Source organism: Streptomyces sp. CC224B (genome assembly GCF_030010595.1).
GTDB lineage: Bacteria > Actinomycetota > Actinomycetes > Streptomycetales > Streptomycetaceae > Streptomyces > Streptomyces longispororuber.
Genome location: NZ_JASCXL010000077.1, coordinates 1 through 44500 on the forward strand (window position 1 = coordinate 1; position 44500 = coordinate 44500).

General features: G+C 74.6%; 35 protein-coding genes and 1 pseudogene. 25 read left to right on the forward strand and 11 right to left on the reverse strand.

Annotated elements, in window-relative coordinates; all coding sequences use genetic code 11:
* Window positions 1-124 precede the first annotated feature (124 nt).
* Complete coding sequence (locus QK440_RS27370; RefSeq protein WP_282795901.1) at window positions 125-904, forward strand: hypothetical protein; 780 nt, start codon at window positions 125-127, stop codon at window positions 902-904.
* Window positions 905-1221: 317 nt separating this feature from the next.
* Window positions 1222-2361: a glycosyltransferase family 4 protein gene (locus QK440_RS27375; RefSeq protein ID WP_282795902.1), complete on the forward strand. Its 1140-nt coding sequence runs from the start codon at window positions 1222-1224 to the stop codon at window positions 2359-2361.
* A 24-nt stretch (window positions 2362-2385) separates the two neighbouring features.
* Here QK440_RS27375 and QK440_RS27380 read toward each other — a convergent pair whose 3' ends face one another.
* Both QK440_RS27380 and QK440_RS27385 read right to left on the reverse strand, forming a co-directional pair.
* Complete coding sequence (locus QK440_RS27380) at window positions 2386-4044, reverse strand: PucR family transcriptional regulator (protein WP_282795903.1); 1659 nt, start codon at window positions 4042-4044, stop codon at window positions 2386-2388.
* Window positions 4045-4191: 147 nt separating this feature from the next.
* Window positions 4192-5997, reverse strand: coding sequence for a glycoside hydrolase family 15 protein (locus QK440_RS27385; RefSeq protein WP_282795928.1), 1806 nt, complete (start codon window positions 5995-5997; stop codon window positions 4192-4194).
* A 501-nt stretch (window positions 5998-6498) separates the two neighbouring features.
* Between QK440_RS27385 and QK440_RS27390 the strand changes: the two genes are divergently transcribed.
* The 9 genes from QK440_RS27390 (at window position 6499) to QK440_RS27430 (ending at window position 17552) form a co-directional block, all read left to right on the forward strand.
* On the forward strand, window positions 6499-8148 hold the full coding sequence (locus tag QK440_RS27390) for a CTP synthase (RefSeq protein WP_190139201.1): 1650 nt from the start codon (window positions 6499-6501) through the stop codon (window positions 8146-8148).
* A gap of 89 nt (window positions 8149-8237) precedes the next feature.
* Complete coding sequence (locus tag QK440_RS27395; RefSeq protein ID WP_282795904.1) at window positions 8238-8864, forward strand: NUDIX hydrolase; 627 nt, start codon at window positions 8238-8240, stop codon at window positions 8862-8864.
* A gap of 274 nt (window positions 8865-9138) precedes the next feature.
* Window positions 9139-11313 (forward strand): tetratricopeptide repeat protein, encoded by a 2175-nt coding sequence (locus QK440_RS27400; RefSeq protein ID WP_282795929.1) that lies wholly within the window; start codon window positions 9139-9141, stop codon window positions 11311-11313.
* Window positions 11314-11447: 134 nt separating this feature from the next.
* Entirely contained in the window at window positions 11448-12572 is a 1125-nt protein-coding gene (gene ald, locus QK440_RS27405) for an alanine dehydrogenase (protein ID WP_282795905.1), read from the forward strand.
* Window positions 12573-12935: 363 nt separating this feature from the next.
* Complete coding sequence (locus QK440_RS27410; RefSeq protein ID WP_190139205.1) at window positions 12936-14063, forward strand: ParA family protein; 1128 nt, start codon at window positions 12936-12938, stop codon at window positions 14061-14063.
* Window positions 14048-14665, forward strand: coding sequence for a hypothetical protein (locus QK440_RS27415; protein WP_282795906.1), 618 nt, complete (start codon window positions 14048-14050; stop codon window positions 14663-14665). The genes QK440_RS27410 and QK440_RS27415 overlap by 16 nt, the downstream gene beginning before the upstream one ends.
* A gap of 56 nt (window positions 14666-14721) precedes the next feature.
* Window positions 14722-15771, forward strand: coding sequence for a segregation/condensation protein A (locus QK440_RS27420; protein ID WP_282795907.1), 1050 nt, complete (start codon window positions 14722-14724; stop codon window positions 15769-15771).
* Window positions 15768-16415, forward strand: a complete 648-nt coding sequence (scpB, locus tag QK440_RS27425; protein ID WP_282795908.1) for an SMC-Scp complex subunit ScpB — start codon at window positions 15768-15770, stop codon at window positions 16413-16415. Before QK440_RS27420 ends, scpB begins: the two co-directional genes overlap by 4 nt.
* 12 nt (window positions 16416-16427) lie before the next feature.
* Window positions 16428-17552, forward strand: a complete 1125-nt coding sequence (locus tag QK440_RS27430) for a pseudouridine synthase (RefSeq protein WP_282795909.1) — start codon at window positions 16428-16430, stop codon at window positions 17550-17552.
* 65 nt (window positions 17553-17617) lie between these two features.
* Here QK440_RS27430 and QK440_RS27435 read toward each other — a convergent pair whose 3' ends face one another.
* Window positions 17618-18382 carry a nucleotidyltransferase domain-containing protein gene (locus QK440_RS27435; RefSeq protein ID WP_282795910.1) on the reverse strand — a complete coding sequence of 255 codons (765 nt, stop codon included), beginning with the start codon at window positions 18380-18382 and terminating at the stop codon, window positions 17618-17620.
* A gap of 175 nt (window positions 18383-18557) precedes the next feature.
* On the opposite strand from QK440_RS27435, the gene QK440_RS27440 reads away from it, so the two are divergent.
* From QK440_RS27440 to der, 5 genes are all read left to right on the forward strand, one after another.
* Window positions 18558-18950, forward strand: a complete 393-nt coding sequence (locus QK440_RS27440) for a YidB family protein (RefSeq protein ID WP_282795911.1) — start codon at window positions 18558-18560, stop codon at window positions 18948-18950.
* A 732-nt stretch (window positions 18951-19682) separates the two neighbouring features.
* Window positions 19683-20768: a prephenate dehydrogenase gene (locus QK440_RS27445; RefSeq protein WP_282795912.1), complete on the forward strand. Its 1086-nt coding sequence runs from the start codon at window positions 19683-19685 to the stop codon at window positions 20766-20768.
* A gap of 183 nt (window positions 20769-20951) precedes the next feature.
* Window positions 20952-21641, forward strand: a complete 690-nt coding sequence (gene cmk, locus QK440_RS27450) for a (d)CMP kinase (RefSeq protein ID WP_282795930.1) — start codon at window positions 20952-20954, stop codon at window positions 21639-21641.
* Entirely contained in the window at window positions 21599-22294 is a 696-nt protein-coding gene (locus tag QK440_RS27455) for a lysophospholipid acyltransferase family protein (protein ID WP_282795913.1), read from the forward strand. Before cmk ends, QK440_RS27455 begins: the two co-directional genes overlap by 43 nt.
* 151 nt (window positions 22295-22445) lie before the next feature.
* Window positions 22446-23936, forward strand: a complete 1491-nt coding sequence (gene der, locus QK440_RS27460) for a ribosome biogenesis GTPase Der (RefSeq protein WP_282795914.1) — start codon at window positions 22446-22448, stop codon at window positions 23934-23936.
* A gap of 112 nt (window positions 23937-24048) precedes the next feature.
* Here der and QK440_RS27465 read toward each other — a convergent pair whose 3' ends face one another.
* The gene (locus tag QK440_RS27465; RefSeq protein WP_282795915.1) at window positions 24049-24384 is read right to left on the reverse strand and encodes a hypothetical protein; all 336 of its coding nucleotides are present in this window, start codon (window positions 24382-24384) and stop codon (window positions 24049-24051) included.
* Between the two features lie 112 nt (window positions 24385-24496).
* Window positions 24497-25288 carry a hypothetical protein gene (locus tag QK440_RS27470; RefSeq protein WP_282795916.1) on the reverse strand — a complete coding sequence of 264 codons (792 nt, stop codon included), beginning with the start codon at window positions 25286-25288 and terminating at the stop codon, window positions 24497-24499.
* 539 nt (window positions 25289-25827) lie between these two features.
* On the opposite strand from QK440_RS27470, the gene QK440_RS27475 reads away from it, so the two are divergent.
* Window positions 25828-26481 carry a transglycosylase family protein gene (locus QK440_RS27475; protein ID WP_282795917.1) on the forward strand — a complete coding sequence of 218 codons (654 nt, stop codon included), beginning with the start codon at window positions 25828-25830 and terminating at the stop codon, window positions 26479-26481.
* A gap of 141 nt (window positions 26482-26622) precedes the next feature.
* Window positions 26623-27864, forward strand: a complete 1242-nt coding sequence (locus QK440_RS41470) for a transglycosylase family protein (RefSeq protein ID WP_349239324.1) — start codon at window positions 26623-26625, stop codon at window positions 27862-27864.
* Here QK440_RS41470 and QK440_RS27485 read toward each other — a convergent pair.
* The 3 genes from QK440_RS27485 to QK440_RS27495 are packed head-to-tail and all read right to left on the reverse strand — an operon-like array spanning window position 27845 to window position 31795.
* On the reverse strand, window positions 27845-28549 hold the full coding sequence (locus tag QK440_RS27485) for an ATP-binding cassette domain-containing protein (RefSeq protein ID WP_282795918.1): 705 nt from the start codon (window positions 28547-28549) through the stop codon (window positions 27845-27847). The two genes, QK440_RS41470 and QK440_RS27485, sit on opposite strands and share 20 nt — an antisense overlap.
* Window positions 28546-31326 (reverse strand): ATP-binding cassette domain-containing protein, encoded by a 2781-nt coding sequence (locus QK440_RS27490; RefSeq protein ID WP_282795919.1) that lies wholly within the window; start codon window positions 31324-31326, stop codon window positions 28546-28548. Before QK440_RS27490 ends, QK440_RS27485 begins: the two co-directional genes overlap by 4 nt.
* Before the next feature lie 4 nt (window positions 31327-31330).
* Window positions 31331-31795, reverse strand: coding sequence for a hypothetical protein (locus QK440_RS27495; protein WP_282795931.1), 465 nt, complete (start codon window positions 31793-31795; stop codon window positions 31331-31333).
* Between the two features lie 324 nt (window positions 31796-32119).
* On the opposite strand from QK440_RS27495, the gene QK440_RS27500 reads away from it, so the two are divergent.
* The 5 genes from QK440_RS27500 to QK440_RS27520 all read left to right on the forward strand — a co-directional run bounded on the left by QK440_RS27500 (window position 32120) and on the right by QK440_RS27520 (window position 37419).
* Window positions 32120-32680, forward strand: coding sequence for a hypothetical protein (locus QK440_RS27500; protein ID WP_282795920.1), 561 nt, complete (start codon window positions 32120-32122; stop codon window positions 32678-32680).
* A 3-nt stretch (window positions 32681-32683) separates the two neighbouring features.
* Window positions 32684-33988, forward strand: coding sequence for an ABC transporter substrate-binding protein (locus QK440_RS27505; RefSeq protein WP_282795921.1), 1305 nt, complete (start codon window positions 32684-32686; stop codon window positions 33986-33988).
* Window positions 33989-34151: 163 nt separating this feature from the next.
* Window positions 34152-35417 carry a glycosyltransferase family 4 protein gene (locus QK440_RS27510; RefSeq protein WP_282795922.1) on the forward strand — a complete coding sequence of 422 codons (1266 nt, stop codon included), beginning with the start codon at window positions 34152-34154 and terminating at the stop codon, window positions 35415-35417.
* A complete protein-coding gene (locus tag QK440_RS27515) occupies window positions 35414-36280 on the forward strand; it encodes a hypothetical protein (protein ID WP_282795923.1) in 867 nt (288 codons plus the stop codon). Before QK440_RS27510 ends, QK440_RS27515 begins: the two co-directional genes overlap by 4 nt.
* Before the next feature lie 83 nt (window positions 36281-36363).
* Window positions 36364-37419: a YafY family protein gene (locus tag QK440_RS27520; protein WP_282795924.1), complete on the forward strand. Its 1056-nt coding sequence runs from the start codon at window positions 36364-36366 to the stop codon at window positions 37417-37419.
* Here QK440_RS27520 and ctaD read toward each other — a convergent pair.
* Window positions 37352-38992 (reverse strand): annotated as a pseudogene (gene ctaD, locus QK440_RS27525) (cytochrome c oxidase subunit I); the annotation flags it as partial. The gene QK440_RS27520 and the pseudogene ctaD sit on opposite strands and share 68 nt — an antisense overlap.
* Before the next feature lie 482 nt (window positions 38993-39474).
* Here ctaD and QK440_RS27530 point away from each other — a divergent pair.
* Window positions 39475-39690: an I78 family peptidase inhibitor gene (locus QK440_RS27530; protein WP_282795925.1), complete on the forward strand. Its 216-nt coding sequence runs from the start codon at window positions 39475-39477 to the stop codon at window positions 39688-39690.
* A gap of 242 nt (window positions 39691-39932) precedes the next feature.
* On the opposite strand, the gene QK440_RS27535 is transcribed toward QK440_RS27530, so the two are convergent.
* Both QK440_RS27535 and QK440_RS27540 read right to left on the reverse strand, forming a co-directional pair.
* On the reverse strand, window positions 39933-40949 hold the full coding sequence (locus QK440_RS27535) for a phosphatase PAP2 family protein (RefSeq protein WP_282795926.1): 1017 nt from the start codon (window positions 40947-40949) through the stop codon (window positions 39933-39935).
* Between the two features lie 265 nt (window positions 40950-41214).
* A complete protein-coding gene (locus QK440_RS27540) occupies window positions 41215-42294 on the reverse strand; it encodes a glycosyltransferase family 39 protein (protein ID WP_282795932.1) in 1080 nt (359 codons plus the stop codon).
* A gap of 416 nt (window positions 42295-42710) precedes the next feature.
* Here QK440_RS27540 and QK440_RS27545 point away from each other — a divergent pair, with 416 nt between their 5' ends.
* Window positions 42711-44327: an MFS transporter gene (locus tag QK440_RS27545; RefSeq protein WP_282795927.1), complete on the forward strand. Its 1617-nt coding sequence runs from the start codon at window positions 42711-42713 to the stop codon at window positions 44325-44327.
* Window positions 44328-44500: the final 173 nt, after the last annotated feature.

Consider the following 44500-nt stretch of genomic DNA (forward strand, 5'->3'; position numbering starts at 1 on the left):
TTTGAGGACGAGGCGCGGAGCGCCGAAAAGCGGGGTGCCAGGGGCGGCAGCCCCTGGTTTCGGGAAAGGGGCGGGACTGGGGCGCCCCGCGAGGGCCGGGGCCCGGCGGCCTACAGTGCTGGGCATGACCTCCCGCCGCCTCCCCGCCTTCCTCAGCGCAGCCGCAACGACCCGCGGAGCCCTCACCACCCTCCGCACCCGCCCCCCGGGCGGCCCGGCCCGCTGGCGGCGGGTGAACTTCGCGGGACGGGACGTGGACCTGTACGGCGGACCCGCGGTGGCCGCGGGCGCCGCACTCGGGGCCGGGGCGCTCGCCGCGCGGCCCCGGGCGGCCGCGGGCCTCGCCGTGCTCGCCGCCGGCGCCTGCGGCGCGTACGACGACGTGCGGGGCGCGGGCGACCCGCGCCGGGGCTTCCGCGCGCACCTGCGGGCGCTGCGCGCGGGCGAGGTCACCAGCGGCGCGGTGAAGCTGTTCGGCGTCTCGGCGGCGGCGCTCGCCGCGGGCGCGCTGCTCAAGGAGCGGCCGGTGGACAAGGTGCTCGCGGGCGTCGTCATCGCGGGCACCGCGCACCTCGTGAACCTGGTGGACGTCCGCCCGGGCCGCGCCGCGGCGACCGTGCTCGCCCTGGGCGTCCCGGGCCTGCTGCGCGCCGAGCCCGGCGCCACCCTGGCCGCCGCGTCGATGGGCGCCGCGGCGGCCGTCCTGCCCGACGACGCGCGCGGGCGCACGATGCTCGGGGACACCGGGGCGCACGCCCTGGGAGCCGCCCTGGGCACCGCGATCGCCGCGGGCAACGGCCGCGCTGGCCTGGTCGCGCACGCGGCCGGACTGGTGGCCGCCGCGGCGTGCGGGGACACGGTGAGCCGAGTGGCGGCCTCCGGGCCCCGGGGCGCGGCAGGGTAGAGATCCGGCCACGCCGATCTCCGCCGAAGGCTTCCTGCGAGGGCCCCGGTGTTGCGAAGATGCGAGGGCCGACGGGGAGTGCGCGCGGGTGGTGCCCGGTCCCGAGTCCGGCCCGCGCACCTGCTCATCCGTGAGAGTGATCCCGTACACGGAGTTGCCCGGCCGGATCCGGAAGGGGGTCTTTCGGCTGTGCCGGAACGGCCGTACGGACTGGCATCCTTGGCGCGGTGACGGGCGGGAGCCGACCGCCCGAACCGCCGGCGCCCACCCGTCCGTCGGCGTGCCGCCCGCCGACCCGACCCAGGAGTCCCGGCCACGTGAGCCACGTGAGCAGCCCCGTACCGCAGGGCCAGACGCCGCTGCACACCGTGCACGTCCTGGGCGGCGGCAGCGCCGGAAGCAGCGCGCACGTCCGGTCCCTGGCCACCGGCCTCGCCGCGCGGGGCGTGCGGGTGACCGTGTGCGCCCCCGCGGAGGCGGAGGAGACCTACGACTTCGCGGGTGCCGGAGCCCGGCACGTCGCCGTGCCGCGCCGCGGCGACCCCGCGTCCGTGGCCGCGCTCCGGGCGGCCTGCGCGGACGCCGACCTCGTGCACGCCCACGGCCTGCACGCCGGGCTGCGTACCGCCCTCGCCCTCACCGGCCGCCGCGTCCCGCTCGTCGTCACCTGGCACACCCGCGCCCACGCGTCCGGTGCCCGCGACCGCGTCCTGCGCCTGCTGGAGCGGCGCGTGGCCCGGGCCGCCGCCGTGGTCCTCGGCACCTCGTCCGACCTCGTCGACCGGGCCCGCCGCCGGGGCGCGCGTGACGCCCGGCTCGCCCCCGTCGCGCTCCCCGCGCCCCGCCGCGCCGACGCCCCCGACCGCGAGCCCGACCCGCCCCGCCACAAGATCCGCGCCGAGGTCGGTGCCGTGGACCGGCCGCTGCTGCTCGCCGTGGGCGCGCTGGAGGCCCACCGGGGCCACGACGTCCTGCTCGACGCCGCGCGCGTCTGGGGCCGCCTGGACCCGGCGCCGCTGCTCGTCGTCGCGGGGGAGGGGGAGCTGCGCTCCGCGCTCCAGGCCCGCATCGACGACGAGGGGCTGCCGGTGCGGCTGCTCGGGCGGCGCGACGACGTCCCCGAGCTGCTCGCGTCCGCCGACGTCGCGCTGGTGGCGAGCCGTTGGGAGTCCCGCTCCCTGCTCGCCCAGGAGGCCCTGCACGCGCGTGTGCCGCTGGTGGCGACCGCCGTGGGCGGCATCCCCGAACTCGTCGGCGACGCCGCCGAACTCGTCCCGTACGGCGACGCCGAGGCCCTCGCCGACGCCGTGCTGCGGCTGCTCACCGACGAGGAGCGCCGCGCGGAGCTGCGGGACAGGGGCGCCGCCCAGGCGGCGACCTGGCCGACCGAGGACGAGACGGTGGCGCAGGTCCTCAGCGTGTACGACGAGCTGACCCGCCCGGGCACGTCGCTCTGAAGCCGCCCGTGCCGGTCCCGCCCCTCACACCGTCCCGGGCGGCGGGCCCGGCACGTGCCGGCGCGCCCGCAGGGCCAGGCTCAGCGCCAGGACGGTCTGCGGGTCGTCGAGGTCCGTGCCGAGCAGCTCGCTGATCCGGGCCAGGCGGTTGTACAGGGTCTGGCGGTTGAGGTGCAGCTCGCGCGCGGTCTCCGCCTTGCGGCCCGCGTGCGCCAGGTACGCCTCCAGGGTGGGCAGCAGCGGCGGCCTGGAGCGCTGGTCGTGGACGCGCAGCGGGCCGATCGCGCGGTCCACGAACGCCGCCAGGTCGGGGTGGGCCCGCAGCCGCCACAGCAGCAGGTCGATGTCCAGGCGCCGCGCGTCGTACCAGGGGCGCTCCGGCAGGCCCTGGGCCGCCGCGGCCGTCTCGGCGGCGTGCCGCAGCCCCGCCGAGGCCGCCGCCCAGCCGCCCGCGACCCCCACGACGACCACCGGGGCGGGCGCGTCGGCCCGGCGCATGCCCGCCCGCTCGACCCCGGCGCGCAGGGTCGCGGCGACCCGGTCCGCGACGCTCGGGCGCTCCGCCTCCGAGCGCAGCCCCAGCAGGAGCGGAACCCTCCCCTCCACGGGGCGTACGCCGAGCAGTGCCGGTACGCCCACCGCCGTCAGCTCCTCCGCGACCGCCCGCGCGAGCACCGCCCAGTTGCTGCCGGAGGGCGGTCCGGCCGCCGCGTCCGCGAGGCGCATCACCACCGGGAGGAGCGGTCCGGGGCCCGGCTTGAAGCCGAGCACGCGGGCCTGCGCGGGCGCGTCCTCGGCGGTGACGCGGCCCTCGGCGAGGTCGGTGAGGAAGTCGCCGCGGCCGCGCGCGGCCAGCTCCTCGTCCTGCCGCGCCTGCATCAGCACCACCGCGAGGCTGCTCGCGGCCCGCTCGGCCGCGATCCGGTGCACGGGCAGCAGCGCGGACTCGACGGCCAGCAGCACGAGGCGGGCCCGCACCGCGTCCGGGCCGGGGCCGCCGCCGGGCACGTCCACGAGCACCGCGCCCGCGGGTGGCTCCCGGCGGTCGGCCTGCCGCTCGCGCAGGCCCTCCCACACCTGGAGCGGGTCCGCGCAGGTGCCGCCCGCCCCCGCGGCGTACAGGAGCCGGCCCTCGGCGGTCTCCAGGAAGACGGGGTTGCCGCTGAACTCGGCGAGGACGGACAGGACGTGCGGGGCGCCACCGCCGGCGAGGAGCGCCTCGGTGCAGCGCCGGTGCACCTCGTCGGCGCGGCGCAGGAGCGCGTAGTGGCCGTTGACGATCTCCGTGTGCACCTCTTCGGTGACCGTCACGAACGGCACCTCGCGGTGCAGCTGCACCAGCGGCAGGCCCGCGGCGCGCGCGGTGTCCACGAGGGCCGCGGGCAGTTGGGCGAAGCGCGGGCCGAGCTCGACGACCAGGGCGGCGATGCCGCGCGCGGCGAGGTCGCGGATGAAGGCCCGCTGGTCGGCGGGGCGCGCGCCGAGGCCGAGGCCGGTGGTCAGGAGCAGCTCGCCGCCCTTGAGGAGGGAGGCGATGTTCGGCACCTCGCCCGCGTGCACCCAGCGCACGGTCCGCCGGAGCCGGTCGGCGCCCGCGACGACCTCCGGGAGCCCGCCGCGCAGACCGGGGAGCTCCAGCGCCCGCTGTACGGTGATGCCGCCCCGGGTGTCCTGACTGTCCATGGGGCGGACGCTACCTGACCTGGGCCGGTGCCCTCCGCCGCCCGGTGGCGCAGCCGGGGACGCCCTCGGGGCGCCGCCCGGGGTGTCCGGCGGGCCGTGTCCTGGCGGCCGGGACTTCACCCGGCCGCAACCTACCCCGCCCGGCCGCTAGCCCCCGTACGCCCCCGAGGCGGTCAGCCGCAGCGCCGTGTCGATGAGCGGCACGTGGCTGAAGGCCTGCGGGAAGTTGCCCACCTGGCGCTTCAGGCGCGGGTCCCACTCCTCGGCGAGCAGGCCCAGGTCGTTGCGGAGCGCGAGCAGGCGCTCGAAGAGCTTGCGGGCCTCGTCCACGCGGCCGATCATCGCCAGGTCGTCGGCCAGCCAGAACGAGCAGGCCAGGAACGCGCCCTCGTCGCCCTCCAGGCCGTCCACGCCCGCGTCGTCGCCGGACGTGGGGTAGCGCAGGATGAAGCCGTCCGGCGTGGACAGCTCGCGCTGGATGGCCTCGATGGTGCCGATGACGCGCTTGTCGTCGGGCGGCAGGAAGCCGACCTGCGGGATGAGCAGGAGCGAGGCGTCCAGCTCCTTGGAGCCGTAGGACTGCGTGAAGGTGTTCCGCTCCCGGTCGTAGCCCTTCTCGCAGACGTCCCGGTGGATCTCGTCGCGCAGGTCGTGCCACCGGTCCAGCGGGCCGTCCGCGTCACCGGACTCGAGCAGCTTGATCGTACGGTCGACGGCGACCCAGGCCATGACCTTGGAGTGCACGAAGTGGCGGCGCGGGCCGCGCACCTCCCAGATGCCCTCGTCCGGCTCGTTCCAGTGCGTCTCCAGGTAGCGGATCAGCTTGATCTGGAGCAGCGAGGCGTAGTCGTTGCGGGCGAGGCCCGTCATGTGGGCCAGGTGCAGGGCCTCGGTGACCTCGCCGTAGACGTCGAGCTGGAGCTGGTGCGCCGCGCCGTTGCCCACCCGGACCGGGCCGGAGTTCTCGTACCCCGGCAGCCAGTCGAGCTCGGCCTCGCCGAGCTCGCGCTCGCCCGCGATGCCGTACATGATCTGGAGGTTCTCCGGGTCGCCGGCGACGGCCCGCAGCAGCCACTCGCGCCAGGCGCGCGCCTCCTCGCGGTAGCCGGTGCGCAGCAGCGAGGAGAGGGTGATGGCCGCGTCGCGCAGCCACGTGAAGCGGTAGTCCCAGTTGCGGGAGCCGCCGATGTCCTCGGGCAGGGAGGTGGTGGGGGCGGCGACGATGCCGCCGGTGGGCGCGTACGTCAGGGCCTTGAGCGTGATCAGGGAGCGCACCACCGCCTCGCGGTAGGGCCCGTGGTACGTACAGTGCTCGACCCACTCGCGCCAGAAGTCCTCGGTCGCCGTGAGCGCGGCCTCCGGCTCGGGCAGCGGCGGCTGCTGCCGGTGGGAGGGCTGCCAGGACAGCGCGAAGGCGACGCGCTCGCCGGGCGCGACGGTGAAGTCGGAGTACGTCGTCAGGTCCTTGCCGTAGGTCTCGGCGGTGGTGTCGAGCCACACCGAGTCCGGTCCCGCGACGGCCACCGTGCGGTTGCCGACCTTGTGCACCCAGGGCACCACGCGGCCGTAGCTGAACCGCATCCGCAGGGACGAGCGCATCGGCACGCGGCCGCTGACGCCCTCCACGATGCGCACGAGCTGCGGCGCGTCGTTGTCCCGCGGCGGCATGAAGTCGGTCACCCGCACGGTGCCGCGCGGGGTGTCCCACTCCGACTCCAGGACGAGCGAGTCACCGCGGTACGACCTGCGGGTCGCGGCCGGGGGCGGGGTGCCCGGGCCGTGCGCGGGGCCCAGGCGCCAGAAGCCGTGCTCCTCGGTGCCGAGCAGGCCGGCGAAGACGGCGTGGGAGTCGAAGCGCGGCAGGCACAGCCAGTCGACCGTGCCGTCCCGGCAGACCAGCGCCGCGGTCTGCATGTCTCCGATCAGTGCGTAATCCTCGATGCGCCCGGCCACGTGCATCCCCATTCAAACGGCCACGTTCGCCCGCTCTCGGGGCGCTCGTTCTACGGTCAAGGGTTCGCTGTAAAAACGAACTGCCGGGCTCGAGTGTTTCCGGTGGTCTCCAGAACATGCCGACGGGGGATGGTTCCGCCCGCGCGCGCTCGGCAGCAAGTGTCCGAGCAACATACATCGGTACCCAGGGAATCTGCCCCCTCGTCCAGGCATCGTGGCTACGCCGAATGAGTTGCGGCCCTCACACGGGTCCGGGCGGCGGACCTCCCGGCGCGCGTACGTGCCCGGCGGGTGAAGATCATGTACGCGAGGTGAAGGTGCGTGTCAAGACGTGACCGGAAGCAGGCCACTCTTGACGCTGATACCCTGGTAGCCCGTGAGCCGGTGGTCATCGAACCCCCGAACCGCAGCGACGGCAACCTCCCCCGAGCATTCCACCGAGGGCGGAGCGGACGGCCGTACGCACCCCAGACCGCGACGCACGGGAGCCCCCCCTTGGCCATGCCACCCACATCCACGACGACCAAGCACATCTTCGTCACCGGGGGCGTCGCCTCCTCGCTCGGCAAGGGCCTGACGGCCTCCAGCCTGGGTGCGCTCCTCAAGGCGCGGGGCCTGCGGGTCACGATGCAGAAGCTCGACCCGTACCTGAACGTCGACCCCGGCACGATGAACCCGTTCCAGCACGGTGAGGTCTTCGTCACCAACGACGGCGCCGAGACCGACCTGGACATCGGCCACTACGAGCGCTTCCTGGACGTCGACCTCGACGGCTCGGCCAACGTCACCACCGGCCAGGTCTACTCGCAGGTCATCGCCAAGGAGCGGCGCGGCGAGTACCTGGGCGACACCGTGCAGGTCATCCCGCACATCACCAACGAGATCAAGCACCGCATCCGCCGCATGGCCACCGACGACGTCGACGTCGTCATCACGGAGGTCGGCGGCACGGTCGGCGACATCGAGTCGCTGCCGTTCCTGGAGACCGTCCGCCAGGTCCGCCACGAGGTCGGCCGCGACAACGTCTTCGTCGTGCACATCTCGCTGCTGCCCTACATCGGCCCCTCCGGCGAGCTGAAGACCAAGCCGACCCAGCACTCGGTCGCCGCCCTGCGCAACATCGGCATCCAGCCGGACGCCATCGTGCTGCGGGCCGACCGCGAGGTGCCGCTGTCCATCAAGCGCAAGATCTCGCTGATGTGCGACGTCGACGAGGCCGCCGTGGTCGCCGCGATCGACGCCAAGTCCATCTACGACATCCCCAAGGTCCTGCACACCGAGGGCCTGGACGCCTACGTCGTGCGCAAGCTCGACCTGCCCTTCCGCGACGTGAACTGGACGCAGTGGGAGGACCTCCTCGACCGGGTCCACAACCCCGACCACGAGGTCACCGTCGCGCTCGTCGGCAAGTACATCGACCTGCCCGACGCCTATCTGTCGGTGACCGAGGCGCTGCGCGCGGGCGGCTTCGCCAACCGCGCCCGCGTCAAGATCAAGTGGGTCACCTCCGACGACTGCAAGACCCCGGCCGGCGCCTCCCGCCAGCTCGGCGACGTCGACGCGGTGTGCATCCCCGGCGGCTTCGGCGACCGCGGCGTCACCGGCAAGGTCGGCGCGATCACCTACGCCCGCGAGAACAAGATCCCGCTGCTCGGCCTCTGCCTCGGCCTGCAGTGCGTCGTGATCGAGGCCGCGCGCAACCTCGCCGACATCCCGGACGCCAACTCCACCGAGTTCGACGCCGCCACCGCCCACCCCGTCATCTCGACCATGGCCGAGCAGATGGACATCGTCGCGGGTGAGGGCGACATGGGCGGCACCATGCGCCTCGGCATGTACCCGGCCAAGCTCGCCGAGGGCTCCGTCGTCCGCGAGGTCTACGACGGCAAGGAGTACGTCGAGGAGCGCCACCGCCACCGCTACGAGGTGAACAACGCCTACCGCGCCGACCTGGAGAAGAAGGCGGGCATCCTGTTCTCCGGCACCTCGCCCGACGGCAAGCTCGTCGAGTACGTCGAGTACCCGCGCGAGGTCCACCCGTACCTGGTCGCCACCCAGGCCCACCCGGAGCTGCGCTCGCGCCCGACCCGGCCCCACCCGCTCTTCGCGGGCCTGGTCAAGGCCGCGGTGAAGCGCAAGACGGGCGAGTAACCCAGGAGAGATACGGTGGCCGGGGTACGCGCTCCCAGCGGGGGCGCGTACCCCGGCTTTCGTCTGCACATGTGGAAGGACAGGACGACATGACGCTGAAGGACACCGCGGAGGAGTGGCGGATCACGGCGAGTGAGACGCCGTTCACCGGGAACAAGACCGCCGTGCGCACCGACGACGTCGTCATGCCCGACGGCTCCGTCTCCCGCCGCGACTACCAGGTCCACCCCGGCTCCGTCGCCGTCCTCGCCCTGGACGAGCACGACCGCGTCGTCGTCCTGCGCCAGTACCGCCACCCCGTGCGCCAGCGCCTCTGGGAGATCCCCGCGGGCCTGCTCGACGTGCCCGGCGAGAACCCGCTGAACGCCGCGCAGCGCGAGCTCTACGAGGAGGCGCACATCAAGGCCGAGGACTGGCGCGTCCTCACCGACGTCTACACCACGCCCGGCGGCTGCGACGAGGCCGTGCGGATCTTCCTCGCCCGCGAGCTGTCCGAGGCCGAGGGCGAGCGCTTCGCGGTCGAGGAGGAGGAGCTGGACATGGAGCTCGCGCGGGTCCCGCTCGACGAGCTCGTCCGCGGCGTCCTCGCGGGTGACCTGCACAACAACTGCCTGGTCGTGGGCGTGCTCTCGCTCACGGCGGCGCTGCGCGGCGACGGCCTCGACGCGCTGCGCCCGGCCGACGCGCCCTGGCCGGCGCGGCCCTTCGAGTCCTGAGGTCCGTCCGGGCGGCCCCGCGGGTCCGCCCGGACGGGTGCGGTGTGACCATCTCCTGATCCGATCGGGCGACTTGCCCGCGCCGCGGCGCCGGGAACGCGGCAAGGCCTGAACTAGGCTCTGCAAGCGTCCCGCCCGGAGTCCCGGCGGGTTCGTTCGCAGGCGGACGGGAGCGTTACCCGTGACGGATCAGGCGGTCGACACGGACGGTGCGGCGCGGGCCACCGCACCCCCGCCCACGAGTGCGGCGGCCGGCGCCGACGGGGGCGGGTTCGTGGGCCGCCACCGGGAGCTCAAGGAGCTCCGCGCCGACATCGACCGCGCCGGACTCGACACCCTCTCCGGCCGCAAGGCGCCCCGCGCCCGCGTCCTGCTCATCGCGGGCCGCCCCGGCTCCGGCCGCACCGCCCTCGCCGAGGAGCTGGCGCGCCGGCTCGCCGACGACTACCCCGACGGCATCCTGCGCGCCCGCCTCACCGACCCCGACGGCACGCCCGTCCCCACCGAGCGCACCGCCCGGGACCTCCTCGACGCCCTCGCCGTGCCCGCCCCCGCGGGCGCGGACGCGGACGAGCTGGCCGCCACGCTGCGCGCCGCCCTCGCCGACCGCCGCGCCCTGCTGCTCCTCGACGACGTCGCGGAACCCACCGAGATCCCCGACGTCCCCGCCGTCCGCGCTGTCCCGGACGCCCCGGACGTCACCGGCGCCGCCGACGGCACGGACACCGACTCCGACGCCGATCCCTACGCCGTTCCCGACGCGGATCCGGACGACCGGCCCCCGGTGGCCGCCGGGGGCGCCGCCCAGGTCGACCCGCTGCTCCCGGACACCCCCGACTGCCTGGTCGTCGCCGTGTCCGGCGGCCCTCTCACCGGCATCCCCGACGTCCGGCCCTGCACGATCGGCGGCCTGGACACCAAGGCCGCGGTCGAGCTGCTGACCCGCAGCGCGGGCTCGGTGCGCGTCACCGTCGACCCGCGCTCCGCCGAGACCCTGGCCGAGGCGTGCGAGGGGCACCCCGCGGCCCTCGTGATCGCCGGCGGCTGGCTCGCGGCCCGGCCCAAGGCCGCCGTCGCCGACCTCGCCAAACAGGTCCGCGAACTGCCCGAGGAGGGCCTGGCGGACTCGGGGCTCGCCCGCGTCTTCCGGCACGCCTACGCCGGCCTGCCCGCCCCCTCCGCCCGGATGCTGCGCCTGCTGTGCCTCGCCCCCGCCGGGTACGTCGACCCGCACACCGCCTCCGCGCTCGCGGGCTGCTCGGTGCACGGCGCCCGCGCCGCCCTCGACGACTTCGTCGCCCTCGGCCTGCTGCGGACGGTCCCCTCGCCGCTGCCGCAGTACGAGGTGCCGGGCTGTCTCGTACCGCTGCTGCGGAGGCTGATGGAGACCCAGGACCGGCCGGGCGAGGTGCAGTTGGCCCGCGCCCGGATGCTGGAGCGGACCGTGCGGCTGCTCCAGTCCTGCCGCGCCGTCACCGAGCCCGGCGACGCCGCCGCGCGCGCCAAGCTGGCCGGGCTGCCCCGCGCCCTGCGCTTCCCGAACCCGCGCGCCGCCGCCGAATGGCTGCGCATCCGCCAGCCCGCGCTGCTCGCCGCCGCCCGGCTCGCGGTCGCCGACGGGGAGCTGGACACGCTCGCCCGGCGGCTGATGTCGGCCCTGGCCCGGGCCCTGGCCGCGCACCGCGGCACCGAGGCCGCCGCCCCCGAGCTGTACGGCATCCACCAGCTCGTCCTCGACGTCGCCGAGCGCCGGCACCTGCCGCGCGAGCAGGCCGCGGCGCTGCTGAACCTCGCCGACCTGGACGCCCGGACGGGCCGCACGCACGAGGCCCTGGCCCGCTACCGCGCCGCCCTCGACTGCGCCCGGGCGGCGGGCGACCCGTACGCGACCGGCCGCGCGATGGAATCCGTGGGCGGCGCCTACCAGGAGCTGGGCGACTTCTCGCGGGCCGCCGACTGGTACGGCAGGGCGCTCACCCACCGCCAGGCCCGCGACGAGCGCGCCGACGCCGCCCGGCTGCACGGCCGCATCGCCACCGCCCACACCTACGCCGGCCGCTACGGCGAGGCCCTGCGCAACTGGCGCTCGGCCGTCGCGGGCTACCGCAGGCTGGGCGACCTGCCGGCCCGCGCCCGGGCGCTGGGCGAGCTGGCCCGGGTCCAGGAGTACGCGGGCCGCCCCGAGGACTGCCTGCGTACCTGCCGGCAGGCCCTGGAGCTGGCGCGTCAGGCCCAGGACGTCCGGCTGCTCGCGGCGCTCCAGCTCCGGCTCGCGGACGCCCTGGACCGGCTCGGCGACCCGACCGCCGCCCGGCTGCACCGCGCCGCCGCCGAGCGCATCCTGGGAAGTGGGCCCTCCGACGGATCCGCCGAGGTCGCGGGCCCTGCACTTCACGATGGAGCCCCGGCTTCCGCCTACGAAATCAGTAGTCCATCTGGCCAAGGTTGATGCTTTGAAAGGCTAGACAGCGAGAAATCCTTCATTAGACTGGCTCCGCCGCGTGTCTACGCGGTGTCTTCCGATGCGCTCGCGTGCGTACCGGTTTGGACCGCATTGCCCGAAATCCCCCTGAGCCAAGGACCGTGATCGACGTGAAGGTCGGCATCCCCCGCGAGGTCAAGAACAACGAGTTCCGGGTGGCCATCACCCCCGCCGGCGTGCACGAGCTGGTGCGCCACGGCCACCAGGTCGTCATCGAGCGGAACGCCGGCGTCGGCTCCTCGATCACGGACGAGGAGTACGTCGCCGCCGGTGCCGAGATCCTCGGGACCGCCGACGAGGTCTGGGCCGCCGCCGACCTGCTGCTGAAGGTCAAGGAGCCCATCGCGGAGGAGTACCACCGCCTCCGCAAGGACCAGACCCTCTTCACCTACCTGCACCTGGCCGCCTCCAAGGAGTGCACGGACGCGCTCCTGGAGTCGGGCACCACCGCCATCGCGTACGAGACGGTGGAGCTGCCGAGCCGCGCGCTGCCGCTGCTCGCCCCGATGTCCGAGGTGGCGGGCCGCCTGGCCCCGCAGGTCGGCGCCTACCAGCTCATGCGCGCCAACGGCGGCCGCGGCGTCCTGCCCGGCGGTGTCCCGGGCGTGGCGGCGGGCCGGGCCGTGGTCATCGGCGGCGGCGTCTCCGGCTGGAACGCCGCGCAGATCGCCATCGGCATGGGCTTCCACGTGACCCTGCTCGACAAGGACATCAACAAGCTCCGCGAGGCCGACAAGATCTTCGGCACGAAGATCCAGACCGTCGTCTCCAACGCCTTCGAGCTGGAGAAGGCCTGCCTGGAGGCCGACCTCGTGATCGGCGCCGTGCTCATCCCGGGCGCCAAGGCCCCCAAGCTCGTCACCAACGAGCTGGTCTCGCGCATGAAGCCCGGAAGTGTCCTTGTCGACATCGCGATCGACCAGGGCGGCTGCTTCGAGGACTCGCGCCCGACCACGCACGCCGAGCCGACCTTCCCGGTGCACGAGTCGGTGTTCTACTGCGTCGCCAACATGCCCGGCGCGGTGCCCAACACCTCCACGTACGCGCTGACCAACGCGACGCTGCCGTACATCGTGTCCCTGGCCAACAACGGCTGGGTGGAGGCCCTGCGCCGCGACCCGGCGCTCGCGCTCGGCCTCAACACACATGAGGGCAAGGTCGTTTACAAGGAGGTCGCCGAGGCGCACGGCTACGAGCACGTGGAGCTGGACTCCCTGCTCGGCTGATCTCGGCGAACGTCAACAAAAGTCGTCAATCTCACGCCAGCGGCCGGACCTTGCGAGGGGTCCGGCCGCCGCTGGTTCGGCGCGAACACGCTCAACTCGCCGTGAAAATTACCCTTTAACCGTTTCGCCCACCCCGGAAATGTCCCGACGACGCGGCGTACGCCCTTGACACCGGGGGGTTCCGTCGCCGACACATCGGGCCGGGTCCGGCGGATTGTGTTGCTGCGGAGCGGTGACACGCCATAGAGTCGCCAACCGTCGGCATGGTGCCACGCTGACCTATCTAGAAATTTCCTGGTCACCAAGGAGGTAAGACGACTTGTGAATGAGTCGACATTTGCTCCCGGGGGTGGTCAACCAGGAATGCCTGGAAGGGGCCAGGGCCCCGTCGGGCTCGAGGCTGTCGGCTCCGTCGCTGTCCGCACCTTCGAAGCCCGCCAGAGTCCGACACCGTCAGCACCCCAGAGCATGGATGGCCAACACGTGAACGCCATGGCCGGCGACCGGAGTGGCGACAACACCACCCCTGATCCCCTCGCCGACTACGAGGAACTGCCCCAGGGCCACTTCTACGACCCCGACGCGGAGTACGAGCCCGACCCCGAGTACGCGGCCACGCTCGCCCCCGACGCCGCGCGTCAGCGCCGCGAGCGCATCGGCCCGACCGGACGTCCGCTGCCGTACTTCCCGATCCCGGGGCCCCTCACCGACCACGGGCCCGCGAAGATCATCGCGATGTGCAACCAGAAGGGCGGCGTCGGCAAGACCACGTCGACCATCAACCTGGGCGCCGCGCTCGCGGAGTACGGACGCCGGGTGCTGCTCGTGGACTTCGACCCGCAGGGCGCCCTCTCGGTCGGCCTCGGCGTGAACCCGATGGAGCTCGACCTCACGGTCTACAACCTGCTCATGGAGCGGGGCATGTCCGCCGACGAGGTGCTCCTGAAGACCGCGGTCCCCAACATGGACCTGCTGCCGAGCAACATCGACCTCTCCGCCGCCGAGGTGCAGCTCGTCAGCGAGGTCGCGCGCGAGTCGACCCTGCAGCGCGCCCTGAAGCCGCTGATGGCCGACTACGACTACATCGTGATCGACTGCCAGCCCTCGCTCGGCCTGCTCACGGTCAACGCGCTCACCGCGGCCCACAAGGTCATCGTGCCCCTGGAGTGCGAGTTCTTCGCGCTGCGCGGTGTGGCCCTGCTCACCGAGACCATCGAGAAGGTCCAGGAGCGGCTCAACCCCGACCTGGAGCTCGACGGCATCCTCGCGACGATGTACGACTCGCGCACGGTGCACAGCCGCGAGGTCCTCGCGCGCGTGGTCGAGGCGTTCGACGACCACGTCTACCACACGGTGATCGGCCGGACCGTGCGCTTCCCGGAGACCACGGTCGCCGGTGAGCCCATCACGACGTACGCCTCGAACTCGGTCGGTGCGGCCGCCTATCGCCAGCTCGCCAGGGAGGTGCTCGCCCGGTGTCACGCCGAGTGAGTCTGCCCGGGGCCGACGAACTGTTCCGCACCACCGGGGGGATGGCGCTGCAGGCGTCCACGCCCCGGCGCCAGACGAACGGCGAGACCAGGGTGCCCGCGCCCGCGGGCGACAGCGACGAGGCCGCGGCGGAGGAGTCGCACGCCTCCGCCGCCGCGCAGGGCGAGGGCGAGTCCGCCGAGCACCCGGCGGACGACGCGGAGTCGGGCACCGGCACCCGCGGCCGCCCCGCGGCCGACGACGACAGCGGCAAGAACTCCGCGGGACGCCGCACCGCGCAGGAAGGTTCTGGCACCCCCGGCACCGGCAAGAACGCGGGCACCCCGGGCGGTTCGGGCTCCACGGCCACGCAGACGCGCCGCCGCGGCCGGGCCGCCAACCGGCGTCCCAGCGGCCGTGAGCGGCACGACGAGAAGATCACCGTGTACGTCTCCGCCGAGGAGCTGATGGACCTGGAGCACGCGCGCCTCGTGCTGCGCGGCGAGCACGGGCTCGCGGTGGACCGCGGGCGGATCGTGCGCGAGGCCGTCGCCGTCGTCCTGGCCGACCTGGAATCGCGCGGGGACGCGAGCATCCTCGTCCGACGGCTGCGCGGGCGGTAGCGGTAGCCTTCCGGCCAGTACGCCGCCGTCACGCTGCCGCTTCGCCTTGGACCGAGATGCCTTCCGACGCCGCCCCCGCCGAGCCCCGCCGTCCGCGGCGGTCGCTGGGGCGGGGCGGGGCGGCCGTCTCCTCCCCGAGCCCGCCACCGCCCGCCGCGCCCGCGGACGGCCCCTCGGCGCCCCTCGGTGACACCGGGGCGGAGCAGCCGGAGGAGGAGTCCGGCGGGGACGGGCCCGGTGCGGACGGCCCGGGCGCGCCCGGTGCGGACGGCCCCGGTGGGGGCGCGCGCGCCGCCGACGGGCAGTTCCGGGTCCGGCTCGCGAACTTCGAGGGCCCCTTCGACCTGTTGCTGCAGCTCATCTCCAAGCACAAGCTGGACGTCACCGAGGTCGCGCTGTCCAAGGTGACCGACGAGTTCATGGCGCACATCCGGGCCATGGGGCCCGACTGGGACCTGGACCGCACCACGGAGTTCCTGGTGGTCGCGGCCACGCTGCTCGACCTGAAGGCGGCGCGGCTGCTGCCCGCCGCCGAGGTCGAGGACGAGGCCGACCTCGCGCTCCTGGAAGCCCGGGACCTGCTGTTCGCGCGGCTGCTGCAGTACCGCGCGTACAAGCAGATCGCCGACATCTTCAGCGGGCGCCTCGACGACGAGGCGCGGCGCTACCCGCGCACCGTCGGGCTCGAACCGCACCACGCCGAGCTGCTGCCCGAGGTCGTCATCAGCATCGGCGCCGAGGGTTTCGCCAGGCTCGCCGTGAAGGCCATGCAGCCCAAGCCGAAGCCGCAGGTGTACGTCGACCACATCCACGCCCCGCTGGTGTCGGTGCGCGAGCAGGCGGCCGTCGTCGTGGCGCGGCTGCGGGAGCGCGGGCAGGCCGGTTTCCGCGAGCTGATCGAGGAGCTGGGCCCCGACGACACCCTGACCGTCGTGGCGCGCTTCCTGGCGCTCCTGGAGCTGTACCGGGAGAAGGCCGTCGCCCTGGAGCAGGACGACCCGCTGGGGGAGCTGACGGTGCGCTGGACGGGCGGGGACGGCGACGGGGAGCCGACCGTCACCGATGAGTTCGACCGGGCCCCCGAGCCGCAGGAGGAGAAGTCGTGAGCACCGAGCGCGTCGTCGGCGAGCTGCGGACCGAGGTCGCCGAGCTCGACCTGAAGCCCGCCCTGGAGGCCGTCCTGATGGTCGTGGACGAGCCCGCCACCGAGGAGCAGCTCGCCAAGGTCCTCCAGCGGCCCCGGCGGGCCGTCGCGCTGGCGCTGCGCGAGCTCGCCGACGAGTACGCCGTCCAGGGCCGCGGCTTCGAGCTGCGCCTGGTGGCGGGCGGCTGGCGCTACTACACGCGGCCCGCGTACGCGCCCGCCGTCGAGGGCTTCGTCCTGGACGGGCAGCACGCCCGGCTCACGCAGGCGGCCCTGGAGACGCTCGCGGTGGTCGCCTACCGCCAGCCGGTCAGCCGCTCGCGGGTCTCGGCGGTGCGCGGAGTGAACTGCGACGGGGTCATGCGCACCCTGCTCCAGCGCGGTCTGGTGGAGGAGGCGGGCGCGGAACCCGAAACAGGTGCGATCCTGTACAGGACGACGAACTACTTCCTGGAGCGGATGGGCCTGCGCGGCCTGGACGAGCTCCCGGAGCTCGCGCCCTTCCTCCCGGAGGCGGAGGCGATCGAGGCCGAGACACTGGAAGGAATCCCGTCGTTCGATCCGGACGCACTGGACGCTCCGGACGACGAGACGCAGACGACCTAAGACGGAACTTTGATGCGAAGCAGCAGCGGCAGGAACAGCAGCGGAAACAACGGCGGGAGCCGTGGTGGCAACAGCGGCGGCCGCGGCAGCAGCGGCGGGCGCGGCACCTACCGGGGCGCCGGCAACAACCGCGACGACAAGCAGGGCCGCCCCAAGAAGCCCCGCCCCGAGGAGCGGCGCTACGACGTCGGCCCCGGCGCCTCGCCCGACGGCCCGAAGTCGGGGCGCGGCGCGTCCGCGCGCGGCGGCGCCAAGAGCGGCCCCAAGCGCGGCCAGGACCAGCGCGGCAGCGGCCGGGGCCGTCCGGCGCCCGCGCGCTCGCGTGAGTACGAGACGCGGATCGAGGAGCGCAACCGTGACCGGTACGCGGGCAAGAAGGAGGTCAAGCTCCCCAAGACCTTCCCCGGTGCCGAGCAGGAGGGCGAGCGGCTCCAGAAGGTGCTCGCCCGCGCCGGGTACGGCTCGCGGCGCGCCTGCGAGGAGCTGATCGAGCAGGCCCGTGTCGAGGTCAACGGCGAGATCGTCCTGGAGCAGGGCCTGCGCGTGCAGCCCGAGAAGGACGAGATCAAGGTCGACGGCCTGACCGTGGCCACGCAGTCGTACCAGTTCTTCGCGCTCAACAAGCCCGCCGGTGTCGTCTCCACCATGGAGGACACCGAGGGCCGCCAGTGCCTCGGCGACTACGTGACCAACCGCGAGACGCGGCTCTTCCACGTGGGACGGCTCGACACCGAGACCGAGGGCGTCATCCTGCTCACCAACCACGGCGAGCTGGCGCACCGCCTGACCCACCCCAAGTACGGCGTGAAGAAGGTCTACCTCGCGCACATCGTGGGCCCGATCCCGCGTGACCTGGGCAAGCAGCTCAAGGACGGCATCCAGCTCGAGGACGGGTACGCCCGCGCGGACCACTTCCGCGTCGTCGAGCAGACCGGCAAGAACTACCTGGTCGAGGTCACGCTGCACGAGGGCCGCAAGCACATCGTGCGCCGCATGCTCGCCGAGGCGGGCTTCCCGGTGGAGAAGCTGGTCCGGGTCGCCTTCGGCCCGATCACCCTCGGCGACCAGAAGTCGGGCTGGCTGCGCCGCCTGTCCAACACCGAGGTCGGCATGCTGATGAAGGAAGTCGACCTGTAGGGCCGGCCGAGCCGGTGGTGGACGCGCTCGACCCGGGCGCCGTCCTGGACGCGGCGCAGGCGGGCTCAGCGCTGCCGGGCGCCCACACCGCGGATGACGCCCCGCACGACCTGGTCGTCCGGGTCCGCCTGGAGGGCCCGCAGCGCTGACGCCCGGCGGGCGCGGAACAGGAAGTCCTCGACGCGGCGGCGGTCCGGCTCCGGCGGCAGCGGGCTGCGGGCCGCCGCCGCGTCGGCCTCCGCGGCGAGCCGCGCCATCCGGGCCTCCACCTCGGGCCAGGGCACCTCGCCGCGCCTGACCGCGAGCAGCGGTTCGCGCTGCTCGCCCACGTCGAGGGTCAGCTCGCCGGTGCGGAGCAGGTCGCGGCAGCTCGTCAGCAGGCGCAGCAGGTGCATGGCGTGCTTCCAGCGCGGGGCGCCGTGCGTGCGGACGTCCGCCTCCAGCTTCCTGCGCCGGCCGAGCGCGTACCGGGCGAAGGCCTCGTGGGCCTGGCGGGACAGGAAGGCCCCGCGCAGGGAGAGCAGCTCGCGGCCGGTGTCCGTGACGTGTTCGACGAGCGGTGAGTGCAGGCACTCCAGGATGTTCGGGTTGGCCCGCAGCGCCAGCTCGCAGAACCGCTCCAGCTCCCAACTGAACTGTTCGTCGGCCGGCCCGTCGACGTGCGTGGGCGGCTTCGCGAAGCGCCAGTAGAGCTCCGTCGGCGCGAGGTAGACGCCCCGCCGGTCGGTGTCGCTGTCCGCCGTGGCCAGGCCGAAGGCGCGCGAGCCCATGACGCACGCGTAGACCGTGTGGTCGCGGACCAGGTCGTGGGGGGTGGCGGGGGCGTCCATCCCCGGAGCGTACGCGGTTGGTCAGCCGGGCCGGCCGCCTCCCCGGAGGGGTCGTTGCCGTACGCCGTCCCGCACCGGCGCCTCCGAGTGGCGGGGCGCGTCGGCGCGGGCGACATTGGCAGGGTCCGGGGCCCCTGCCCCGCGGGCGGGGCCGGGCCGAGCGAAAGGCGCGACCATGGCGGGTAACGATCCGGGCGGGCTCCACGGGGGCCTCGCCGAGGGCAGCGGGGGCGTCCTGGGCGCCCTGCTCGGCGTACTGGTGCACAAGGGCGGCGTCGGCAACAACCCCCTCGACGGGCTGATCGACAGCTTCACCGCGGCGGGGCTCGGCGACCGCATCGAGTCGTGGGTCGCCTCGGGCGAGAACCAGCCCGTGACCGGGGCGCAGGTGCGGCGTGCGCTGTCCGGCGGCACCCTCGAACAGGTTGCCGCCGAGGCCGGTGTCACGCCCGACCAGGCCTCCGACGAGATCGCCCGGCTGCTGCCGGGCGTCATCGACGAGCTGACCCCCGACGGACAGGTGCCCAGCGCCTCCCTGGAGGAGGTCATCCGCCACCAGGGGCTCTGACCGCCCGGTACGCGACCCCGTCCCGGGAGGTGCCTGGCGGTGACTAGGCTTGCCGCACCGGACGGGAGCGGACGGCGGACGGCGGACGGCGGACGGCGGACGAACGAGGAGCGGGAACGTGGCGGCACGAGCGGCGCGGGGCGCCGTGCGGCGGGGGCGGGGCACGACCGCCGCCCCTCACCGGCCCACGGCTGCCGCCCCTCAGCGGCCCATGCCTGCCACCCCCCGGCGGTCCACGCCTGCCGCCCGGCGGCGGAGCCCGGCTCCCGCCCGGCGAGGTGGCCTGGCGGCGGCCCGTCGAGGTCGCCTGGCCGCGGCCCGGGAGCGGCGCGCTGCCGCGGGGCCGCCGCTGCGGACGCCTGCTTGTGGCCGGGGGTGGCACCTGCGCGCCGCCCGAGCACGGCACATGCCGCCTGCCCGAGCGGGACGCACGTCCGCCGCTCAGGCACGGCACGTGTCCGCCGCTCAGGCACGGCACACGCCCGCCCCAGCGCCGTTCACGCCCGCCCCCCTGTGCGCCCACGCCCCCACGGCCACGCCTCGCCCGAGCGGTGGCGGTCGCCTTTCCGGTGCCGGTGCGCTCCGGAGGGTGTCGCGCGCCCCCGAGGCGGGCGGCGGCTCCCCGGCGGGCCCCGTCCCGCGCCCCGTCCACGTCGAGACCGATCGCCCCAGGTCCGGGAGCGCCCAGGGGTTCCCGGGCGCCGCGGCCGCACCCCGCAAGGACATCGCCCAGTGAGAACCGCCCTCGTCATCGGCACCGGCCTCATCGGTACCTCCGCCGCCCAGGCCCTGGCGCGGCGCGGCGTCACCGTCCACCTCGCCGACCACGACCCCGAGCAGGCCCGCACCGCCGCCGCGCTCGGCGCCGGCACCGACGCGGCTCCGGCGGGGCCCGTGGACCTGTGCCTGGTGGCCGTGCCGCCCGCGCACGTCGCCGCCACCCTCGCCGACGTCATCCGGCGCGGCGCCGCCCGGGGCTACCTGGACGTCGCCAGCGTCAAGGGCGGTCCGCGCCGCGAGCTGGAGGCGCTGGGCCTCGACCTGACCGCGTACATCGGTACGCACCCCATGTCCGGGCGGGAGCGCAGCGGGCCCCTGGCCGCGTCCGCCGACCTCTTCGAGGGCAGGCCCTGGGTGCTCACGCCGACCCGCGACACCGACACCGAGGTGCTCAACCTGGCCCTGGAACTGGTCGCGCTGTGCCAGGCGGTGCCCGTCGTCATGGACGCCGACGCCCACGACCGCGCGGTCGCGCTGGTCTCGCACATGCCGCACCTGGTCTCCAGCATGGTCGCGGCCCGCCTGGAGCACGCCGAGGAGGCCGCGGTCCGGCTGTGCGGGCAGGGCATCCGCGACGTCACGCGGATCGCGGCGTCCGACCCCCGCATGTGGATCGACATCCTCTCCGCGAACCCCGGCCCGGTGGCCGACCTGCTCGCCGCCGTCGCCGCCGACCTGGAGGAGACCGTCACCGCGCTGCGCGGCCTGCAGTCGGCCGACGCCGACAAGCGGCGCGACGGGGCCGCCGGGGTGGAGAGCGTGCTGCGCCGCGGCAACGCCGGGCGGTCGCGCGTCCCGGGCAAGCACGGCGCGGCGCCGAAGGCGTACGAGGTCGTGGCCGTGCTCATCGACGACCAGCCGGGCCAGCTCGCGCGGATCTTCGCCGACGCGGACCGGGCCGGGGTCAACGTCGAGGACGTCCGCATCGAGCACGCCACCGGCCAGCAGGCCGGTCTCGTGCAGCTCATGGTGGAGCCCGCGGCGGTGGCCCCGCTGACCACGGCCCTGCGCGAGCGGGGCTGGTCCCTCCGGCAGTAGCGGGGCCCCCGGGCGGCGGCGGGACCCTCGGGCGTGGCGGGGCGCCCCCGGGCGGCGGCGGGCCCGGGCGGCTTCGGGAGGCCCCGCGAGGGCCGGGGCGGGAGCCAGTAACCTTGTGCGGGGCGCCGTCGGCGTTCCGTGTCCCAGTGAAACGAGAAGGGTGTCCGCAGCCCCGTGGAAACCGTGGAAAATACCGCCGCCGCAGGCCCGGTGATCGTCGCCATCGACGGGCCCTCCGGCACGGGGAAGTCCAGCACGTCCAAGGCCGTCGCCGCCCAGCTCGGCCTGAGCTACCTGGACACCGGTGCCCAGTACCGGGCGATCACCTGGTGGATGGTGAACAACGGCATCGACCTCGGCGACCCCGCCGAGATCGCGGCCGCGGCCGGCAAGCCCGAGATCCTCTCCGGCACGGACCCGGCGGCGCCGACGATCACGGTCGACGGCACGGACGTCGCGGGCCCGATCCGCACCCAGGAGGTCACCTCCAAGGTCAGCGCGGTCAGCGCGGTCCCCGAGGTGCGCACCCGGATCACCGAGCTGCAGCGCTCCATCGCCCGTTCCGCGGAGCGGGGCATCGTCGTCGAGGGCCGGGACATCGGCACCACGGTGCTGCCCGACGCCGACCTGAAGATCTTCCTGACGGCGTCCGCGGAGGCCCGCGCCGCCCGCCGCTCCGGCGAGCTCAAGGGCGCCGACGTCAACGCCACCCGCGAGGCCCTGATCCGGCGGGACGCCGCCGACTCCAGCCGCAAGGCGTCGCCGCTCGCCAAGGCCGCCGACGCCGTCGAGGTCGACACCACCGAGCTCACCCTCCAGCAGGTCATCGAGTGCGTCGTCACCCTCGTCGAGGAGAAGCGGGCGGGCACGTGACCTCGGAGCACTCCGAGCGCGGCGCCGAGGTCGGGCGGCGCATCGGCGTCGGCCTGATGTACGGCCTGTGGAAGCCCCGGGTGCTCGGCGCCTGGCGGGTGCCGGCGAGCGGCCCGGTCATCCTCGCGGTGAACCACTCGCACAACCTCGACGGCCCCATGGTCATGGGGGTCGCGCCCCGCCCGGCGCACTTCCTGGTCAAGCAGGAGGCGTTCGTCGGCCCGCTCGGCCCCTTCCTGGACGCCATCGGCCAGGTGCGGGTGGACCGCTCGACGGCCGACCGCAAGGCGATCACCGGCGCGCTCGGTGTCCTGGAGCGGGGCGGCGTCCTCGGGATCTTCCCCGAGGGCACCCGCGGCGACGGCGACTTCGCCTCGCTGCGCGCCGGTCTCGCATACTTCGCCGTGCGCTCCGGGGCGCCGATCGTCCCGGTCGCTGTCCTTGGCAGCGCGGAGCGGCGCAGCCGCCTGATACGGCAGGTGCCGCCGCTGCGGGGCCGTGTCGACGTCGTCTTCGGCGACCCGTTCCCGGCACAGGACGCGGCGGACGGCGGCGGGCGGCGCACGCGCAAGGCGCTGGACGAGGCGACCGTGCGCATCCAGGGGAAGCTCGGCGCCCACCTGGAAAACGCCAGGCGCCTCACCGGGCGCTGAGCGAGAATCGCAGTCAGGTGACGGCTCCGCCCACCTGGCCGCCCCGGTCGCCCGGCCGGGGCCAGGGGGCCGCCCCTGGGAGAATGCAGCAGTAGTGGCCGTCGTACGACGGGCCACCGATCACCACGATGAACGACGAGGTACGGACTTCATGAACGACCAGATCCAGCCCGAGGGCGGGGGCTCGGCCGAGCACGCCGCGCACGACCACGGTGCGCTCGGCGACGCCGAGTACGCGGAGTTCATGGAGCTCGCCGCCGAAGAGGGCTTCGACGTCGAGGACGTCGAGGGCGCCATCGAGGCGGCCGGGCACGGCCCGCTGCCCGTCCTCGCCGTCGTCGGCCGTCCGAACGTCGGCAAGTCGACGCTGGTGAACCGCATCATCGGCCGCCGCGAGGCCGTCGTCGAGGACAAGCCGGGCGTCACCCGCGACCGCGTGACGTACGAGGCCGAGTGGGCCGGGCGCCGCTTCAAGGTCGTCGACACCGGCGGCTGGGAGCAGGACGTCCTCGGCATCGACGCGTCCGTCGCCGCCCAGGCGGAGTACGCCATCGAGGCGTCCGACGCCGTCGTCTTCGTCGTGGACGCGAAGGTCGGCGCGACCGACACCGACGAGGCCGTCGTACGGCTGCTGCGCAAGGCGGGCAAGCCCGTCGTGCTGTGCGCCAACAAGGTCGACGGCCCGAGCGCCGAGGCCGACGCGGCGATGCTGTGGTCCCTCGGCCTCGGCGAGCCGCACCCCGTCTCGGCGCTGCACGGCCGCGGCACCGGCGACATGCTCGACGCCGTCCTGGAGGCGCTGCCGGAGGCGCCCGCGCAGACCTTCGGCACGGCGGTCGGCGGCCCGCGCCGCATCGCCCTCATCGGCCGCCCGAACGTCGGCAAGTCGTCCCTCCTGAACAAGGTGGCGGGCGAGGAGCGCGTCGTGGTCAACGAGCTCGCGGGCACCACCCGCGACCCGGTCGACGAGCTCATCGAACTGGGCGGCGTGACCTGGAAGTTCGTCGACACGGCGGGTATCCGCAAGCGCGTCCACCTCCAGCAGGGCGCCGACTACTACGCCTCCCTGCGCACGGCGGCCGCCGTGGAGAAGGCCGAGGTCGCCGTCATCCTCATCGACGCCAGCGAGTCGATCAGCGTGCAGGACCAGCGCATCGTCACGATGGCGGTGGAGGCGGGCCGCGCGGTCGTCCTCGCGTTCAACAAGTGGGACACCCTCGACGAGGAGCGCCGCTACTACCTGGAGCGGGAGATCGAGACCGAGCTCGCCCAGGTGGCCTGGGCCCCGCGGGTGAACGTGTCCGCCCGCACCGGCCGCCACATGGAGAAGCTGGTCCCCGCGATCGAGACGGCCCTCGCGGGCTGGGAGACGCGGGTGCCGACGGGCCGGCTGAACGCCTTCCTCGGCGAGCTGGTCGCCGCCCACCCGCACCCGGTCCGGGGCGGCAAGCAGCCGCGCATCCTGTTCGGGACGCAGGCGGGCACCAAGCCGCCGCGGTTCGTGCTGTTCGCCTCGGGCTTCATCGAGCACGGCTACCGCCGCTTCGTGGAGCGCAGGCTGCGCGAGGAGTTCGGCTTCGAGGGCACGCCGATCCACATCTCGGTGCGGGTGCGCGAGAAGCGCGGGCAGAAGAAGAAGTAGCGCGGCGGCAGGTGGCGCGGAAGCAGACGCAGCGCCACCACCCGCACGCCGATGCCCGGTCTCCCAAGGGGGAGGCCGGGCATCGGCGTGCCGGGTGCGGGGTGGGGGAGTCTCAGCCCCGGCGCGGCCCCGGCGGGAGCGCGGCCGGGAAGAGCTGGCCGTAGCCGTGGTGGTCGGCCTGGGCGGGCTGGCCGTAGCGCGCCACCTGGAAGGCGTGGTGCCGGGGGTCGTGGCGCGGGTCCTGCCGGGGGGTCTGGCGGTAGTCGTGCCGGGCGGTGCCGTGCTGCGCGCCGCCGTACGGGCCGGTGCCGAAGCCCGTGAACCTCAGTTCCTCCTCGCCGGTCCGGTCGCCGGGCAGCGCCCGGAACGCCTTGAGGTACTCGCTGTACAGGGCGTCGTAGATCGGCGTGGCCGAGAAACTGCCCGTGGTGTCCTGCGCCGCGCGCATGGACGGGATGGGACTGGTGTACGGCCGGTGGTGTGAGGCGTCGTATACGTGCACGTCAGTGCCAACGACCTGGGGGGTTGTCGGGATGCGGGGCCGCGGCCCCGAATGTCGCTCAGGTGCCGGCGAGCGGCATCGAGCACGCCACCAGGCGGCCCCGGGACGCCGCGCGGTCCAGGGCGTCGCGCAGCAGGTCCTCGCGCGGCTGGCGGCCGACGGTGCCGGACGGGGTCGCGTACAGCAGGACCGACTGGAGCTTGGTGGCCGCCGTGCGCCAGCCGTCGGTGACCTGGAGCGGCTGGTGGGCCTGCCACCAGGCGACGGGGGAGCCGCCGCCCGCGCCCGGCTGGAGGATGGCGTGGAGCTGGCCCACGGCGAGCAGCACCGACCAGCCGTGCAGCGTCGGGGGCAGCCCGGCCAGCGAGGACACCGGCATGAAGCCCTGCTCGATCAGCAGCGGCAGGAAGTCGTCGCCGCCGCCGGGGGCCGCGCCCGGGCGGGCGATGGGCCCGGTCGGCTCCACGACGAGGGCCGGGTGCAGCTCGCCGTCGACGAGGACCAGGCCGCTGGTCACGCCGAGCACGGCCTGCTCGGGGGCGGCGTCGGCGGGGTGGAACGGCGCCCCGGCGTCGCCGCCGGTGATGGACCGTACGGCGCCCTGGAGCTGCTCCTCGGCGACCTCGACGATCTGGGACGGCAGGCAGGTGGCGTGGGCGAAGGCGAGCACGGCCGTCTCGTCGCCGACGAACAGGACCGTGCTGGTGCGCTCGCGCTCCGAGTCGCCGGGGGTGCGGCAGGACGTGCAGTCGTAGGCGCCCGGGGCGTTCTCCCCGGCGAGCAGGCGGTCGGCTTCTTCGTCGCCGATCTCGGCGCGTACCTCGTCGCTGAGGTCGAGCATGCGCGGCACGGGTGACTCCTCGGAATCGATGCGTGGGCGTCCGGGTGGCGCCCGGCTCATGAAGGAGACAACGGGCGATCAGTGGCCCAAGTCACGCGCGCGGGCGAGCGGAATTGAACTACCCGCAGCGGACGGTGAGTTGATCAACGGAATCCGTTACTCCGCGCCAACGTCTGCCCTATGAAAGGAAGTTGGGGCGGTGAGGTGAGTCACAGATCGCGAGCGGCCCTGGACGTCATATGCGGATATGTGCGCAGGAAGAGGGTGTCCGGAATTCGCCGATACCCCCGGTAACAGCCGACTGGCCAGGAATGACGAGGCGCCGGTTGCCGCCCTGACGAAGGGAGCCTCAGATTCCACCGCCGTGTGCAGTGAGCACCGCTCGGGTACGTCCGCCGGTCGCGCCGGTCACGGCGCCGCAACCGCGGCACCGCAGGCGCGGCAGCGTCACAACGCGACGGCGGGCGGGGCTCGGCGGGACCCCGGCGCCGGACGCGTACGGGGCCCGCGGAGCCCGGGGGAACCCGGGTCCTCCGAGAGGGAGATCCATGTCCGAACGTCCCAGGAACATTCGCAGGACGGCAGTGCTCGGCGGCGCCGCGCTCCTCGCCCCGCTGGGCCTGCTCGCCACGGCCGGCCAGGCCGCGGCGGACGGCGGAGTGTGGGACCGGATCGCCCGCTGCGAGAGCGGCGGCAACTGGCAGATCAACACCGGCAACGGCTACTCCGGCGGACTCCAGTTCTCCGCCTCCACCTGGCGGGCGTACGGCGGCACGGCCTACGCGCCCACCGCCGCCCAGGCCTCCAAGGCCCAGCAGATCGCCGTGGCGGCGAAGGTCCAGCGCACCCAGGGCTGGGGCGCCTGGCCCTCGTGCTCGGCACGGGCGGGTGCCTCCGGGGCGGCCCCCGGCGCGGCCGCGCCCCAGGCGGCACCCCAGGCCGCGCCCGAGCCCGCCGCGCGGCAGGCGGCTCCGCGGTCCGCGCCCCGGGCCGCCGAGCAGCGGCCCGCGTACCCCGCGCCCGACCAGGCAGGACGCGGCACCACGCGCGGCACCGGGACCTACGTCGTGCGCCAGGGCGACACGCTCAGCCGCGTCGCCGCCGCGCACGGCGTGAGCTGGCAGCGGCTGCACGCCGCCAACCTGGGCGTCATCGGCGGCGACCCCGACGTCATCGTGCCGGGGCAGCGCCTGGTGGTCTGACCCGCCGGGCCGCCTCCCCGCCCCGGCCGTACCGGGGACCCGCACCCGGCCCCACCTGGTCGTCCGCCGACCGGGTGGGGCCACGCGCGGGGCGGCGCGGCACCGCCGGGAGGCGCGCGGGCCCGCTCGTAGCGTGGCCCGATGTACTCGACGCACCCGATGCCGGCGTGTCCGCCGCCGGCGCGCCCGGCCCGGACCCGGCCGGCATCGCCCCGGCGTCCCTGGTTCGCGGCCCTGCTCGCCGCCGCGGCCCTGTCCCTGGCGGGGCCCCCGGCCGCCGCCTCCGCCGAAGCCGCGCCCCCGTCACCGCCGCGGGCCCCGGCCGCCCCCGCGTACGCAGCCGCCTGCTCGCCCGGGGACGACCCGTGGGACTGCCTCGCCGAGTGCGAGAGCGGTGGCCGGTGGCACATCAACACCGGCAACGGCTTCTACGGCGGGCTCCAGTTCAAGCAGTCCACCTGGGTGGCGTTCGGCGGGCTCGCCTACGCGCCGCGCGCGGACCTCGCCACCCGGGAGGAGCAGATCGTGGTCGCCCGGGAGGTGCTGCGCCACCAGGGCTGGGGCGCCTGGCCCGTCTGCTCCCGCAAGGTGCGCCAGGCGGGGCTCGACCACCTCGCGCTCCCGCCGGAGGGGCGCACCCACGTCGTGCGGCCGGGCGAGACCCTGGCCTCCCTGGCCCGGCGGTACCGGGTGCAGGGCGGCTGGCAGGCGCTGTACGCCGCCAACCGGCAGGCGGTCGGACCGGCCCCGGACCGGCTCGAAGTGGGCACGGTGCTCGTGGTGCCGCAGCCGTCGGACACGAAGCCGTCCGGTACGAAGCCGTCGAGCACGAAGCCGCCGAGCACGAAGCCGTCGAGCACGAAGCCGTCGAGCACGACGCCGTCGAGCACGACGCCGCCCGGTACGAAGCCGTCGAGTACGAAGCCGCCCGGTATGAAACCGCCGAGCACGACGCCGCCCGGTACAAAGCCCTCCGGTACGAAGCCCTCGGAGACGGAACCGCCGGGTGCGAAGCTGTCGGGAGCGAAGCCGTCCGGGCCGAAGCCGACTGGTGCGAAGCCCAGTCCGCAGCCGTCCGTTCCGCAGCCGTCGGGGACGAAGCCGTCGGGGCCGAAGCCGCGCCCGCAGCCCCAGCCGCCCGGTACGAAGCCGCCCGTCCCGGAGCCGCCAGCCCCGGAGCCGCCAGCCCCGCAGGCTCCCGCCTCTCAGCCCTCTGCCTCTCAGCCCTCCGCCCCGCAACCTCCCGCCTCGCACCCCCCCGCCCCGCAACCGCCTGCCCCGGAGCCGTCCGCCCCGGAGCCCTCCGCCACGGCGCCCGCCGCGCGGCCCTCGGTCCCAGAGCCTTCGGCACCGCAGCCGTCCGTCACGGCGCCGGGCGGCTGACCGGGCCGTTCGGGCGGGTGGCGTGTTCCGTGGCCTCGCCGCGGAACACGACCTCGCCGCGGCTCAGTTCGTACACCACCACCGCCCGGTCCGCGCGTGCGCGCAGGCCGGGCGGCAGTCGTTGCTCGGCGACGACCACGCACGCGTCCAGGCCGCCGAGCAGCGCGTGCGTACGGGCGGCGACGGCCGGGGACATGCCCTGCGTGGGCTCGTCGGCGAGGACGGCGCGCGCGCCGGAGAGCAGGGCGCGGGACAGGGCCAGCATGCGCTGCTCGCCGCCCGACAGGGTGCCCGCGCGGCGCGCCAGGAGCGGGCGCAGCTCCGGGTAGGCCTCCAGCGCCGCGGTGACGTCGCCCCGGGCGTGGGCCAGTTCGAGGTTCTCGCGGACCGTGAGCGTGCCGAAGACGGCCTGCCGGTCCGGCACGAAGCACAGGCCGCGGCGGGCGCGTTCGTACGCCCGGAGCCGGGTGACGTCCGCGCCCTCCCACACGACGGCCCCCCCGGACAGCGGGACGGCCCCGGCGAGGGCGCGCAGCGCGGTGGTGCGGCCGGAGCCGTTGCGGCCGAGCAGGACCGTCAGGCCCGGGGCGGGGGCGGCGAGGCTGACGCCGTGCAGGGCCTCCAGCGGGCCGTAGCGGACGCGGGCGGCGCGCAGTTCCAGGAGGCGGGGGCGGGCCGGGGTCATCGGGCGCCGTTCCCCGGGCGGATGTCGCGCAGGACGCGCTCCGCCGGGCCGGAGGCGGTGACGCGGCCCGCCGTGAGGACGTGCACGGTGTCGGCGAGGCCCGCCACCAGGTCCAGGTCGTGCTCGACGACGAGCAGGGCGGTGCCGTCCGCCGCGAGCGCCCGCAGGACGGTGGCCAGCGCCGTCACCTCCGCCGTGTCCAGGCCCGCCGCGGGCTCGTCGAGGAGCAGCACGTGCGGGTCGCCGGCGAGCGCCCGGGCCAGCTCGACGCGGCGCAGCGTGCCGGTCGGCAGCCCGGCGGCGGGGCGGTCCCGTACGGCTTCGAGGCCGAACAGGCGCAGCGCCCGGTCCAGCGCCGCCGCGTCGCGCACCCGGCCCTGCTCGGCGCCGACGCGTACGTTGTCGGCGACGGTCAGCGTGGGGAAGACCGCCAGTTGCTGGAAGGTCCGGGCGACGCCCGCGCGGGTGCGCGCGTGGGCCGGGAGCCGGGTGAGGTCGCGGTCGCCGAAGGTGATCCGCCCGCGGTCGGGCCGCACCGTCCCGGCCAGGCAGTGGAAGAGGCTGCTCTTGCCCGCGCCGTTGGGCCCGACGACGGCGGTCACCCGGCCGGGGGCCACCACGAGCGACACGTCGCGCAGAGCGGTGTAGTGCCCGTACGTGAGCCACAGGTGGTGCGCGGCGAGGACGTGCTCCCCGCCGTGCCGCCGCCGGACGGCGCTGCTGCCGGGCGGACGCCCAGGCGCCGACGGGGCGCCGCCGCGTGCCGGCGCCGCCTTGCTGCCTGCGAGGTTTCCGCCCTGCTCGTCGACTGGGGCCGGAGGCGCGGGGCAGGGCGGGCGCGGCTCCGCGCGACCCGCACCATGCGCCGGAGCCGGAGCCGGAGCCGGAGCCGGAGCCGCAGCCGCAGCCAAGGCAGCACCGGGTGCCGCGCCGGTGGCCAGGGCGGTCCGGACCCGGGCGCCGAGGGGCGTGAGCCGCGGTCGGCGCCGCAGCCCCCGCGTCGCCGCGCGCAGCGCCTCGTACGGCCCCCCGGGGAAGCGCCCGACGAGGATGGCCAGCACCCCGATCACGGCCGCGGCGACGCCGCCCCGGGTCCCCGCGTCGAGGCCGACGAGGAGTGCCGCCGCGAGCAGCGCCCCGAGCAGGCTGTCGGCGCCCAGCACGACCACCGCCGCGAACCACAGCAGCCCGCGCACGGGGTCGTACGCCGCGGGGTCGAAGGCCCGCAGCCCCATGCCGAGCATCCCGCCGCCCAGGGCGGCGAGCGCCGCCCCGACGACGAACGCGGCGAGCTTCAGGCCGCGCACCGCGACCCCGGCCGCCGCCGCACCGGCCTCGTGGTCGCGCATCGCGGCGAGCGCCCGCCCGGTGCGGCCCCGGCGCAGCGCCGCCACGAGCAGCAGGGCGCCGCCGAGCAGGGCCAGTTCGAAGAGGTAGTACGCGCGGTCGCCGGTGAGGCCCGCGGGCCGCCCCAGGGTGAGGCCCGAGGTCGCGTACGGCTGCGCGAACACGAAGCGGCTGACGCCGACCCCGACCGCGAACGTCGCGAGGGCGAGCGCCAGGCCGTGGCGGCTGATCGCGGGCCAGCCGGTGAGCAGGCCGAGCGGCGCGACCAGCAGCACGGCGACCGCGAGCGCCGCGAGCGCGGGCAGCTCCGGAAGCCCGGGGAAGCGGCCGTTCACCAGAAGCGCGGTGAACAGGGCTCCCAGGCCCGCGTACGCCGCCTGGCCGAGGGAGATCTGCCCGCCCCGGCCGGTGACGACGACGAGGGAGAGCAGGATGACGCCGAGGGCGGGGACCTGGACGGACGTGGTGAGGTCGGGGCCCGCGAGGCCGAGCGGCAGCAGGAAGAGGACCACGGCCACTATCCACGCGCCCGCCGGGGTCGGGACCCGGGCGGTGGCCGTGCGGGGCAGGGCGTCGCCGGTGCCCACGCCGGGCAGGACGAGCGCGGCGACGAGCAGGGCGACGACGAAGAGGTTCGCGCCGACCGCCTGGAGCAGGGGCTCGCCCCACCCGGACGGGTGCAGCCGCGTGAGCTGGCTCTGCGCGACGCCCACGCCGAGGGCCACGACGACCGCCACCGGCAGGTTCCGCATCCGGGCCGCCACCGCGACGGCCACCACCTCCATGACGAGCAGCGGCAGTCCGTACGGGTCGAGGCGGACGTACGGGGCGAGGAGCACGCCGGTCAGGCCCGCCGTGAAGGAGCCGAACGCCCAGCCCGCCGCCGCGACCCGGTCCGCGTCGATCCCGGCGAGCACCGCGAGGCGACGGTCGTCGACCACGGCGCGCAGCTGTCCGCCGAAGCGGGTGAAGCGGGTGACCGCCCCCACGGCGAGCGCGAGCGCCACGGCGACCGCGAGCTGGCCCCAGGGTTCGGCGGGGAGCAGCGTCGGCGCGTCCGCCCGCGCGCCCTGCCCCCAGACCAGCGCGGCCCCGCCGACGAGCAGGACGAACACGCCGATCGAGGCGACCAGGGTCTGCGCCGGGTCGCCGCCGAGGACGGCGAGCGGACGGAAGACGGCGCGTTCGAGGACCAGGCCGATGGCGGGGGCCACGACGAGGAGCGTCAGCGCGGCGGCGAGCGGCAGCGGCCAGCCCCACTCGACGGTGAGCTGGCGCAGCAGATAGGCGCAGACCATGGCGATCGCGCCGTGCGCGAAGTTGAGCACGCCCGTCGCGCGGTGGGTGACGACCAGGCCGATGCCGGTGAGGGCGGCGGCGCTGCCGACGGAGAGCCCGGCCAGGGTGAGGTCGTAGCTCAGGGAGGACACCGGCTCAGGCCTCCGGGGGCTCGTCGGCCGCCGGGCCGGGCGGCACGCAGACCGGGCACGGGGTCAGGCCGCCGTCCGCCGGGGCCGCGGGGTCGACGGTGGTCGCGCCGGGCTTGCCCGCGACCAGGGGGCAGTCGGCGCGGTGCCACAGCGTCCCGCCGGGCAGGGCCCGCAGCTCGTCGCTCGTGGCCACCGGGGCGCTCACCCGTTCGGCCCCCGCGGCCGCCGGGTCCTGGCCCTCGGCGGTGACGAGCAGGGCGTACAGCTCCTCCACCCGGGACGTCGCGAGGGCGCCGCGGCCGTGGGCGAGGAGCACCGCGCCCGCCACGATCAGCGCGGCGCCGGGCACCGTGCAGGAGGCGAGGTAGGGCAGCTGCCGTTCGGCGAAGCGCTCGCCGGAGACGCCGTACCAGCCGATGACGCACAGCACCGCGCCGGTGGCGAGCGCGGCGAAGGCCGCCCAGAGCATCGGGTGCACGCCCCGCAGCCGGGCCGCGCGGGAGGCGGCGGCGCGGGCGGCGGGGGAGGCGTCCGTCCCCGGCGCGGGAGCGGCGGCCTGCGCCGAGCCAGTGGTCCGGTCCGTCCTTGCCGCCCGCATCCAGGCCCCCTGGGAGACGTCGGTTGGTCGTCGCACCGGCCCCCGGGGCGACCGGTGCGAGCCGGGGCGCCGGTGCTGAACAGGCGTCCGCTGGGTCTGTTCATGGCAGCCGATGGCTTGCACTATGCCTTCTGGAAGCTGACCCTGAAAGCACCGGGCGCTCTTCGCCCGGTCCGACACCCGGTGGTGAGCCAGATGGTTCTCTGGACCGACCCCAGGCGGGGGAGCGATCTTCGGCGGGGGAGGGTACGGAGCGCGGCGCTGGCGGCCGCCGCGGTCCTGCTGCTCGCGCCGGCCGCCGTGGCCTGCGGTGACGACAGCGGGGACGACGACAGCGGCAGCCCGCCGCCGCAGCCGTCCGTGACGTCGAGCAGCCCCGAGGAGGCCGCCCGGCCGGCCGACCCGAAGGCCGCCGAGAGCGAGGTCCGGGCGAACTGGGAGAAGTTCTTCGACCCGGCCGTGTCCCTCAAGGACAAGGAGTCCGTCCTCCAGGACGGCGCCAGGATGCGGCAGGTCCTGCGGAGCTTCAGCGGCGACGAGCGCGGGAAGCAGGTGCGGGCGCAGGTCGCCGACGTCGAGTTCGTCTCGGCCACCGAGGCCGACGTGACGTACGCGCTGACCCTGAAGGGCGCGACCGCGCTGCCGGACGCGAGCGGTACCGCCGTCCGCCAGGACGACACCTGGAAGGTCTCCGTCAAGACGCTGTGCGCGCTCGTGAAGCTGAGCGGCAACGCGTCGCCGGGTCCGGGCTGCTGAGCCTTGGTCCGGCCGCGGACACTCGGCGCGGCGCTCGCCCTGACGGCGCTCCTGGCGGGCGCCGGCTGCGGCAGCCGCCTGCCGGAGAGCGACTTCGAGCGCCGCGCGACCGGCGCGGCACCCGACCGGGGCGGCCCGCCCGTCCGGGTCGGCGTCCTCACCAGCGCCACCAGCCCGGTCGGCGGCTCCGCCTTCACCGGGCCCCGCGACGGCGCCCGGGCGTACTTCGACCATCTGAACGAGCGCGGCGGCGTCGGCGGCCGGAAGGTCGAGGTGCACACCTGCGACGACGGCGGCAGCGGCGTCGGCAACAACGACTGCGTGCACAAGCTGCTCGACGAGAAGAAGGTCGTCGCCCTGGTGGCCACCACCGTGCTCGACTACGCGGGCGCGCCCCGGGTGTCCGAGGCGGGGGTGCCCGACATCGGCGGCCAGCCGATCGGCGCCGCGTACGACACCTACCCGCACCTGTACGGGATCTACGGCAGCTCGGCGCCGCGCGACGGCGAGGCGGGCTGGGACGGCAGGCTGTACGGCGGCACGGAGGTCTACCGCTACTTCAAGCGCGCGCACGGGGCCCGCACCGCCGCCGTCGTCTCCTACAACCAGGCCGCGTCGGCGGCGTACGCCCGGCTGGTGAGGCGCGGCCTGGAACGGGAGGGCTACGAGGTGGTCACCGAGCAGGTCGACTTCGCCCTGCCGAACTTCCGGGCCGCCGCCGCCGACCTCAAGGACCGGGGCGCCGACCTGGTCTTCGACGCGATGGACACGCACGGCAACGCGCGGTTGTGCGCGGCGATGGACGACGTGGGCGCCGAGGTCACCGCGAAGGTCACGAACGTACAGAACTGGTCATCCTCGGTCCCCGAGGACTACAAGGACGCGCCGCGCTGCCGCAACGCGCTGTGGGCGACGGGTTCCAGCCGCAACTACGAGGACACCGGCCACCCGGCGGTGCGCGCGTTCCGCGCGGGCATGAAGAAGGCCGGGAAGGGGGAGGGCTCGCTCTCCCAGTGGCAGCTCGAGGGCTGGGCCGCCGCGATGTGGTTCACGGACGCGGCCCGCTCCTGCGCGGCCTCCGGGGGCGAGGTCACCCGCGCCTGCGTGGACCGCTTCATGAGCCGCGGCGAGCCCTACGACGCCGACGGGCTGCTGCTCCCCGTCACGTACGAGAAGTCGGCCGAACCGCCCACGAGCCGCCGGACCTGCGTGTCCGTGGCACGCTGGAAGGACGATGAGGGCTGGGTCACACAGGGCGACATGAACCGCACCTGTTTCGACGTACCACAGCTCTCCTACCAGCCATGACCGGTGTACCAGTCACGGAGTTCCCCCTTCCGCACTGCTGTCGCGCAGCAGTTCGGGAACAAGGCGGGATATGGACCCAACCTTTGGCCCTGGATCGCCGTCTAACCCCTCGGTAGACGGACGAGACGGACTGTCCACGAGCAAGCGCTGGATACGGGGACGTATGCATATCTCTTTCCTGATTCACAACGCGTACGGGATCGGAGGGACGATCCGGACGACGTACAACTTGGCGAACACGCTCGCCGAGCAGCACGACGTGGAGATCGTGTCGGTGTTCCGCCACCGCGAGGACCCGGTCTTCACGCCCGACCCGCGGATCAGGCTGCGCCACCTCGTCGACATCCGCAAGGACAGCCCCGGCTACGAGGGCGACACCGCGGCCTACAAGACCCCGGCCACGGTCTTCCCGCGCGCCGAGGGCCGCTACGCGCAGTACAGCGCCCTCACCGACGAGCGGATAGCGGCCCACCTCGCCTCCCTCGACGCGGACGTCGTCGTCGGCACCCGGCCCGGCCTGAACGTGCACGTCGCCCGCCAGACCCGGCGCGGCGTGCTGCGCGTCGGCCAGGAGCACCTCACCCTCGACAGCCACTCGCGGGAGCTGAAGCTCCAGCTCCGCAGCGTCTACCCGCGCCTCGACGTCCTGACCACGACGACCGAGGCCGACGCGCGCGCCTACCGCAAGCGGATGCGACTGCCCGGCGTGCACGTCCAGGCCGTGCCCAACCCGGTGCCCGCCCCCGCCGTCGAGCCCGCCGACGGCTCCCACAAGTGGGTCGTCGCCGCCGGCCGGCTCGCCCCCGTCAAGCGGTACGACCTGCTGATCCGGGCCTTCGACAAGGTGCGCAGGGAGCGCCCCGACTGGCGCCTGCGGATCTACGGCGGCGGCAAGCAGAAGGACAAGCTGCGCCGCCTGATCGACGACCTCGGCCTGTACAACCACGTGTTCCTCATGGGTCCCGCCCACCCCATCGAGCCCGAGTGGGCCAAGGGCTCCATAGCGGCCGTCAGCTCCAGCCTGGAGTCGTTCGGCATGACGATCGTCGAGGCGATGCGCTGCGGCCTGCCCGTCGTGGCCACCGACTGCCCGCACGGCCCCGGCGAGATCATCGACAACGGCGTCGACGGCCGCCTGGTGGAGGTCGGCAACCCCGACGCCATCGCCGGGGGACTGCTCGAACTCATCAACGACGACGCGCTGCGCCGCCGGATGGCGAGTGCCGCGCTCAAGGACTCCGAACGCTTCGACCCGGCACGCATCGCCGAGCGCTACGAGACGATGTTCGGCGGCATGCTCCAGCGCGACGGATCGCTGGGCGGCCGGATGCGCGGCTCGATGCACCGCGCCAGGGGCGTCCTGCTCAGCGGCGCGTACGCCGTACGGGACGCCGGAAGAACCGCACCGACGAAGGGGCGCTTGGCATGACGGCCGTGTCCACCCGGGACACCCTCGGTACCGACGAAGCACGCGCGGCCGGACAGGGCCACGACCAGCCGCAGCCACCGCGCGCGGACTGCATCGCCGACTCCGCGGGCGGTCTCACCTTCGACATCACCGACCCCGGCGGCGAGGGCGCCGCCCACCTGCTGCTGCGGCTGCGCGACTCCGAGCCCGCCGCCGAGGTGCGGCTGCCGCTGACGCCCGCCGCCGACGGGCGGCTGCGCGCCGCGCTGCCCAGCAGCGTCGAGCTGGCCGAGGGCCGCTGGAACGCCTACGCCGAGGTGGACGGCGAGGAGCCGCGCCGCCTGCTGCCGGGCCTCAACGACCTGCGCTCGCTGGTCGACCGGGTGCCGAGCGGCAGCCGCGGCCACGTCTTCGTCCGCATCCCCTACGTCACCAAGCAGGGCAACCTCTCCGTGCGCGCCTGGACGCGGGCGCCGCACGCCGAGGCGGGCGAGCTGGACATCGCCGCCGACGGCCTCACCGCGCACGGCCGCGTGTACGGCACCGCCCTCGGGGCCGGCGCGCGCGTCGAGGCGGTGTTCCGCACCGGGCCCGAGCGCGTGGTGCGCGCCGACGTGACCGCGCAGGGGCCGGAGTTCACCTTCCGCCTGCCGTACGCCGACCTCGCCGACGGGCACGGTCCCTGGGACCTGTGGCTGCTGCCGGACGGGGACGAGGGGCCCCGGGTGCGCCTGGCCCGGCTGCTCGACGACGTCGCCGACAAGAAGCCGATCTTCACCTACCCGGTGACGGCGCTCACCGCCGGGACCGGCCGGGTCGAGGCGGGCCCGTACTACACGGCCGACAACGACCTGTCGGTCATGGTGCGGCAGGCGTCCGGCTGACCCGGGCTCCGGAGATCGAGGGCCGTAGCGGTCCGGGGGATCGAGGACCGTAGCGGTCCGCAAGGGGCGGCAGAATCACCTCCATGTTGGAGACTTCCGCACGACTGCTACGGCTGCTCTCGCTGCTCCAGGCCCACCGGGAGTGGTCGGGCGCGGACCTCGCCGAACGCCTCGGCGTGACCCCGCGCACGGTCCGCCGCGACGTGGACCGGCTGCGCGAGCTCGGCTACCCCGTCAACGCGAGCCCCGGCACCGGCGGCGGCTACCAGCTCGGCGCGGGGGCCCAGCTGCCCCCGCTGCTGCTCGACGACGACGAGGCCGTCGCCGTCGCGGTGGGCCTGCGCACCGCCGCCGGGCAGGGCGTCGAGGGCATCGGCGAGAGTTCGGTGCGCGCCCTCGGCAAGCTCGAACAGGTGCTGCCGAGCCGGCTGCGGCGCCGGGTCGGCGCGCTGAACGCCTTCACGGTGCCGATGCTGCACACGCCCCGGGAGCAGGCCGTCGACCCCGCCGTGCTCACCGAACTCGCCGCCGTCTGCCGGGACTCCGAGCGGCTGCGCTTCGACTACCGCGACCACGGCGGCGCGTCCAGCCGCCGCGCCGTCGAGCCGCACCGCCTGGTGTGCACCGAGCGCCGCTGGTACCTCGTCGCCTGGGACCTGGACCGCCGGGACTGGCGCACGTTCCGCGCGGACCGGATCACGCCCCGGCCGCCGCACGGCCCGCGCTGCGCGCCCCGCACCCCGCCCGCCGAGGACCTCGCCGCGTACGTCTCCCGGGGCGTGTCCACGCGCGCCTACGCCGAGCAGTCCACCGTCCGGCTCCTTGTGCCGCTGGAGGAGGCCGAGCGGCGGGTGAAGCCGCTGGACGGCACCCTGGAGGCCGAGACCGAGGCCACCTGCCTGCTGCGCACGGGCGGGGCGAGCCTGGAGTTCCTCGCCTTCCACGTGCTCTTCCTCGGCCTGGAGTTCGAGGTGGTGGAGCCCGTGGAGCTCATCGACCGGATCCGCTCCGCCCGGGATCTCCTGAGCCGGGCCCTGGACCGGGGTGGTCCGTCTGGTCGTCCGGCGCCCGCAGCGCCGCCACCTCCGGATGGTGCAGGTCGAACGCCGGGGCCTCCGAGCGGATCCGGGGCAGCGTGACGAAGTTGTGCCGCGGCGGCGGGCAGGAGGTCGCCCACTCCAGGGAGCGGCCGAACCCCCAGGGGTCGTCGACCTCCACCTTCTCGCCGTACTTGGCCGTCTTCCAAAGGTTGTAGAGGAAGGGCAGCGTGGACAGGCCGAGCAGGAACGAGCCGATGGTCGAGAGGGTGTTGAGCGCGGTGAAGCCGTCCGCGTCCAGGTAGTCGGCGTACCGGCGCGGCATGCCCTCGGCGCCCAGCCAGTGGTGCACCAGGAACGTGGCGTGGAAGCCGGCGAACAGCGTCCAGAAGTGCATCTTGCCGAGCCGCTCGTCGAGCAGCTTGCCGGTGAACTTCGGCCACCAGAAGTAGAAGCCCGCGAACGTCGCGAAGACGACCGTGCCGAACACCACGTAGTGGAAGTGCCCGACGACGAAGTACGTGTCGGTGACGTGGAAGTCCAGCGGCGGCGAGGCCAGGATCACCCCGGTGAGGCCGCCGAAGAGGAAGCTGACCAGGAAGCCCGTCGCCCACAGCATCGGCGTCTCGAAGGACAGGGACCCCTTGAGCATGGTCCCGGTCCAGTTGAAGAACTTCACGCCCGTCGGCACCGCGATGAGGAACGACATGAAGGAGAAGAACGGCAGCAGCACCGCGCCGGTCGCGAACATGTGGTGCGCCCACACGACCACCGACAGGCCGGTGATGGCCATGGTGGCCCCCACCAGCGGCAGGTAGCCGAAGATCGGCTTCCGGCTGAACACCGGGATGATCTCGGTGATGATGCCGAAGAACGGCAGCGCGATGATGTAGACCTCCGGATGCCCGAAGAACCAGAAGAGGTGCTGCCACAGCAGCGCGCCCCCGTACTGGGCGTCGAAGACCACGGAGTGGAAGCGCCGGTCCGCCTCCAGGACGAGCAGCGCCGCCGCGAGCACCGGGAACGCGATCAGCACGAGGATCGACGTGAACAGGACGTTCCAGGTGAAGATGGGCATCCGGAACATGGTCATGCCCGGCGCCCGCATCCCGATGATGGTGGTCAGGAAGTTCACCGCGCCGAGGATCGTGCCGAAGCCGGACAGCGCGAGCCCCATGATCCACAGGTCGGCGCCGATGCCGGGGGAGTGCTCCAGGCGGTTGAGCGGGGCGTAGGCGAACCAGCCGAAGCTCGCGGGCCCGCTCGGCACGAGCAGCGAGCCGAGCACCATCAGGCCGCCGAAGAGGAACAGCCAGTACGACAACATGTTCAGGCGCGGGAACGCGACGTCCGGGGCGCCGATCTGGAGCGGCATGATCTCGTTGGCGAAGCCCGCGAACGTCGGCGTCGCGAACAGCAGCAGCATGATCGTGCCGTGCATCGTGAACATCTGGTTGAACTCTTCGTTGGTCATCACCTGGAGGCCGGGGCGGGCCAGCTCGGCCCGCATCAGGAGCGCCATCACCCCGGCGATCAGGAAGAAGACGAACGAAGTGATCAGATAGAGGTGGCCGATCTTCTTGTGGTCGGTGGTGGTCAGCCAGTCGACGACGATCCGGCCCGGTGTCCGCTCCCGCGCCGGACGCTCCGCCGCCCGCACCGTCTCCGTCCCCATCGCTTGCCCCTTCGCCGTCGCGTCCTGGGCTGCCCGAAGCACAGGCCATGATGCTCGCGTGCCCGGGACTCCAACAGGGGGCGTACGGGTGGACCGCGCCGGGGCGCACTCCGGTCCGCGGTACGGCGAACGACGGGAACCATGAATTCCCCCCGCTCCGTCACCTCCCGTACGGGGCCGGGAAAACGGAAAGCGGAAGGGCCCAGCGAAGGCATTCACGGGGATTCGCACAGGCCTTCCCGGGGTTCTCCGCCACCTCGGCGACGACGCTTATGGAAGGCGGCGCGAGACGGTCGCGAGAACGCCGGAGTTCGCCCCGAATTCGGCCCGGACGGGGGCGGAACCGCTCGTACGTGTGACGGAGCCGGACCGAAACGCACGTCGTGATCCTGTGACAAAAGCGTGACCGGAGAGGTATCCGTGACGCATGGTGCGCGGGCCGGCCCTTCCGCGCCGCGACCCGGCCGCCTACCGTGGCGGGCATGGCACCCATCCCGACTCCCCCCGTCGAACCCCAGGACAGCCCGGACTCCTACGTCGGCCTCGACGCCGCCGAGGCCGAGAGCCGGGCGCGCGCCCGCGGCTGGACCACCGTGAGGTCGGTGCCGCCGGGCACGTTCATCACGATGGAGTACCTCGCCGGAAGGCTGAACTTCGAGGTCGAGGACGGCTGCGTGCGGCGCTCCTGGAAGGGCTGACCCCTCCCCGCGCACCCGCCGCCCGTCGCTCCTGTACCCATACGCGGACCGTGCCGCAGCACGCGGCGCCCCGCACGCGGCGCCCCGCACGCGGGTGTCCGTACGCGGGTGTCCGTACGCGGGCTTCCGTACGCCGGCTTCCGTACGCGGCGAAGGCCCCGGCTCCTGGGCGGAGCCGGGGCCTTCGTGGTGCCGGGGGCCTGCGGGGGGCTGTGCGTACCGTCCCCGCGGCGCCCGCGGGGTCAGCCGCCGGCGAGGGGCCGTGCCGAGGTGCCGCGGACCCGCTCCGGGTGCGGCGGCCGGCGCGGGCCGGTCGGGGTCACCGGGGTGCGCTCGCAGCGGGCGGTGTGCGGGCCCGGGGCGAGGTAGGCGGGCGTGCGGGGCCGGGCGGCGGCGACGGGCTCGCGCACGGACGGCTGGTCGCCGGTGCCGGACGGGGTCCGCTGCCGCACCAGCGCCGGGGCCGGCACCGGGAACGGCGTCGGGACGGCGGCGGACGGGCCGCGGCCGAGGGCGCGGTCGCGCAGGCCGAGCAGCCAGGGCTCCAGGCGGGCGGCCAGCGGCTCGAACCAGGGCAGCGCCAGCAGGACCAGCAGCCCCGCGGCCCAGCCGAGCAGGACGTCGCTCAGCCAGTGCGTACCGAGGTAGACGGTGGTGAGGCCGACGCTGAGCGAGACCACCGCGGACAGCGCCGACAGATAGCGGCGGGTGCGCGGCGTCGAGGCCAGATAGGCCAGGATGCCCCAGGTCACGACGGCGTTCGCGGTGTGGCCCGACGGGAATATATCGCCGCCCTGCCACATCTCGTTCGAGCCGATCACGGTGGCGTAGTGCGGACCGAGGCGGCCCATGCCGATCTTGGCCGCGCCCACCGTGGCGTTGAGCAGCAGCAGGGCCGTACCGAACATCAGCAGCGGGCGCAGCGTGTGCTGGCGCCAGGAGCGCCAGCCCAGCCAGGCCGCGACCATCACGGCGGTCGGGCCGCGCTGGCCGAGCACGACCCAGTAGTCGAGGAAGCCGTGGATCTCGGGCCACTGCTGGTAGGGCCGGAAGAACATGACCTGCCAGTCGAACCGGACGAGCCAGGACGTCGTCAGGACCGCGACCACGATGGCGAGATAGAAGCCCAGCGTCGAGCCGAGGAGCACGACTCTGTGCCGGCTCATCCTCGGCTCGTCGAGGTGAACCGGCCGTTCCGGCTCACGGTCTAGCCGGGCGAAGAGCCGGTCCAGACGGGTCAGGTTTCGTTCGGTACGCACCCAATCGACGTTACAGCGAGTGAGCGCCCATCCAGGTCGAATCGGTGGGGTTGTGATGACGATGTGATGTGGCATTGATCTCAGGCCCCGGATTATTCCTGCCGGAATCCCTATTCGGCGGGGGACCTTTTACCCAATTCGTTGATCATTGGTCGGGTGGTTTTAGCCGCCTTATGAAATGGTTCACCGGGAGCTGGTGTGGATTTCCCCCGGCGCTCACCCGGCGCGCCGCCGCAATGATCTTGAATGGGTGATCTTGGCGTGATCAGGGCGGCCCGGAACCGTTCAGCCAGAACGCCCCGTACACCGCGCCGACCACGGCCGCACCTCCGATGACCAGCGCCGATCGCGAGGTCCGCAGGCGGGCGAGGGCCACCGCCAGGGGCAGCAGGAGCGGGAAGGCGGGCATCAGCAGGCGCGGTTTGGAGCCGAAGTAGCCCGCGGCGCACAGGGCCAGCGCCAGCACGACGCCCGTGTAGACGAGCAGCGGCAGCGGCTGGCGCTGCCGGACCCCGAGGACGTACAGCCACAGCAGCAGCGCCACCCCGGCGATCAGGCCGAGCCCCGCGAGCGCGCCCGGCACCGAGGTGAACTTGTCGCCGACGAACCGGGCGAAGGCGTAGCCGCCGTCGAAGCCGTTGCCCCACTGCCGCTGCACGTCGAGGTAGCCGAACAGGCCGCCGCCGGTGCGGTGCCCCACCCACAGCACGTACCCGGCGGCCCCGAGCGGCGCGAGCAGCACACCGAGCGCGAGACGCGGCTCGACCCGGCCCCGGCGCCGCGCCGCGAGGGCGGCCGCCGCCCACAGCGCGAGCACCACGGCACCGCCCACCGGCCGGGTCAGCCCCGCCAGCGAGGCGAGGGCACCCGCCGACACCCACCGCCCGGTGAGGACCGCGTACAGCGACCACGCGGCGAGCGCCGTGAACAGCGACTCGCTGTACGCCATGGACTGCACGACGCCGACGGGCAGCACCGCCCACAGCGCCACCGCGCACACCCCCGCGCGGCGGCCGTAGACGTGGTCCGCGACGGCGAAGATCCCCCCGGCCGCGCAGAGCGACGCGACCGCGCTCACCGCCAGGCCCGCGTCCGCGTACGACAGCGGGGTGAGGGCCGACACCAGCCGCTCCAGCCAGGGCAGCAGCGGGAAGAACGCCAGGTTGGAGTGGACGCTCCCGTCCGGCAGCCGCACCTCCCAGCCGTAGCCGAACTCGGCGACGCGGGTGTACCAGAGCGAGTCCCAGCGGGCGGACAGCAGGGTGTGCGGGCTCTTGCCCGCCGCGGCCGCCCATGCGGCGAGCACCGCCAGGCCCAGTGCCCGGACCCCCGCGTACACGAGCAGCGCGGGCGCTGCACCGCGGAGGCGGGCGGGGGCGCCTCTGGCGGGGGTGCCGCTGCCCGCGGGGGTGCCGCCCCCTGCGGAGGGCTGATCAAGATCTGTCACCGGGGGATTATCCCCGGGCGGGGCGCTGGCCCGGGGCCGCGCCCCGGGGCCCCTCTCTTATGGGTCTTATGGGTCTTATGGGGCTTCGCCCCTTTCCCCCTTCCTTGGCGCTTCGCGCCTCGTCCTCAAGCGCCGGACGGGCTTTTTCCCTGTGGCGCACGCCATAGCGTCGGGGGGCAACCATGAGAGGTCCGCCACGCGCGGTGCGGACGGACTCGCGTACGCTGACGGGCACTCGCCGTTCACAGCCGCCACACCGGGACGTCTCCACCCCGATGGGCCGCATTCGCGAGGGAACACTGGGAGGTACGCACATGTCCGGGACGACCACGGCCGCCGCTCCATCCGGCCGTCGGACCCCCGGTGCGGGTGCCAACCGCTGGGTCGTGCTCGTCGTCCTCTGCGTCAGCCTGCTGCTCGTCGCCGTCGACGCCACCGTCCTGCACGTCGCCGTACCCGCCGTCACCGAGGACCTCAAGCCCGGCGCGATCGAGCTGCTGTGGATCGTGGACATCTATCCGCTGGTCTGCGCCTCGCTGCTCATCCTGTTCGGCACGCTCGGCGACCGGGTCGGGCGCAGACGCGTGCTGCTCCTCGGCTACGCCCTGTTCGGCGTCGCCTCGGCCGTGGCCGCCATCGCCGACACCGCGCACGTCCTCATCGCCGCCCGCGCGCTGCTCGGCGTCGGCGGGGCCATGATCATGCCCGCGACGCTCTCGATCCTGCGCCAGGTCTTCCCCGACCGGCGCGAGCGGGCCCTCGCCATAGGGATCTGGAGCGCGGTGGCGGCCGTGGGCGCGGCCGTCGGGCCGCTGCTCGGCGGCTTCCTGCTCGAGCACTTCTGGTGGGGCTCGGTCTTCCTCATCAACATCCCGCTGATGCTCGTCAGCCTGCCCGTCGGCCGCGCGCTCCTGCCGGAGTCCACCGGCGAGCGCGACGGGCCCTGGGACGTGACGGGCGCGCTGATGGCCGCCGCCGGGCTCTTCGGCCTGGTCTTCGGCGTCAAACGGCTCGGCGGCGAGGATCCCCTCGGCTCGACGACCCTGGCCTGCCTCGTCCTCGGCGCGGGCCTGCTCCTCGCCTTCGTCCGCAGGCAGCGGCGGCGTACGCATCCGCTCGTGGACCTGGCCATGTTCACGCGGCCCGCCTTCAGCACGTCCGTCGGCTGCATCGTGCTCGCGATGCTCGCCCTCGTCGGGCTCGAGCTGATCGCCGCCCAGTACCTCCAGCTCGTGCTCGGCCTGTCGCCGCTGGAGACCGGCCTGCGGCTGCTCCCGCTCACGATCGCCGCCATGGCCGCCGGCCTCGCCGGGTCCCGGATGCTCCAGCGCTTCGGGCCGCGCCGGATGGTCGCCGCCGGGTTCTGCCTCACCGCGCTCGCCGTGGTCGCGCTCATCGGCATGGGCGGCGAGGACAACGCGCCGCTGCTGCTCACCGGCTTCGTACTGCTCGGCTTCGGCCTGGAGACCACGCTCTTCGGGGCGTACGAGTCCATGCTCAGCGAGGCGCCGCAGACCCAGGCGGGCGGTGCCGCCGCCATCGGCGAGACCTCGTACCAGCTCGGCGCGGGCATCGGCATCGCGCTGCTCGGCAGCGTCATGAACGCGGCGTACGCGCCCGGTCTCTCCTCCGTGCGCGGGGTTCCGGCGGCGGACAGCGCGGCGGCCGGGCACTCGCTGGGCGAGGCCTACGAGGTCGCCGACCGGCTCGGGGGTGCGCAGGGGGCCGCGCTGCGGGCCGCCGCGCGGGACTCCTTCGTGCACGGGCTGCATGTGACGCTGCTGGTCAGCGCGGGGCTGTTGCTTCTGGGGGCGTTGGCCGCGCTGCGGTTGCCGTGGCGGATGGAGTGCGGGGGCGCCTCCGGCGAGGGGCAGCCGACGATGCCCGCGCCGCGGGAGGAAGCCGGGGTCCCGGCCAAGTCCTTGCGCTGACCCGCGCGGGCCCTGCCGGGGGCTCCCCAAGCCCGCCCCTTCCCGAAACCAGGGGGCTCCGCCCCCTGGACCCCCGGATCGCGCTGACGCGCTCGTCCTCAAAACCCCGGCCGGGGTGTTAGAGGCCGGGCGGGGGGGGGGGGGGGGGGGGGGGGCGGCGCAAAAACGGGGGG

What these genes read in the sequence shown, in the direction of transcription:
- QK440_RS27370 (WP_282795901.1), top strand. Translation starts at nt 125, where the DNA reads ATGACCTCCCGCCGCCTCCCCGCCTTCCTCAGCGCAGCCGCAACGACC.
- QK440_RS27380 (WP_282795903.1), bottom strand. Translation starts at nt 4,044, where the DNA reads ATGGACAGTCAGGACACCCGGGGCGGCATCACCGTACAGCGGGCGCTG.
- QK440_RS27390 (WP_190139201.1), top strand. Translation starts at nt 6,499, where the DNA reads ATGCCACCCACATCCACGACGACCAAGCACATCTTCGTCACCGGGGGC.
- QK440_RS27395 (WP_282795904.1), top strand. Translation starts at nt 8,238, where the DNA reads ATGACGCTGAAGGACACCGCGGAGGAGTGGCGGATCACGGCGAGTGAG.
- QK440_RS27410 (WP_190139205.1), top strand. Translation starts at nt 12,936, where the DNA reads ATGCCTGGAAGGGGCCAGGGCCCCGTCGGGCTCGAGGCTGTCGGCTCC.
- QK440_RS27420 (WP_282795907.1), top strand. Translation starts at nt 14,722, where the DNA reads ATGCCTTCCGACGCCGCCCCCGCCGAGCCCCGCCGTCCGCGGCGGTCG.
- QK440_RS27430 (WP_282795909.1), top strand. Translation starts at nt 16,428, where the DNA reads ATGCGAAGCAGCAGCGGCAGGAACAGCAGCGGAAACAACGGCGGGAGC.
- QK440_RS27435 (WP_282795910.1), bottom strand. Translation starts at nt 18,382, where the DNA reads ATGGACGCCCCCGCCACCCCCCACGACCTGGTCCGCGACCACACGGTC.
- QK440_RS27440 (WP_282795911.1), top strand. Translation starts at nt 18,558, where the DNA reads ATGGCGGGTAACGATCCGGGCGGGCTCCACGGGGGCCTCGCCGAGGGC.
- der (WP_282795914.1), top strand. Translation starts at nt 22,446, where the DNA reads ATGAACGACCAGATCCAGCCCGAGGGCGGGGGCTCGGCCGAGCACGCC.
- QK440_RS27465 (WP_282795915.1), bottom strand. Translation starts at nt 24,384, where the DNA reads ATGCGCGCGGCGCAGGACACCACGGGCAGTTTCTCGGCCACGCCGATC.
- QK440_RS27475 (WP_282795917.1), top strand. Translation starts at nt 25,828, where the DNA reads ATGTCCGAACGTCCCAGGAACATTCGCAGGACGGCAGTGCTCGGCGGC.
- QK440_RS41470 (WP_349239324.1), top strand. Translation starts at nt 26,623, where the DNA reads ATGTACTCGACGCACCCGATGCCGGCGTGTCCGCCGCCGGCGCGCCCG.
- QK440_RS27485 (WP_282795918.1), bottom strand. Translation starts at nt 28,549, where the DNA reads ATGACCCCGGCCCGCCCCCGCCTCCTGGAACTGCGCGCCGCCCGCGTC.
- QK440_RS27495 (WP_282795931.1), bottom strand. Translation starts at nt 31,795, where the DNA reads ATGCTCTGGGCGGCCTTCGCCGCGCTCGCCACCGGCGCGGTGCTGTGC.
- QK440_RS27500 (WP_282795920.1), top strand. Translation starts at nt 32,120, where the DNA reads ATGGTTCTCTGGACCGACCCCAGGCGGGGGAGCGATCTTCGGCGGGGG.
- QK440_RS27510 (WP_282795922.1), top strand. Translation starts at nt 34,152, where the DNA reads ATGCATATCTCTTTCCTGATTCACAACGCGTACGGGATCGGAGGGACG.
- QK440_RS27515 (WP_282795923.1), top strand. Translation starts at nt 35,414, where the DNA reads ATGACGGCCGTGTCCACCCGGGACACCCTCGGTACCGACGAAGCACGC.
- QK440_RS27520 (WP_282795924.1), top strand. Translation starts at nt 36,364, where the DNA reads ATGTTGGAGACTTCCGCACGACTGCTACGGCTGCTCTCGCTGCTCCAG.
- QK440_RS27530 (WP_282795925.1), top strand. Translation starts at nt 39,475, where the DNA reads ATGGCACCCATCCCGACTCCCCCCGTCGAACCCCAGGACAGCCCGGAC.
- QK440_RS27545 (WP_282795927.1), top strand. Translation starts at nt 42,711, where the DNA reads ATGTCCGGGACGACCACGGCCGCCGCTCCATCCGGCCGTCGGACCCCC.